Consider the following 54,914-nt stretch of genomic DNA (forward strand, 5'->3'; position numbering starts at 1 on the left):
GGGAGAGTAGGACGCCGCCGAACAATCATTGTGAAAAGCCCCGTACCGGGTATCCGGTACGGGGCTTTTTGCGTTTACGGGCACGCCGGCCTGTGGTTGGATCCCGGCTATGGATGATCAGTACGTGATGCGTGCGGTACGGGCGGACGAGTGGGAGAAGGTCAAGGAGCTGCGGATCGCCGCGCTCAAGGACCCGGCTGCACCGGTGGCCTTTCTCGAGACCCTGGACCAGGCCGAGTCCAGGACGGACGAGTTCTGGCAGGACCGGGCCAAGAGGGCTTCGCACGGACGGAATGCGCGGCAGTTCGTGGCCGAGGCGCCCGACGGGGAGTGGGTCGGGTCGGTGACCGTGCTCGTCGAGGAAGGCGGGATCCCCGACTTCTTCGAGTGGGTCGTCGAGCAGACCCAGGGGCACCTGGTGGGTGTGTTCGTACGTCCCGAACAGCGCGGGACCGGGCTGACCGAGCGGCTCTTCGCCGCCGCGCTGGAGTGGGCCTGGTCGCTGGAGGGGCCGGCGCTGGAACGCGTACGGCTCTTCGTGCACGAGGACAACCCGCGGGCCGCGGCCTTCTACCAGCGGTTCGGATTCCGGGCGAGCGGGCACGTCGTACCGGTGCCGGCGGACCCGGCGTCCAAGGAGTTCGAGTACGTACTGCCCCGCCCGTAGGTACGCCGATCAGCCCTGGATCGCGGCGGCCTCCGGCCAGCGGGCGCGGGCCTGCTCGCGGCTGCGGCACAGGGCGAGCAGGGGGAGGGAGCCCTCCTGGAGCAGCTCCGGGAGCTGGGGGATCGGGGCCACGGCCGCGACGTCCTCCAGGACCAGGGTCAGTGGTGGGTCGAGCCGACCGTGGGATGACCGTGCGGCCATGCGGCGGCCGTGCTCGACCACGCTCGCGGCGAGTGCGGTGAGCAACGGCATCGCACCCGGGTGGGTACGGGGGTCTTCCAGCGATTCGCCCACCAGATAGAGGGTTCCCCCTTCGGCGACGAACGATGCCAAGGTCAGTGCATCTGTTCGGTTCGGATTGCAGGCCTCGCGGATGTGGATCGACGTGAGGCAGGAGAGGGCACGGGCCGTCAGGTGCTGAGCCTGCTCGCGGCGTTCGGGGTGGGCGGTGAGGGCGCTCTCCAGCTCGCCGGCGGCGCCCGGGGCGGCCTGGGGGTGGGTGCGGAGGATGCGTACCGGGTCCTGGGCGCTGTTGCCCTGGGCCCACCGGTGCAACTGCTTGAACGGGCGGCCGTCGAGGGCCGCGGCCTGCAGCCAGCTCCGCAGGAGCGTTTCCGCCGTATCGGCGATGGCCGCGTCCATACGGGCCTGGGGCCGTACGGGGGCCAGCAGTGCGATCGCGCGGGCCGCGGCGGTGTCGCGGTCGGCGCAGGCGTCGGCCGGGTTCCAGTGCATGCGGGCCGGGGTGTCGCACAGGTGCGAGGGGTCGTAGAGGAGGACCGGGCCGAGTTTGGCGCGGGCGTCCTTCGTCTCCGCCCACAGGGCCGGGGAGGAGGTGACGACCAGGGCCGCGCCCTCCGCTGCCGCCAGGGTCTGGAGGGCGGGGGCGTGGCGCTCGGCCGGACTGCCATAGACCATGCGGCCGTGGACGCCGCCGACGTCGGGGGCTGGGCCCCCGGGCCGGCTCCCGGAGCCGTACGCCCGCGCGGGCGCGGGTACGGCGGGCGGTGCGGCCGCCGGGTGGGGCAGCGGAACCGGGGCGGGCGGCGGCGCGGTGGGGCGCGGCGGACCGGCCGGGGGCGGGATCGGGACCGAAGAGGGCGCCGGGACGGGGGCCGGCGCCGCAGCCGGCGCCGTTGCCGCTGCCGCGGCCCACGCCGGGTTCGGCGCCGGGGGAGCCGGGGCCGCGTCGGCCGGCTTCCTGCGGCGGGACCTCGTACGGGCGATGACGCCCATGACGAAGACCGTCAGGACGAACAGGATCAGGAGCTGGCTGACGAAGAGGCCCCAGAAGAGCCCCCAGCCCGAAAGGGCCTGGGGGTCGGTGTCCGGCCAGGCTCCCGGGACGTCGTGGGGTTGGGTGATCAGGGCGCGGACCGCCCCCGGGGTGTGGGTGAACGTCACCGTGGACGGCCAGGCGCCCTTCGAGAAGAGCGCGGCCAGGCCCGTCGACGTCCAGACGAGGGCCGCCAGGCCCAGGAGGAAGGCGAGGAGGGCGATCAGGAGGGCGTCCGGGATGCCGCCCTGTTCCTTTCCGTTGCGTTCTTGCACTTACGCCACCGTGGTCGCCGAGCCCGGGCCGCCGTTGCGGTGGCGTTCCATCAGGAGGGCTCTTTCCTCAGCCTCCAGCTCGGCCGCCAGCAGGTCGTCGGGGAGCTGGGACGGGGACGAGGACTCCGTCATGGCGCGGTCCGTGTAGACCAGGGGGCGCTCCGCCTCCGTGATCAGGTGTTTGACGACCTGGACGTTGCCGTTGACGTCCCAGACCGCGATGCCGGGGGTGAGGGTCGGGATGATCTCCACGGCCCAGCGGGGCAGGCCCAGTACCCGGCCCGTGGCTCTGGCCTCGTCCGCCTTCTGGGCGTAGATCGTGCGGGTCGAGGCCATCTTGAGGATGGCCGCGGCCTCGCGGGCGGCCGCGCCGTCGACCACGTCGGAGAGGTGGTGGACGACGGCCACGAAGGACAGGCCGAGGCGGCGGCCGAACTTCAGGAGGCGCTGGAACAGCTGTGCCACGAAGGGGCTGTTGATGATGTGCCAGGCCTCTTCGACCAGGAAGATGCGCTTCTTGCGGTCCGGGCGGATCCAGGTGTGCTCCAGCCAGACGCCGACGATCGCCATCAGGATCGGCATCGCGATCGAGTTGCGGTCGATGTGCGAGAGGTCGAAGACGATGAGGGGGGCGTCGAGGTCGATGCCCACCGTCGTGGGGCCGTCGAACATGCCGCGGAGGTCGCCGTCGACCAGGCGGTCGAGTACGAGGGCCACGTCGAGGCCCCAGGCCCGTACGTCGTCTATGTCGACGTTCATGGCTTCCGCGGATTCGGCCTCCGGGTGGCGGAGCTGTTCCACGATGTCCGTGAGGACCGGCTGGCGGTCGCGGATCGTGTCGACGACGTAGGCGTGCGCGACCTTGAGGGCGAAGCCGGAGCGTTCGTCGAGGCCGTGGCCCATGGCGACTTCGATGATGGTCCGGAGCAGGGCGAGCTGGCCGGTCGTGGTGATCGCCGGGTCGAGGGGGTTGAGGCGGATCCCGTCGTCGTTGGCGGCGATGGGGTCCAGGCGGATGGGGGTTATCCCCAGCTGCTGGGCGATGAGGTTCCACTCGCCGACGCCGTCCTCGCCTTGGGCGTCGAGGACGACGACCTGGCGGTCGCGGAAGCGGAGCTGGCGCAGGACGTAGGTCTTCTCCAGCGCCGACTTGCCGTTGCCGGACTCGCCGAGGACCAGCCAGTGCGGGGCCGGCAGCTGCTGGCCGTACAGCTGGAAGGGGTCGTAGATGTAGCCCTTGCCGCTGTAGACCTCGCGGCCGATGATGACGCCGGAGTCGCCGAGTCCGGGGGCGGCGGTGGGCAGGTAGACGGCCTGGGCCTGCCCGGTGGAGGTGCGTACGGGCAGGCGCGTGGTCTCGACCTTGCCGAACAGGAAGCTGGTGAAGGCGTCCGTCAGAGCGGACATGGGATCTCGCATGGGCGGCACTTCCCTCCCGCTAGCGACGGATGCCGGTGGCGAACGGCAACGTGTTGACGAAGGCGCGGTGGTGCTCGCGGTCGCACCACTCCAGCTTCAGGTAGGACTTGCCCGCCGAGGCGCGGATGGTGCGCTTGTCGCGGGCGAGGGCCTCCGGGGATCGGGAGGACACCGTGATGTACCCGACCAGGTTGACTCCCGCGGCACCGCTGGCGAGATCTTCACCCCTCTGGTCGAGCCGGCCGTGGGCGGCGATGTCGCGGGGGTCGACGGTGCGGTTCATCTTGGCGGCGCGGCTGGCGTCGGCCTCGTCGTTGGTCTTCTCGGTGAGCATGCGCTCGATGGCCACCTCGGTGGGCTCCAGATCCATGGTGACGGCGACGGTGCGGATCACGTCGGGGGTGTGGACGAGGAGGGGCGCGAGGAAGTTGACGCCGACCGGGGTCATCGGCCATTCCTTCACCCAGGCCGTGGCGTGGCACCAGGGGGCGCGGGTGGAGGACTCGCGGGTCTTGGCCTGGAGGAAGGTGGGCTCGACCGCGTCGAGTTCGGCGGGCCAGGCGTTGCGCTTGGTCATGGCCTGGATGTGGTCGATGGGGTGGTCCGGGTCGTACATGGAGTGCACGAGGGAGGCGAGGCGGCCCTGGCCGAGGGGCTGGCGGACGCGGATGTCGGCTTCGGCGAGGCGGGCGCAGATGTCGGTGAGCTCGCGGGCCATGACGATGGCGAGGCCGGCGTCGCGGTCGAGCTTGCGGCCCTTGTGCGGGGTGCCGGCGCGGGCGATGGTGTGGGCCTCGCCGGCGAGTTCGCGCGTGTAGTGCATGCAGGCGACGAGGTACGCGCGGTGCTGCTCGGAGGAGGTGGAGACCATCGACTGGAGCTGGTCGTACGAGTCGCGCAGCCAGACGGGGGCCTTGGTGTCGCCGCGCTGAGCGACGTCCTTGGCGTGTGCGTCCGGGTCGGCGGGGAGCGTACGGGCGAGCATCTGGAGGCGGGTGACGAAGCCGTCGCCGTTGGCGACGTGCTTGAGGAGGGTGCCGAAGCGGTCGACGAGGGCTTCCTGGTCCTCGCTGTCGCGCAGGCCGACGCCGGGGCCCTCGATCTCGATGGCGGCGGTGACGGTCCGGCGGTCGGCGTGCAGGAGTACGGCGATCTCGTCGGGGCCGAAGGGGGCGGCGAGCCAGTTGATCCGGCCGATTCCGGGGGGTGGGCCGACCTCGACCTCGCGGCCGTCGGCGGCGCGGACGCCGGCTTCCATGGCGGAGGAGCGGTACGTCGTGCCGCGGCGCAGGGTGCGCTTGTAGCTGCGGTTGATCTCGAACCACTTGTAGAAGGTGCGGCCCTTGTACGGGACGTACACGGCGGCCAGCGCGAGCATGGGGAACCCGGCGAGGCTGACGATGCGCAGGGTGAGGGCGGGGACGAGCAGGCCGCTCATCATGCCGAGGAACGCGCCGACGATGATCAGGGCGATCTCGCCGCTTTCGCGGTTCTTGCCGACGATCGCGTTCGGCCGGGCCCGGCCGATGAGATACGTGCGGCGGGGCGCGACCGGGTGCAGCTGGTGGGACTGGGTCGTCAACGCCCGTCACCTCCTGTGTTCCTCGTACTCGATCCGGAGCGGGGCGCGGGTGCGGCGGAGGGGACGGATCCGCCGCCGGAGGTGGGGCGGCTGCTGTGGGCGGCCACGCCTCCGGAGAGGGGGTTGGCGGGGCGGGGGGCGCTGGAGCCGCCGCCGTCACCGCCGCGGTGGGCGCCGCGGCTGCTGTGGGTCTTGATGCCCTGGGATACGAGTGAGGCCGGGGAGCTGATGACGGCGGCGGCCTGGGCGCCGTCGGTGGCCTTGCTGCGGTTCGAGCGGGCGGAGGCGATCTCGTCGCCGAAGCCGGGGACGAAGCGGTAGATCATCGCGGAGGCGAAGATCGCCAGGAGGATGATCGCGAGGCCGGAGACGACGGCGGAGAAGGCGTTCGGGCCCTTTTCTCCGGCGAGGGCGCCGGCGAGGCCGAGGACGATGACGATGACCGGCTTCACGAGGATGACGGCGATCATGATGCCGGCCCAGCGGCGGACGTGGCCCCAGAGGTTGCGGTCGACGAGTCCGGCGTAGACGACGACGCCGAGGAGGGCGCCGACGTAGAGGAGGGCGGCCCGGACGAAGAGTTCGAGGAAGAGGACGCCGGCGGCGAGGACGGTGACGAGGGAGACGACGATCAGCATGATCGGGCCGCCGCCGATGGAGTCGCCCTTCTTGAGGGCCTCGATGAAGGAGCCGAAGAAGACGTCGGTCTGGCCGCCGCTCGCCGAGGCGATGACCTCTGTGACGCCGTCGGTGGCGGAGACGACGGTGTAGAGGATCAGGGGGGTGAAGGCGGAGGCGAGGACGGTGAGCCAGAGGAAGCCGACGGCTTCGGAGATGGCGGTGGTGAGGGGGACGCCGCGGATGGCGCGCTTGGCGACGGCGAAGAGCCAGAGGACCAGCGTGAGGATGGTGGAGGCGGCGAAGACGACGGCGTACTGCTTGAGGAAGGCGCCGTTGGTGAAGTCGACGTTGGCCGTGCCCTTGATCGCCTTGCTGAGCTCGGTGACGATCCAGGCGGCGGCGTCGGCGCAGCCCTTGGCCAGGGAGGCGAGGGGGTTGAGGGCGTCGGTGGGGTCGCTGGGTGCCAGGCCCGTGCGGGGGGCGCCTGCGGCGCCGCTGCCGCGCTCGCAGTAGTCCCGGGCCGGCCCTGCGATCAGTGCGCACGGGTCGTTGCTGGCGCTGGGTGTGGGAGTCGGCGACGGGTCGGCGGTCGCGCGGGCGGCGAGGAGGATGACGGCGGCCTGCGCCGCGGCTGCGGTGACGCCGATGAGGCGCAGCGAGGGCCTGCGGCTAGCGGGCATAGGTGAACCCTCCGAATTCGGTGACGGCCTTGCCGATTTCGTCGGAGGTGGACACGGGATTGTCGCCGGTGACCGGGGTGGGTCCGGTCTTCTGGGCGGTCTCCAGGACCTTCCAGTCGGACCCGTTCCACTTGAGGTTGAGCGAGATGGTGAACCAGCCGTTGGTCACGGGCCGGGTGGACTTCTCGCCGGTCAGCCCGAACATCCCGATGCACCACACGTCCACTGAGGCGGCTTCGCCCGCGAAGTTCTTGATCTTGGAGCCCACCGGGACGGTCCGGCTGACGAACGTGGAGCCCGTGGGGGCGGCGCCGTCCTTGCTCAGACCGATCTGTGACAGCAGGCCGGCCGAGTAGTCGGCGTCGAACCCTGCTTGGAGTTTGGCCCGCGTGCTGTCGTCCGCGAGGGCGTCGACGATGGTGTGTCTGCGCGCGGCGTTGAACATGCCGTCAGAGCCCAGTGTGACGGCGTAGTTCGAGGCGGCCGACTGTGCTCCTTGTTCGTTCTGCGCGAAGCCGGCGGGGATGGTGCCGTTTTTGCCGTCCACCGGGCGGGTGCCCGTGGCCGTCGTCGAGGCGGGGGAGGGCGGGGTGTCCGCCGACGGGGGGGTCGGGGTGTCTCCCGACCGGTTGGCGAAGGCGATCGCCGCCATCAGGAGGACCACCACGCCGACCACCGTCACCAGGCTGCGCGAGGCGCGCGGGGTGCGGCGGGGGGTGCCGTACGGGTCCGACGGGGAGTCGGGGAGGCGGGTGCGGGTCTGGCCCGTGCCGCCGATGTCGCCGTAGCCGCCGCCGGCGCCACCGCCGTACTGGTCCTCGGTGCTCATCTCGTTTCCGCCCCCTCTGCTTCGTACGACGGTGGTGTGGTGGTTCCTCATCAGGTCGGGTGGCCGGTGGGCGGCCCGGCTAGACGGCCATTCCGTAGACGATGGTGAAGAGGGTGCCGAGGGAGCCGATGATGAACACGCCGGTCAGGCCGGCGACGATCAGGCCCTTGCCCTGTTCCGCGCTGAAGGTGTCGCGCAGTGCGGTGGCGCCGATGCGCTGCTTGGCCGCGCCCCAGATGGCGATGCCGAGGCAGAGGAGGATCGCGACGGCCATGACCACCTCGATCATGACCTTCGCTTCGTTGCCGAGACTGCCGAACGGCCCCCAGTTCGGGGCGATTCCGCCGATGATGGTGGTGATGTCGCCCTTTTCGGCTGCCAGGATCATGTAACTCACCGCCCCTGTATGGGTAGTTCCGCTGGCCCGTGCCCGACGGCAGGGGTCACGTACTATCTTCGCTGATGAAACCGCCGTCGTACGTCGACTTGACGGCTCTCTTTACCCGATCTCCCGCGCTTTGACCCGTCTGTGCGCTCTGACCTGGGCGGGGGCGGCGGGTGTGCGGGAGAACATATGGTCACTCTGTGTATCACGGTGGGTGACCCCGGGCAATGATTGCCCTCTCGGCTTGCGGGGGGCCGCTCGGGTGGCCGCCGTTCGGCGCAGTCTGCGGGCGTGTCGTTGGGCCGAGTCGCTGACGTTGGTCCGACATTCCGTCAGTCGTTCCATGTTTCCGCCGAGTTGCGGGAGATGCTCCTGGCCGTCTGTTCGGACGATGCGAGGAGTGACGGATGGGTTCCGCAGTGAAGGTCGGTAGGCGCGCGTGGCTCGCCGGTGGGTTCGCGGTTCCGCTGGCGATCGCGCTGGTGGGCGCTTCGGTGCCGGCGATGGCGGCGCAGGGGGCGGGCGGCGCGGTCGCGCCGGGCTGGAGCAGCAGCAAGTGCCCGGAGCCGGATGCGAGGACGCTGCCGGCCAAGGCTCCCGGGAAGGCGGCGAAGGCCGCCAAGGCCAAGAAGGCGGCCAAGCCCGCCAACTCGTGCTCCGGTCAGAAGGGCGACCGCGGCCCGCAGGGGCCCAAGGGTGACCGGGGCCCGAAGGGTGACCGCGGGCCGCAGGGACCGAAGGGTGACCGGGGTCCGAAGGGTGACCGGGGTCCGAACGGCGCGCACGGGCCGTGCGAGGACATCGACACGGCGCTGGGGCTGAGCGACACGGAGTTCAGTGTCGTGCTGCACCGGGGCCGGACCACGCTGGGTGTGCGGGAGACGGCGCCGATCGGCTCGTACACCTGGAAGGACCTCACGACGCAGCTGAACCCGGGGCACCCGAGGAACGCGTGCGGGGTGTCGATCGACGCGGTGGGCTTCACGGTGTACGTGAAGGTGCTGACGACCACGGGTGACGTGTTCGAGAACCAGTGCACGTACACCCCGGCGGCCGTGCTGACCTGTCCGTCGGGCTGGACGGCCATCATCAGGCCGTGAGTCGGGGCCGGCGCCGCTGTCGGCGCCGGGTCACGCGGCCCAGTGGGCGGGGCGGACCAAGGTCGGGGGGATCTTGGTCGCCGCGTCGCCCCGGGCCGCGTGCAGCTGGGGCTGGGTCAGGAACAGGGCTCCGCGCAGGTCCGCTCCGCGCAGGTCGGCGTCGCGGAAGTCGGCGCCGATCAGGTCCGCGAGGCGCAGGTCCGCGCCGCTGAGGTCGGCGGCGATCAGGTAGGCGCCGCGGAAGTTGGCGCCGCGCAGGTCCGCGCCGGTGAGGCGGGCGCCCATGAGGTCGGCGCCGCGGTGGTTCTTCTTGCGGGCCGGGGCCTTGGCGCGGGCCAGTTCGCTCGCCCGCAGCAGGAGCGTGTTGACGCGTCCGCGCAGGGCTGGGACGTCCAGGCCGGTCAGGGCGTCCGCTTCGGCCGCGGTCCAGCGCGCGGTCTCGGCCTGGGCGCGGCGCAGGTCCGCGTGGACCGGGGCGGCGGCGGGGAGGGTGAGTGCCTCGGCGACGTAGAAGAGCAGCTCGTGCAGTTGCCGCATCACCGGGAAGACCTCGTACATCGCGGCGGCGGTGTCGGGGTGGGTGCGCCAGTCGCGGCCGCCGAAGGTCGTCTGGGAGACCTGCTGGCCCGCGCCGAAGCAGTCGAAGACGGTGCAGCCCTGGAAGCCCGTGTCGCGCAGCCGGGTGTGGATGCCGCAGCGGAAGTCCTGCCGGAGGTTCTTGCAGGGGGTTCCGGCCGCCTTGTTCACGGCGAAGTCGCCGGACTTGGCGAAGGGCAGGGCGACGCAGCAGAGCGCGAAGCAGTTCGCGCAGTCTGCCTGCAGGACGGGGAGGGCGGGGGTGGCGGACACCCCTCCATTGTGACCGGTCGTGGGCGTGGGTCTGGCGGGGCGGGTTACCTGTCGGTAGCGTTCCGGGCATGGCGATCTCCGAGGCGTTCTACGAGCGGGTCGATGCCGGGCGGTTCCTGGCCACCGAGTACACGCGCGGCCCCTGGGACCCGGGCTCGCAGCACGCCGGTCCGCCGGCCGCGCTGCTGGGGCGGGCGGTGGAGGAGCGGGAGGGTGCCCGCTGCGACATGCGGATCGCGAGGATCACGTACGAGATCCTGCGGCCCGTGCCGATCGGCCCGCTGGAGGTCACCACCTCGGTGCTCCGGGCCGGGCGCAGCACCGAGGTGGTCGAGGCGGCCCTCGCCCCGGCCGGGGGCGCGGCGGTGATGCTGGCGCGGGCGCTGCGGATCCGGGTGGCGGAGGAGGCCGTGCCGGGCGTGGCGCCGGCGCCGCGGCTGCCGCCGCCGGGGGAGGTGGGGCCGACGCCGTTCTTCCCGGTGCCGTGGGAGAGGGGCTACCACTCGGCGATGGAGACGCGGTTCACCGAGGGCGCGTTCATGGCGCTGGGGCCGGGGACGTGCTGGATGCGGATGAAGGTGGCGCTCGTCGCCGGGGAGGAGACCAGGCCCCTGGACCGGGTGCTGGTCGCCGCCGATTCGGGCAACGGGATCAGTTCGGTGATGGACTTCGGCCGGTACGTGTTCGTCAACAGCGACCTGAGCGTGCACCTGCACCGCCACCCGGCGGGCGAGTGGGCCTGCGTGGAGGCCCGTACGAGCGTGGACGCGGCCGGGATCGGGCTGGCGGACGCCCGGCTGCACGACGAGAAGGGGCCCATCGGGCGCAGCGCGCAGAGCCTGTTCGTCGCCCCGCGCTCTTGACCTCCCCGCGCTCCTGACCTTCCCGCGCCCCTGGCCTTCCCGCGCTCTTGACCTTCCCGCGCTCCTGACCTTCCCGCGCCCCTGACCTCCCGCGCTGCCGGCGCCCCGCCGGTCCGCTCCCGGCGGTTCCGGCGGCGGGGTGCGCCCCGGTGTGCCCCCGGTCGGCGTCCGGGGGGACTGGACGCCGGTCTTCTGCCGCGCCGAGGATGGGCCTGCGACGTACGCGGGCGTTCACTTCCCTCGGCTTCCAAGTGGCGTAGTGGACGGGCCGACACGAGCGAATCGCACGTGAAAGCGACGGGGATGGGGGAGTGTTGACGGGTGCGCAGATTCTGGATGGCAGGCGGGATCGGGATCGGGCTCTGTCTGAGCTTCCTCGTGCTGATCGTGGTCGGTACGTACTCGGCCGCGGCGGGCCTCGCCGGAGCCGGGGCGGGGGGCCGTGCGCTCGGGCTGGCGAAGGGGGCCGTGCCGGCGAAGTACCAGAACCTGGTGCAGAAGTGGGGCACGCTGTGCCCGGCGATGACCCCGGCGCTGCTCGCCGCGCAGCTGTACTCGGAGAGCGGCTGGAACCCGAATGCCGTCAGCCCGGCCGACGCCCGCGGCATCGCGCAGTTCATCCCCGGCACCTGGGCCGGACACGGCATCGACGGGGACGGTGACGGCGACCGCGACATCTGGGACCCCAACGACGCGATCCCCTCGGCGGCTTCGTACGACTGCGAGCTGGCCAAGGACGTGGCGGGGGTGCCCGGGGACGCGACGGGGAACATGCTCGCGGCGTACAACGCGGGGGCGTACGCGGTCATCAAGTACGGCGGGGTGCCCCCGTACCAGGAGACCCAGGGGTACGTGAAGGCCATCACGACCCTCGCGAAGAGCTTCGAGCGGCCCGTCGGGCGGGTGGCGCCCTCGCAGCAGGCGGCCGGGGCGATCTACTTCGCGCAGAAGCAGTTGGGGACCCCGTACCTGTGGGGCGGGAACGGAACGCCGGACCAGGACGGGCGGTTCGACTGCTCGGGGCTGACGAAGGCGGCGTACGAGTCGGTGGGGATCGAGTTGCCGCGCGTGGCCAACGACCAGTACAACGCCGGTCCGCACCCCTCGCGCAACGAACTGCTGCCCGGAGACCTGGTGTTCTTCTCCGATGATCTGACGAACTCGCGGGCGATCCACCACGTCGGCCTCTACGTGGGCGGCGGATACATGATCAACGCCCCGTACACCGGCGCCGTGATCCGGTTCGACAAGATCGACTCCCCGGACTACTTCGGTGCGACGCGTGTCACCAAGGACGGGGCCGCGGCCCTGCCGGACCGGAGCGCCGACGCCAAGTCCTCCTGACCGCGGCGGCCTTGCCCACGCTGCGTCAACCCCTGGCCCTGAGCTGCGACGACGAGTCTCTCTTCGATAACGTTGCCGTGATCATTCGGTGGAGAGTGGAACGTGGTGTTCAGAACGGGCGTTCCATGGACGCAGGCTTGATCACCGGGGGGGTTCAGGGGCGCACACCGGCGTGCGCCCGAGGGGAACCGAGCAAGGGCTAAGGGGCTGCATCGCCATGGCTGGACTCACGACCGGTGGGCCGAACGTGGACGTAAGCCTGCTGTACGACATCAACGGACTGGCGCGGCACGCGCCGGCCGGAGTCGACCGGGCCGTCGCCCTCGTGGGTTCGTACGGGATCCCGCTGGCCCTGGTGCTCCTCCTGCTGTGGTGCTGGCACGGAACGCGCCGACAGGACGAGGCCAGGGCCGCCGAGGCGTTCGCCGCGCTCGTGTGGGCCCCGCTCGCCGCCGGGCTCGTCCTCCTCGTGAACGTCCCGCTGCGCGCGTTCGTCGCCCGGCCGAGGCCCTCCGCCGCGCACAGCGGCCTGGACGTCCTCGCCTCCTCCTCGGGCTCCGGCGACTTCTCCTTCGTCAGCGGCCACGCCGGCCTCGCGATGGCGCTCGGCGTCGGCCTGTTCATCGCGAACCGCAGGCTCGGGCTCATCGGGATCGGGCTGGCCCTCGCCGAGGGGTTCTCCCGGGTGTACCTCGGTGTCCACTACCCCACCGACGTCATCGGCGGGTTCGCACTGGGCACCGCCGTCGTCCTGCTCGCCGCCCCGCTCGCGATGGCGCTGCTGACCCCGTTGGTGCGGGCGCTGGGCCGCTCCCCGCGCGCGGGCCGGCTGGTCCGCGCCAAGCGGCGCGCCCTGCCCCGCCCGGTGGACCTCGCGCAGCCGCAGACCCCGCCGCCGGGCTGCCGCCCGCACGAGAGCGACCTCGCGGCGTAGGACCGGGTCCGCCCGGGACGGCGCAGGACCGCGCGGGTCACGGGTCGTCGCCCTCCCTGCCCCGCCCCGGCGGATCCTCCTCGCGCCGGTAGCGGGAGCGCAGCCACAGACCGGTGGCGACGGCCGCGACGGTGGTCGCCCCGATGGCCAGGGCCACGTCGGCCGGCCCGTCCGCCGAACCCGTCGGGCGGGCCGAGGCCGCGGCGGCGGGCGTGAGCGTGAGGAGCAGGGCCCAGAGGAGGGCGGCGGCACGGGGCGCGGGTCCTGGCATGGGTCCAGGGCATCCGCTCCCGGGTGCTCCGGCCAGCCGGGCCGTCCGAACGGGCGACGCGCCGGGGGTCCGGGCCTGCGGGCCTGCGGGTTCCGCCCCAGACCCCCGGGACTCAGGTCGAGGTGTGCCGGTCCGCGTCCCTGCGGGCCAGATCGCGGGAGCGGCGGGCCGGGCCCCTCCAGCCGCAGGTGCACGAGGCGAGGCAGAAGGCCCCGCGCTCGGCGGTGGTCGTGATGTGGCCGGTGGGTCCGGTGGGTGGCCGCTCCGTGGGACGGGCGTGCGGCACGACGTCAAGCGGAGGGACGAGCGACGCTTTGCTGTGCGAATCCACACCACCACGGTACCCGGACCGGGCGGCGCCCCGGGACGGCGGCGGCCCGTGACGGGAAACCCCGGACCTCGTTAACCGGAGCGGGTGGGGGCCTCGGGCAAGCAGCGGTCATGCGTTGGGGGTTGGCAGGCGATGGTGGTGCACCAGCACAGGCGGCGGCGCGGGCGTGCGGGCGGGGCGGTGCTCGCCCTGGGCATCGCCGCGGCCCTGGCCGCGATGAGCGGGTGCGCGGGCGAGGGCCGGGCCGACGCCCGTCCCCCCGCCGACCCGGCCGCGACCGTACGGGGAGCCGCCGACCGGCTGGCCGCGACCGGCAGCGCGCAGGCCCGTACGGCGATGGAGATGGCCACCGGCGGGACCCGGGTCACGATCCGCGGCGAAGGCGGGGTCGACTTCAAGAGCCGGATGGGCCAGCTCCTGGTGATGCTCCCGGCCGACGCGGCCGGCAAGGACGAGCACCGTCCCATCACCGAACTCCTCGTCCCAGGCGCCCTGTACATGAAGAACCGGGGCGCGGGCGTGCCCGACGACAAGTGGGTACGGGTCGACACCGCGAGCCTGGCCGACGGGAACCTGGTCACGGGCGGGGCCACCGATCCACTGGCGGCGGCCGAACTGCTGCGCGGCGTACGGGAGGCGACGTACGTGGGCGAGACCGAGGTGGCGGGCACCAAGGTGCGGCACTACCGCGGGACCACCGACATCGGCGAGGCCGCGAAGAAGGCCTCGCCGGCGGTGAAGGGGGCACTGGAGGCGGCGGCGAAAGGGTTCAGCAAGGACGCGGTCCCGTTCGACGTCTACCTCGACGAGCAGGGGCGGCTGCGGAAGGTCCGGCACCGCTTCAGCTACGTGAACAATGGCGTGATCGATGTCTCCTCGACCACGCTGCTCTACGGGTTCGGGACGCCGGTGAAGGTCGTATTGCCCGCAAGCGGGGACATTTTCGCCGGGAAGATCGCGGAGTAACCGGCCGGGCGGTGCCGGGGCGGCGCCATCGGGCCATGGCCCGGTATCCGGAAATGGTCCATCCGTGTCATGCGCACAGCGCCCCGCCCTCCCTACGCTGAGACGGCCCCTGACCGATGACGGCAGATCGAGGTGACACGCGTGACTCCCGCGGGCGGTTCGACGGTGCAGGACCACGTGGCTCTCGCCGAGATCGAGCTGTGCGGCGAGCTGATCATCGCGGCGTCCGCGGCGGACGAGGAGCGGCTCAGCCAGGACCGGATCGACGAGGTCCTGATGGGTCTCGGGTTGTAGCCGCAGCCGCAGCCGCAAGCGCAAGCGCAACCGCAGCCGAAGCCGTTGAGGCCGTCGCAGCCGGTGCGCTCGCCCAAGCCGGTGCGGGGGCCGCGGAGCCCGCGTACCGGGTCAGGTGCGCAGCAGGCGCGCGATCGCCTTCGTCGCTTCCTCGACCTTGGCGTCGATCTCGTCCCCGCCCTTGACGGCCGCGTCGGCCACGCAGTGCCGCAGGTGCTCTTCGAGCAGCTGGAGCGCGAAGGACTGGAGGGCCTTCGTGCTCGCCGAGACCTGGGTGAGTATGTCGATGCAGTAGACGTCCTCGTCGACGAGGCGCTGCAGACCGCGGATCTGGCCCTCGATCCGGCGCAGCCGCTTGAGGTGCTCGTCCTTCTGGTGGTGGTAGCCGTGTACCGCGCCGGTACCGGTGGCGGTCGCCGTACCGGTGGTGACGTCGGCTCCGGAGCCCTCCGCCTCGATGGCAGTCATGCGTCCTCCCGTGGTCCGGATCGAGGGGTACATACCCCTCATGGGTATAGGGTACTGGGCCCCGGACGGAGCGGTGGGGGCCCGTGGTCCCCACTCTGCCTGATGGAGGACACTGGGTAATCGCCCGGAACCGCCGGTTAGCCCTGGCCGGGGGTTGCGCCTAGCATCAGCCTGACCGAATCCAATGCACCCCGAGGACCTCACGTGCGATTTCGTCTGACCCCCAGGGAGACGAGCTTCTACGACATGTTCGCCGCATCCGCGGACAACATCGTCACGGGCTCGAAGCTCCTGATGGAACTGCTCGGAGCGGACTCCTCCGCCCGGGCCGAGATCGCGGAGCGGATGCGGGCAGCCGAGCACGCGGGGGACGACGCCACCCACGCGATCTTCCACCAGCTGAACTCCTCCTTCATCACGCCGTTCGACCGCGAGGACATCTACAACCTGGCCTCGTCGCTCGACGACATCATGGACTTCATGGAGGAGGCCGTCGACCTGGTCGTCCTGTACCAGGTGGAAGAGCTCCCCAAGGGTGTCGAGCAGCAGATCGAGGTGCTGGCGCGCGCGGCGGAGCTGACCGCCGAGGCCATGCCGCACCTGCGGACGATGGACAACCTGACCGAGTACTGGATCGAGGTCAACCGCCTCGAGAACCAGGCCGACCAGATCCACCGCAAGCTGCTCGCGACGCTCTTCAACGGCAAGTACGACGCCATCGAGGTGCTGAAGCTCAAGCAGATCGTCGACGTGCTCGAAGAGGCGGCCGACGCGTTCGAGCACGTCGCGAACACGGTGGAGACCATCGCGGTCAAGGAGTCCTGAACCTCGTGGACACCTTCGCTCTGATCGTGACCATCGGTGTCGCGCTCGGTTTCACGTACACCAACGGTTTCCACGACTCGGCGAACGCGATCGCGACCTCGGTCTCGACCCGCGCGCTGACCCCGCGCGCCGCCCTCGCGATGGCCGCGGTGATGAACCTCGCCGGTGCCTTCCTGGGCAGCGGGGTCGCCAAGACGGTCAGTGAGGGCCTGATCGAGACGCCCCAGGGCAACCGGGGCATGTGGATCCTCTTCGCGGCGCTGGTCGGCGCGATCGTCTGGAACCTGATCACCTGGTACTTCGGTCTTCCGTCCTCCTCCTCGCACGCGCTGTTCGGCGGCATGGTCGGCGCGGCGCTGGCCGGCGGCACGGAGGTCATCTGGTCGGGGGTGGTCGACAAGGTCGTCATCCCGATGTTCCTCTCGCCGCTCGTCGGCCTGGTCGTCGGCTACCTGGTGATGGTCGCCATCCTGTGGATGTTCCGCCGGGCCAACCCGCACAAGGCCAAGCGCGGCTTCCGTATCGCGCAGACCGTCTCGGCGGCCGGCATGGCCCTCGGCCACGGCCTCCAGGACGCGCAGAAGACGATGGGCATCGTGATGATGGCCCTCGTCATCGCCGACGTGCAGACGGCGGGCGCCGAGATCCCGGTGTGGGTCAAGCTCGTCTGCGCCGTGATGCTCTCGCTGGGTACGTACGCGGGCGGCTGGCGCATCATGCGGACCCTCGGCCGCAAGATCATCGAGCTGGACCCGCCGCAGGGCTTCGCCGCCGAGACCACCGGCGCCTCGATCATGTTCGGTTCGGCGTTCCTGTTCCACGCGCCGATCTCCACCACCCACGTGATCACCTCGGCCATCATGGGCGTGGGCGCGACCAAGCGGGTCAACGCGGTCCGCTGGGGCGTGGCCAAGAACATCGTGATGGGCTGGTTCATCACCATGCCGGCCGCGGCCCTGGTCGCCGCGCTGAGCTTCTGGATCGTGGACCTGGCCTTCGTCGGCTAGGCCGTCTCGTCTCCCGGCCCCGGCCGGGAGACGAAAGCGGGCCGGCTCCCCCCACCCAGGGGGAGCCGGCCCTTTTCTTTCGCCTTGCGGTGGCACCGCCATGCAGCACCGCAGGACGTTGTTCACATCCGCAGGGGCTTCGGCCTAGCCGAAGCGGCCCGAGATGTAGTCCTCGGTCGCCTGGACGGACGGGTTCGAGAAGATCCGGTCCGTGTCGTCGATCTCGACGAGCTTGCCGGGCCGGCCGACCGCCGAGAGGTTGAAGAAGGCGGTGCGGTCGGAGACGCGGGCGGCCTGCTGCATGTTGTGCGTCACGATGACGATCGTGAAGCGCTCCTTCAGCTCGCCGATCAGGTCCTCGATCGCGAGGGTGGAGATCGGGTCCAGGGCGGAGCAGGGCTCGTCCATCAGCAGGACCTCCGGCTCGACCGCGATGGCGCGGGCGATGCACAGACGCTGCTGCTGGCCGCCGGAGAGGCCGGAGCCCGGCTTGTTCAGACGGTCCTTGACCTCGTTCCAGAGGTTGGCCCCCTTCAGGGACCGCTCCACGATCTCGGCGAGCTCCGACTTCTTGAAGCTGCCGTTCAGGCGCAGGCCCGCCGCCACGTTGTCGAAGATCGACATGGTGGGGAAGGGGTTGGGGCGCTGGAAGACCATGCCGACCGTGCGGCGGACCGCGACCGGGTCGACGCCGGCGCCGTACAGGTTCTCGTCGTCCAGGAGCACCTTGCCCTCGACGCGGCCGCCGGGGGTGACCTCGTGCATGCGGTTCAGGGTGCGCAGGAAGGTGGACTTGCCGCAGCCGGACGGGCCGATGAAGGCGGTCACGGAGCGCGGCTCGACGGTCATCGAGATGTCGTCGATGGCCTTGTGGGTGCCGTAGAAGGCGGACAGTCCGCTGACGTCGATTCGCTTGGCCATGAGGGGTCACTTCGCTTTCGGGGGTCGCGTCAGCGACCGGTCTTCGGGGCCTTCCAGCGGGCGATGCCGCGGGCCACCAGATTGAGGATCATGACGAAGGCGATCAGGACGAGCGCTGCGGCCCATGCCCGGTCGTAGGAGGCGTCACTGCCGACCTTGTACTGCTCCCAGATGTACAGCGGGAGCGAGGACTGGGCACCTTCGAAGGGGTTCGGGTTGATCAGCTGGGTACCGAAGACCAGCAGCATGATCGGCGCGGTCTCACCGGCGATGCGGGCGACGGCCAGCATGACGCCGGTCGCGATGCCGCCGATGGCGGTGGGGAGCACGACCTTGAGGATCACGCGCCACTTCGGCACACCGAGGGCGAGGGCGGCCTCGCGCAGCTCGTTCGGGACGAGCTTCAGCATCTCCTCGGTGGAGCGGACCACGACGGGCATCATCAGGATCGACAGGGCCATCGAGCCGGCGAAGCCGGAGGGGCCGAAGCCGAGCGCCAGGTTCCAGGTCGTCAGGATGAACAGGCCCGCGACGATGGACGGGATGCCGGTCATGACGTCGACGAAGAAGGTGACGGCCTTGGCCAGCCTGCCCTTGCCGTACTCGACGAGGTAGACGGCGGTCAGCAGACCGATGGGCGCCGCGATCGCGGTGGCCAGGGCGACCTGCTCGATGGTGCCGAGCAGCGCGTGGTAGACGCCGCCGCCCTGCTCGAAGCTGGTGACGCCGTTCATCGAGTGGCTGAGGAAGTCGCCGTCGAGGACCTTGACGCCGCGGCTGACCGTGGTCCAGATCAGCGAGAGCAGCGGGATGACCGCGAGGACGAAGCAGACCCACACGAGGGAGGTCGCGACGCGGTCCTTGGCCTGGCGGCCGTTCTCGACGATCGCGCTGGAGACGTACGTGATCGCGACGAACAGGATCGAGGCGATCAGGCCCCACTGGACCTTGCTGTGCAGGTCGGCGACGAGGCCGATGCCGCAGCCGAGGGCGATGGCGAGGACCGCGGTGCCGGCCGGGGCCCAGCGGGGGAGGCCGCCTCGGGTCAGGCGGGCGGGGGCGGCGGACTTCGGGGCCCGGGTGGGCCGCTGGTCCTGGAGTGCGTGGCTCATCAGGCGTTCGCCCCCGAGAAGTCCTTGCGGCGAGCGATGATCAGGCGGGCTGCGCCGTTGACCAGCAGGGTGAGCAGGAAGAGGACCAGACCGGAGGCGATCAGCGCGTCACGGCCGAACTCGTTGGCCTCGTCGAACTTGGCGGCGATGTTCTGCGCGAACGTGCCGCCGCCCGGGTCGAGGATGTGACCGTTGATCAGGAAGCTCGGGGAGAGGACGGTCGCGACGGCCATGGTCTCGCCGAGGGCGCGGCCGAGGCCGAGCATCGAGGCGGAGATGACGCCGGAGCGGCCGAAGGGCAGCACCGACATGCGGATGACCTCCCAGCGGGTCGCGCCGAGGGCCAGGGCGGCCTCCTCGTTCATGCGCGGGACCTGGAGGAAGACCTCGCGGCTGACGCTGGTCACGATCGGCAGGATCATGATCGCGAGCAGGATGCCGACGGTGAAGAGGGAGCGGGCGACGCCGGCCTGGGTCTTGTCGAAGACGTAGGTCCAGCCCATGTACTCGTCGAGCCAGAGGTTGAGGCCGGCGAGCTGCGGGACCAGGAAGAGCGCGCCCCAGATGCCGTAGATGATCGACGGCACGGCGGCCAGCAGGTCGACCACGTACGCGAGGGGCGCGGCCAGCTTGCGCGGCGCGTAGTGCGAGATGAAGAGGGCGATGCCGACGGCGATCGGAACCGCGATGGCCATCGCGATGATCGAGCTGATGACGGTGCCGAAGAGCAGGACGGCGATGCCGAAGACGGGCGGGGTGGCCGACGCGTTCCAGTCGAAGGTGGTGAGGAAGTTGCCCTCGTTCTTCGACAGGGCGATCGAGGCGCGGTAGGTGAGGAAGATGGCGATCGACGCCATGATCACCAGGAGCAGGATGCCGGATCCCTTGGAGAGCCCGGCGAAGATCTTGTCACCGGCGCGGCCGGTGGACCTTGCGCTCTTGGAGACAGGCGGAGCCTGGTCTATCTGGGTGGGTGTGGTGGAAGCCATGATCTTTCCGGTCTGGGTGGGGGGCCATGCCCCCTGGCGGCGGTGCACCGGATCCCCTGGGTGGAGGGGAGGGTCCCGGGGGCCGGGCAGTTCGGACGGGAACTGCCCGGCACCCGGGGCTTCAGCGATTAGGACAGCGAGTTGACGACTTCGCGGACCTTGGAGTTGATCTCGGCCGGGATCGGCGCGTAGCCGTTCTCGGAGAGGACCTTCTGGCCCGCGTCGGAGGCGGTGTAGTTCAGGAAGGACTTGACGGTGCCGAGCGTCTCGGGCTTGTTGCCCTTGTCGCAGACGACCTCGTAGGTCACCAGGACGATCGGGTACGCGCCCTCGGCCTTGGTGGTGTAGTCGAGCTTCAGCGCCAGGTCGGAGCCGGTGCCGGCGATCTTGGCGGCGGCGATGGCCTTGGAGGCGCTCTCGGAGGAGGCCTTGACCGGGGCGGCCGCGCCGGTGTTCACGTCGACCGTCTTGATGCCCTGGGCGCTGGCGTAGGAGAGCTCGAAGTAGCCGATCGAGCCGTCCACCTGCTTGACCTGGGTGGCGACACCCGCGGAACCGGAGGCGCCGAGGCCGCCCGGGGCCGGCCACTTCTTCGCGGCCTCATACGTCCAGGCCTCGGGAGCGGCGGCCTTGAGGTACTTGCCGAGGTTCTCGGTGGTGCCCGAGTCCTCGGAGCGGTGGAAGTGCTGGATGGCGGTGGAGGGGAGCGTGACGCCGGGGTTCAGCTTCTTGATCGCCTCGTCGTCCCACTTCTTGATCTTGTCGTTGAAGATGTTGGCGATCGTGGTGGCGTCCAGGTTCAGCTTGTCCACGCCGGCGACGTTGAAGCCGAGCGCGATCGGGCCGCCGACCATGGGCAGGTCGACGCCCTGGCCGCCGGTGCAGATCTTCTTCGACTCTTCGACGGCCTCGGGCTTCAGCGCCGAGTCCGAGCCGGCGAAACCGACGGTGCCCTGGTTGAAGGCGACGATGCCCTCACCGGAGGAGGAGGACTTGTAGTTGACCTCGACGCCGGGGCAGGCGGCCATGTAGTTCTTGACCCACAGGTCCACGGCGTTCTTCTGCGCGGAGGAGCCGGAGGCCAGGAGCTTGCCCTTGGCACCGTCGCACTTGATGTCGCCGGCGGCGGCCGAGGGCTTGCCGCTGGCGGTGCCGCCATCCTTCGTGTTGTTGTCCGAGCCGCACGCCGTGAGGACCAGGGCGCCGGACACGACAAGCGCCCCGAGGGCGGAGGCACGAAGCATGTTCTTGCGCTGAAGCTTCACTTTCGGGTGTTCCTTCCAGAAGCCGCCGGCCGCTTTCTGTATCGGGGCGGCGTGCGAAGAGGACTACGTCGGATCGCACGGCGTGTCGTTCGATCTGGTGGGTGACGCGCTCCGTGCACCACTGAAATTAGGCAGATCAGGTGAAGTGGCCGACCGGGCCGAGTGAACGGACGGTGAACCGTGGCGGACGGCCTGGTGTGGAAGGCCGGGTTTGCTCCGGAGTGTCATCCGCCGTTGTCCCTTCGTTACCGTTATGTGACCGGCTCTGGGTGGCCGGATCTTTTCGGTCTGGGGACCTCCGGGTCACGGAGCCGCGGAGCTCCGGGTCACGGAGCCGCGGCCGGCACCGGCTGCCACAGGTCCTGGAAGGTGAACCGGGCGGCCTCCACCTCGTGCCGCTGGTCGGCGTGGAGCACGCCGAGGGCGTACGCCGTCGCCGGGGCGATCCGCGGGGTCCGGGCCGCCGTCGCCGAGGCGGCCGCGGCCTCCGAGGCGTCGCGGTGGCGGTCCAGCGCCTCCCCGGCCGCCGCCAGCCGGGCCACGTCCTCGCCCAGGGCCTCCCGGGCGTAGCGGTGGACCCGCAGCAGCCGGCGCACCTCGTGCCAGGAGCCGTCGTGCTCGGCGTTGTACGGCTGGGACTCGCCGGCGTGCGGCAGCGCCGAGACGGCCGCCGCCAGCCGGGTGTGGGCCACGTCCGCCAGCGGGACCAGGACCTCGTCCACCCGCCCGCGGGCCGCGACCGGGTCCAGCGGCACCTCGGAGGCCAGTACGGCCACGGCGTCGGCGACCGCGTGGAAGCGGGAGGAGCCCAGCGCCTGGAGGGTCGCCGAGTGGGCGCGGGTGCGGGCCAGCGTCAGCTGCCGCTCCAGCAGGGCCCCGGCGCGCGCCGAACCCACCGTGAGCGCGCCCGCGGCGCCCCGGGGCGCGGGCACCTCCGGGGAGCCCGAGAGCCGGTGCAGCGCGTCCAGCAGCCGGGTCAGGCGGGCGGCGTACGCGTGCTCGTCCGCGAGGGTCGAGGACAGCCACACCAGCTCGGTGCGCAGCCCGTCGGCCCAGGAGGACTCGGTCACCCCCCGGAAGGTGGCCAGGGAGCAGCTGATGCGGCGCGCAGCCCCCCGCAGGCTGCGCGCCGCACCGCTGCTCTGCGCGGCGTCGGCCCCTCCCCCGGACTCCGGCCGGGGGGACCCCCACTCCTCGTGGAGGCGCAGCCCCCGCAGGAAGGCAGTGGCCTGGGCCCGCAGGTACGTGCCGAGCACGTCCCCCGCGGAGCCCTCTCCACGCGCTGTCAGGTCATGGTTTGGCAGAGCCACGCCGGCGCCTCCGGGCGTCTATGAGCATCTCCTGGACGTGCCGCAGCGGCTGGCCTTCGTGGTCCGTGCTGTGCCGGGTCCACTCGCCGTCCGGGCCCAGGTGCCAGGAGGAGGTGGTGTCGGACATGCCGGTCTCCAGCATCCGGTCCAGAGCCGCGCGGTGGGCCGGGTCGGCGACCCGGACCAGTGCCTCGATGCGGCGGTCGAGGTTGCGGTGCATCATGTCGGCGCTGCCGATCCACACCTCGGGCTCGCCGCCGTTGCCGAAGGCGAAGACCCGGGAGTGTTCCAGGAAGCGGCCGAGGATCGAGCGGACCCGGATGTTGTCCGAGAGCCCGGGGACCCCGGGGCGCACGGCGCAGATGCCGCGGACCCAGATGTCGACGGGCACTCCCGCCTGGGAGGCCCGGTAGAGCGAGTCGATGAGTGCCTCGTCGACGATCGAGTTCATCTTGAGGCGCACGTACGCGGGGCGGCCGGCCCGGTGGTGGGCGGCCTCCTTGTCGATCCGCGAGATCAGGCCGTCGCGCAGCGAGCGCGGGGCCACCAGCAGGCGGCGGTAGGTCTCGCGGCGCGAGTAGCCGGAGAGCCGGTTGAAGAGGTCGGAGAGGTCCGCGCCGACCTGCGGGTCGGCGGTGAGCAGGCCGAGGTCCTCGTAGAGGCGGGCGGTCTTGGGGTGGTAGTTGCCGGTGCCGACGTGGGAGTAGCGGCGCAGCGTGTCGCCCTCCTGGCGGACCACGAGCGACAGCTTGCAGTGGGTTTTGAGGCCCACCAGGCCGTACACGACGTGGCAGCCGGCCTCCTCCAGCTTGCGGGCCCATTTGATGTTGGCCTGCTCGTCGAAGCGGGCCTTGATCTCGACCAGGACGAGGACCTGCTTGCCGGATTCGGCGGCGTCGATCAGGGCGTCCACGATCGGGGAGTCACCGGAGGTCCGGTACAGGGTCTGCTTGATCGCGAGGACGTCCGGGTCGGCGGCGGCCTGTTCCAGGAACGCCTGCACCGAGGTGGAGAAGGAGTCGTACGGGTGGTGCAGCAGCACGTCGCGCTCGCGCAGCGCGGCGAAGATGTCGGGCGCGGACGCGGACTCGACCTCGGCGAGGTCGCGGTGGGTGCCGGCGACGAACTTGGGGTACTTCAGCTCGGGCCGGTCCAGGGAGGCGATGCCGAAGAGGCCGGTCAGGTCCAGCGGGCCGGGCAGCGGGTAGACCTCCGCGGCGGTGACGTTCAGCTCCTGCACGAGGAGGTCCAGGATGCCGGGGTCGATGGACTCCTCGACCTCCAGGCGCACCGGCGGGCCGAAGCGGCGCCGCATGAGCTCCTTCTCCAGGGCCTGGAGCAGGTTCTCCGCGTCGTCCTCCTCGACCTCCAGGTCCTCGTTGCGGGTCACCCGGAACATGTGGTGGTCGAGGACCTCCATGCCGGGGAAGAGCTCCTCCAGGTGCGCGGCTATGACGTCCTCGAGGGGGACGTAGCGCTGCGGGGAGGCCTCCAGGAAGCGCGAGAGCAGCGGCGGGACCTTGACGCGGGCGAAGTGGCGGTGGCCGCTGACCGGGTTGCGGACGACGACCGCGAGGTTCAGCGAGAGCCCGGAGATGTACGGGAACGGGTGCGCGGGGTCCACGGCCAGCGGGGTGAGCACCGGGAAGATCTGGTTGCGGAACAGCGTGAAGAGGCGGGCCTGCTCCTTCTCGGTGAGGTCCGGCCAGCGGATGAGGTGGATGCCCTCCTCGGCGAGCTGCGGGGAGATGTCCTGCTGGAAGCAGGCTGCGTGCCGGGCCATGAGCTCGCGCGAGCGGGTCCAGATCAGGTCCAGCACCTCACGGGGCTGGAGGCCTGAGGCCGAACGGGTGGCGACGCCCGTCGCGATGCGCCGCTTGAGGCCGGCGACGCGGACCATGAAGAACTCGTCGAGGTTGCTCGCGAAGATCGCCAGGAAGTTGGCGCGCTCCAGGAGCGGGGTCGCCGGGTCCTCGGCCAGCTCCAGGACGCGCTCGTTGAAGGCCAGCCAGCTGCGCTCGCGGTCGAGGAAGCGTCCCGGGGGGAGCTCGTCGCCGTCCTTGTCGTCGTAGCCGTCCAGGTCGGCGTCGATGTCGGGCGCGAGGCCGGGCTCCATGCCGGAGTGCGGGCGGTGCGCGGCTATGGAGCCGATCCGCGCGGGCTTGGCAGCCGGTCCGGGGGTGCCCGCGGAGGAGGCCGCGGGGGCTTCGGCGGACGTGGGGGACGGGTGCTGGGCGGGGACCTCGGCGGGGCCTGCGCTGGGCTGGGGGCTCATGACTCCATTGTTCCGCGCAGGGGGCGGGACAGGCGCGTCGGACGGGGTTCCCGTCGGTCGGAGTCGGGGCTGCATGCGGGGAGAGTCGCAAGCGCGCATGAAGGTCCGGTGAATGGCGCATGGCTTCCAGGCTCCGGGTGGTGCACGAGTACGTCTTTTACGTGCTTTACGCGCCCGGGATGCTCCGGCGCGTCCCCTGTGTCCCCGGCTGTTTCCCCGGCTGTTTCCCCGGCGTGCGCCCGCAGCGCGGGGCCCGTCCGTGGACGGGCCCTCGCCCTGCGTGCCGGTCCGGCGGCCCTGGGCCGGCCCCCGCGTCAGCTCTCCGTGCGGTACATCAGGTCCACCTCGTGGGTGCTGAAGCCGAGGCCCTCGTACACGGCGAGGGCCGCCGGGTTGTCGGCGTCCACGTACAGCATGGCGGTGGGCAGGCCGGCCTCGGCGAGATGGTTCAGGCCGACCGCCGTGAGGGCCTTGCCGAGGCCGCCGCCCTGGGCGCCGGGGCGCACGCCGAGCACGTAGACCTCCCCGAGCCGCTCCTCGGCGTGCACCTTCGTCCAGTGGAAGCCGATCAGCTCCCCGTCCCGCTCGGCGAGGAAGAAGCCCTTGGGGTCGAACCAGGGCTGCGCGATCCGGTCGTCCAGGTCCCGCTGCGTCAGCGAGCCCTGCTCGGGGTGGTGGGCGAAGGCGGCCGAGTTCACCGCGAGCCAGGCGGCGTCGTCCTGGCCGGGCACGAAGGTCCGTACGGTCACACCGGCGGGCAGCGCCGCCTCGGGCAGCGCCGGCCCCTCCGGCCCCAGCGGGCGGCGCAGCTGGCGCAGCTCCCGGAACAGGGTCAGGCCGAGCACCTGCGCGAGGTGGCGGGCGGCCGACTTGCCGCCGTGCGCCCACACCCGGATCCGCTTGCCGGAGGCGGCCAGCAGGGCCGAGCCCAGCGCCCGCCCGTGCCCGCGCCCGCGCAGCGCGGGGTGGACGACGAGCTCGGCGGCGGGTGCCTCCACCGGGTCGGTGTCCTCCAGCTGTCCGTACCCGGCGAGCCGGCCCTTCTCGGTGAGCAGGAAGTGCCGGATCCCCTCGCGGCGTCCGCCGCGCAGCTGGAGCCGGCCCTGCTCGGAGACGGCGGTGGTGCCGTCCGTACGGGCAGCGTCCTCGATGAGGGCGAGCACGGAAAGGGCCTGTTCCTCCGTCAGTTCGTCGAGGGTCTGGATCTGGCGTCCCGGCTCCAGGGCCGTCGCTGCGTCGTCAGTCATGCGTCGAGCGTACGACCGCGGGGGGCGCCCGCGGTGGTGCGAGTGTGTCGGAGCGACGGGGATCCGTCTTCTGCGTGTAACCAGGCCGACACTCCTACCCCCTGTCGTGCTACGCGCGTTGACCATAGGCTGCCGCCGACCTCCCGAGTTCCACCGCTGTCCAAAAGGGGACTAAATGTCAGCGACGCCACAACGGCACCGCCGAAACCGCCGGTTGACCTTCGCCGCCATCGCCGTCACGGCCGGTGCCGGAGCCATGGTCGCGGCCGCACTGCCGGCCGGTGCCGCGAGTGGTGGCGGTGCGGCCAAGAGCCGCACCGTCGATGTGCAGATGCTGTCGTTCAACGACTTCCACGGCACGCTGGAGCCCCCGCAGGGCTCCTCCGGCACCGTGAGCGAGCGTCAGGCGGACCGCACCACCAAGGCGATACCCGCCGGTGGCGTCGAGTACCTGGCGACCAGCCTGCGCGAGGCCCGCAAGGGTCACGAGTACTCCGTCACGGCCGCGGCCGGCGACATGATCGGCGGCAGCCCGATGCTGTCCGGTCTCTTCCACGACGAGCCCACCGTCGAGGCGCTGAACAAGCTGAAGCTCGACGTCAGCAGCGTCGGCAACCACGAGTTCGACGAGGGCAAGGCCGAGCTGCGCCGCATGGCGTACGGCGGCTGCCACCCGGTCGACGGCTGCTTCGAGTCCGGCAAGGAGTACACGGGCGCCGAGTTCAAGTACCTCGCGGCAAACGTCACGGACGAGAAGACCAAGCGTCCGATGATGAACCCGACCTTCATCTGGCAGAAGGGGGACGTGAAGATCGGCTTCATCGGCGTCACCCTGGAGGGCACGCCGGACGTGGTCACCGCCGAGGGCGTCAAGGGCCTGAAGTTCGGCGACGAGGTCGAGACGATCAACAAGTACGCCGCCGAGCTGAACAAGCAGGGCGTCAAGTCGATCGTCGCGCTCATCCACGAGGGCGGCCTGCCCGCCAACGGTGCCTACAACTACGACTGCGACGTCCCGGGCGCCGGCGCCGGCATCTCGGGCGCGATCGTGGACATCGCCAAGAACGTGGACCCGAAGGTCGACGCCCTGGTGACCGGCCACACCCACCAGGCGTACGCCTGCAACATCCCGGACCCGGCGGGCAACCCGCGCATGGTGACCTCGGCCGCCTCGTACGGCCGGCTGTTCACGGACACCACGCTGACGTACGACCGCCAGACCAAGGACATCGTGCGCACCGCGGCCCTCGCGCCGAAGCCGGTCAACAAGCTCGTCAGCCGGAACCAGCCCAAGGCTCCCGACATGACCGAGCTGATCAGCCGCTGGAACACCCTCGCCGCCCCGGTGGCGAGCGCCCCGCAGGGCTACATCTCGGCGGACATCGCGGGCCGCGGCTCCGAGGCCCCCGAGAAGCCGCTCGGCGACCTGATCGCCGACGCCCAGCTGGAGGCCACGGCCCCGGCCGCCAAGGGCGGCGCGCAGCTGTCCCTCATGAACCCGGGCGGCATCCGCGCCGACCTGGCCTACAAGGCCGCGGGCAACGAGGGCGACGGCGTCGTGACGTACGGCGAGTCCTACACGGTCCAGCCGTTCAACAACCTGCTGAACGTGGTCGACCTGACGGGCGCGCAGCTCATCACCGCGCTCCAGCAGCAGGTCAGCGGCCCGGTCAACGGTGCGAACCCGAAGATCCTCCAGATCTCGAAGGGCTTCACGTACACCCTGGACATGACCAGGACGGGCGCGGACCGCATCGTCGTGGACTCGGTGAGGCTGAACGGCGAGGCGATCGACCCCGCCAAGACCTACCGGGTCGCGATGAACGAGTTCCTCGCGGGCGGCGGTGACGGGTTCACCGTCCTGAAGGAGCACAAGAACAAGCTGGTCGGCGTGCCCGACCTGGAGGCCTTCAACGCGTACCTCGCGAAGTCCTCGCCGGCGGCCCCGATCGCCCCGCCGGCGGCGGACCGCATCACGGTCGTCAAGTAGCACCCGCGCGCAGCGCGCCCGAAGGGGCGGTGGGCCTTCCCGGCCCGCCGCCCCTTCGGCGTGTCCGCCCCCTTCGGCCTCTGCGCCCCTTCGGCCTGTGCCCCCCCTTGGCCTGTCCGTTCCGGACCCCCGTACCGGAGCGGTCAGAGGCCCGCGAGGAACGCGCGGACGGCCTCGTGGAACTCCCCGGGGTGGGTGAACGGCAGGAAGTGGTCCCCGTCCACAGGTGTGTACGAGGTCCCGGGGCGGCGGGCGACCATGGCGTCGGCCGTCTTCTGTGGGAGGGTCTGGCTGCGCGTGCCGTGGATCAGCAGCGCCGGGCAGCGGCTGCCGAGCCAGGCGTCCCAGTGGTCGCCGCGGCAGGCCTCGGCGGAGTCGATCATGTCCTGCGGGTGGAACGGCAGCCGCCAGCCGCCGTCGGGGAGCGGGCGCAGCGCCTGCTCGACGAACGGTGAGCCCACCGGTCCGGCCGCGGCGAGGAGTTCCTCGCGGGTGGGGGCGGTGTAGCGCATGTCGCGCAGGAAGCCGAAGAGCGCTCCCGCCGTGTCGGGTTCGATGTCCACGGTGGCGTCCACGTCGACGAGCGCCGAGACCCGGCCCGGGTGGGCGGCGGCCAGGTGGTAGGCGTTGAACCCGCCGAGGGAGTAGCCGAGGACGGCCACGGGGGAGTCCAGGCCGAGGTGGTCGAGGAGGGCCACGGCGTCCGAGAGGTAGCCCTCGCGGCCGTAGTCGGCGGCCCGGTCGGAGTCGCCGTGGCCGCGCTGGTCGGGGGCGATGACCCGCCAGGCGTCGCCCAGGGCGGCGGCGAGAGAGGCGAAGGCGAGGCCCTCGGACATGCCGCCGTGCAGGGCGAGCAGCGGGCGGCCCGGGCCGCCGAAGTCCAGGTACGACAGCGCGCGGCCGTCGATCGTCAGCGTGTGGCGCATGGCTTGGCTCTCCCCTGTGTGTGACCGGTGGTGACGGGTATGAGCGTGCCAGGATTTGGGCAAGCGCGCAATACGTTTGTATTGGGCGCTTGCCCAAACGGCTGTGGAGAGGGGGTGCGCGCAGGGCGCGCGGATACGATCCCGGCATGGGAAATCGCGAGGACCTGCTGGCCGGAGCGCGCCGCTGCCTGGAGGAGAAGGGCTACCTGCGCACGACCGTGCGCGACATCGCCGCGGCCTCGAAGGTGTCCATGGCCGCGATCGGCTACCACTTCGGCTCGCGCGAGGCCCTGCTCAACCTCGCCCTCTTCGCCGCCATGGACGAGTGGGCCGCGGGCTCCGGCCGGCTCGCCGGCCAGGGCGCCACCACCGCGGAGCGCTACGCCGACACCTGGGACCGCAAGATCCGCGACTTCGGCGAGATGCGCTGGCTCTGGATGGCCTCCGTCGAGGCCTTCGTCCACGCCCAGTCCGCGCCCGAGCTGCTCGCCACCCTCGCCGAGAACCAGCGCCAGGCCCGCCGCATGGTGGCCGCGCAGCTGCGCGGTGTCCCCGAGGACGCGGTCACGCAGGAGGACGTACGGGCCCTGGGATCGGTGCACATCGCGCTGCTGAGCGGGGTGATGGTGCAGGCGCTGACCGACCCGGAGCAGGCGCCGACCGGCCGGGAGCTCGCCCAAGGTCTGCGCGCCATGGCCGAGTTGCTCGAAAGCTGACGGATCCAGGGGCTACCGAAGGGTAGTAATGGCGCGCCCCGCACGCCAGAATCCCGGGGGCACCGGCCGGCGCAGGCCGGCGTCCATCACCGGGTCGCAAAGGGGCGGGCATGGCACTGGATCGTCGGGCATTCATGATCGGGGCGGTGGCGGCGGGAGCGGGAGCCGCCGTGGGACTCGGAGCGGGTACGGCGTCGGCGTCGGCCTCGGCCTCTGCGCCGGCGCCGGCCCCTGCGTCCGCCGGCCGTACGTCCGCCGCGCGGGCCCTGTCCACCCAGGACTGGATGGCCGGCCTCGGCGACGCGACCGCCCTCCAGCGGATGACCATCCCCGGCACCCACGACTCGGGCGCCACCAAGGGCGGGCTCTACGTCGCCTGCCAGAACACCTCGATCGCCCAGCAGCTCGACTCCGGGATCCGCTTCCTGGACGTCCGCTGCCGCGTCACCGGCGGCTCCTTCGCCATCCACCACGCGGCGTTCTTCCAGGACCTGATGTTCGGGGACGTCCTCGTCGCCTGCCGGAACTTCCTCGCCGCGCACCCCTCCGAGACCGTGCTGATGCGGCTCAAGCAGGAGTACTCGACGGACAGCGACGCGACCTTCCGGGCCGTCTTCGACGACTACCTCGACAACCGCGGCTGGCGCCCGCTCCTGCGGATCGCCGACTCGCTGCCCACCCTCGGCCAGGCCCGCGGCAAGGTGGTCCTGCTCGCCGACAACGGCGGCCTGCCCGGACTGCGCTACGGCGACGGCAACGTCTTCGACATCCAGGACGACTACAACACCGAGCCCTTCGCCAAGCGCGGCCGGATCGAGAACCAGTTCCGCAAGGCCGTCCAGCAGCCCGGGAAGCTGTTCGTGAACTACGTCAGCACCGCCGCCTACATGCCGCCGCGCTGGAACTCCGACCGGCTCAACCCGCAGGTGCACTCGTTCGTCGACGGCGGGGAGCTGGCCGGCCGGACCGGGCTCGGGATCGTCCCGATGGACTTCCCGGGCACCCGCTCCGGACTGGTCGACTCACTCATACGGCACAACTGACGGCTGCCGCGGCCGGTCCGGCGGCGGCGCCGGGGCGCCCGGGAGGCGGAGCACCGCCTCCGTACCCGGGCCGCCGCCCTGGGCCGCCCGCAGCTCGACGCTGCCGCCGGCCCGGCGCACCGTACGGTCCACGATCGACAGGCCCAGCCCGCTGCCGGGCAGCGCGCGGGCCGACGAGGAGCGCCAGAACCGCTCGAAGACGTGCGGCAGGTCCTCCGCCGGGATGCCCGGCCCGTGGTCGCGCACGGTCAGCTCGCCCGCCCGCAGCGCGACCTCGACCGTGCCGCCCGGCGGGCTGAACTTCACCGCGTTGTCGAGCACGTTGACCACCGCCCGCTCCAGCGCCGCCGCCTCGCCCCGTACGTACCAGGGCGCGATCTCGTCGGTGAAGTGCAGCTCGGGGCCGCGCAGCCGGGCCCGGGACAGCGCGCTCCGCGCGATCTCGTGCAGGGCCACCACCTCCAGCCGGGCGGGCGGGGCCGCGTCCGGGCGCGACAGCTCCTGGAGGTCGCCGATCAGCGCCGCCAGCTCCGTCATCTGCGCCTTGACCGAGGCCAGCAGCTCCTTGCGGTCCTCGGGCGGGATGGCCCGGCCGGTCTCCTCGCTGCGCGCGAGCAGTTCGATGTTGGTGCGCAGCGAGGTCAGCGGGGTGCGCAGCTCGTGGCCGGCGTCCGCGATCAGCTGGGCCTGGCGCTGCTGGGAGGAGGCGAGGGCCGCCGTCATGGAGTTGAAGGACCGCGACAGGCGGGCGATCTCGTCGTCGCCCTCGTCGGGGATCCGTACGGTCAGGTCCTCGGTCCGGGCGATGTGCTCGACGGCGCCCGTCAGCTCGTCGACGGGGCGCAGCCCGGTACGGGCCACCCACAGGCCGGCGACGCCCGCCCCGGCCACCCCGATGCCGGAGACCAGGATCAGCACCCAGGCCAGGGTGGACAGCGGTTTGTCGGTGTCGGCCAGCGGCCGGGCCACCGAGACGGCGAAGACCGGGCCGCCGGGCTGGGTCTGGGCCGCGAAGGTGTAGACGCGCATCGCGACGCCGTTGTCGGTGGTCGCGTCGTGCAGCGCCTTGGGCTTGCGGCCCGCCGCGACCAGCTTGTCCGTGGCGGTCACCGGCAGGTCGGTCTGGCCGCTCACCCAGCAGTGGGCGCCGTCCGCGGTGACGATCTGGACCGTGGCGTTCAGGTTCTCGGCGATGTCCTGCTGCGGCTGGGCCGGCGGGCGGGCCGGGCACCCCTGGCGCAGCCGCTCCAGCACCTGCGCGGTCGGGTTGGTGGACATCAGGGACTGGTTCAGCTGGTTGCCCAGCTGGGCCCGCACCATCACCCACGACACCGCGGAGACCGTGGCCACCGCCAGGGCCACGGCCGTGGCCACCAGCAGGGCGATGCGCGACCGCAGCGGGAGGGCCCGGAATCTCGCCGACGGGCTCACTCCGGCCCTCCGGAGTCGCCCGCCCCGGCCAGGCGCAGTACGTAGCCCACCCCGCGCACGGTGTGGACCAGGCGGGGCTCGCCGCCGGCCTCGGTCTTGCGGCGCAGGTACATGACGTACACGTCCAGGGAGTTGGAGCTGGGTTCGAAGTCGAAGCCCCAGACGGTCTTGAGGATCTGCTCGCGGGTCAGGACCTGGCGCGGGTGCGCGAGGAACATCTCCAGCAGCGTGAACTCGGTGCGGGTCAGCTCGACCTGGCGCCCGGAGCGGGTGACCTCGCGGGTGGCGAGGTCCATGCGCAGGTCACCGAAGGCGAGGGTGCCCGTGTCGTCGGCGGAGCCGCCGTCGGCGCGCGGGGTCGCGTACGCGCTGCGGCGCAGCAGGGCGCGGACGCGGGCGAAGAGCTCGTCGAGCTCGAAGGGCTTGACGAGGTAGTCGTCGGCGCCCGCGTCGAGGCCGGTGACGCGGTCGCCGACGGTGTCGCGGGCGGTGAGCATCAGGATCGGGGTGGTGCTGCCGGAGGCGCGCAGCCTGCGGGCCGCCGTGAGGCCGTCCATCCGGGGCATCTGGATGTCGAGGACGATCAGGCCGGGGTCGTACGCGGCCGCCTTCTCCAGCGCGTCGAGTCCGTCGACGGCGGTCTGCACGTCGTACCCCTCGAAGGCGAGGCTGCGGCGCAGGGCCTCCCGCACCGCCGGCTCGTCGTCGACGACGAGGATGCGGTGCGGGTCGCCTTCGGCCGGGTTCATTCTCGGTCTCCCAGGGGTGATCGTCGTGGTCGGTCGTACCAGGCTCGCACGAGAGCCGGTGCGGACACCCCCTAGAAGGAGGTGCCGAAGCCGTCGGTGCCGGTGCCCGCGCCGCTGCCGGCGCCCGCGCTGCCGGCTCCCCCGGGACCGCCCTTGCGGAGGGAGTCGAGGTCGGCCTTGACCGTGTTCACCGGGATGGCGAAGCCGAGGCCGACGCTGCCGGCGCCGGAGCTGTCGCTCGAGGGGGAGTAGATCGCGGAGGGCATGCCCACGATCTCGCCGTTCATGTTGACGAGGGCGCCGCCGGAGTTGCCCGGGTTGAGGGAGGCGTCCGTCTGGATGGCCTTGTACGAGGTGGTGTTCGACCCGGTGTCCCCGTTGAACTGCCGGCCGTCGTACGAGAACGGCCAGCCACCGCCGCCACCGCCGCCGCGCTGGCGCTGCGGGGACTGCTGCTCGGACTTGGGTACGTTCACCTCGCGGTTCAGGGCGGAGACGATGCCGCTCGTGACCGTGCCGGTGAGGCGGTCGGGGGAGCCGATGGCGACGACCTGGTCGCCGACCTTGAGGCCGTCGGAGTTCCCGAGCTTGGCCGGCTTGAGCCCCCCGGCGCCCTGGAGCTTGATGAGGGCGAGGTCCTTGCCCGGGTCGGTGCCGACGGTCTTGGCCGGGTACTTCTTGCCGTCGCTCATCGTCACCTGGATCTCGGTGGCGCCGTCGACGACGTGGTTGTTGGTGACGATCTCCCCGTCGGCGGTGACCACGATGCCGGAACCGGTGCCCTGCCCGGAGCCGGTGCGGGTGTCGATCCGTACGACGGAGGGGCTGACCTGCTCGGCGACGCCGGCGACGGTGCCGGTGCTGGACTGCGACACGTTCGTGCCGCTGATGCCGCCGCCGCTGCGGTCCTGGCCGGCCAGCAGCCGCTGCACGCCGGCCGCGGTGCCGCCTCCGACGACGGCGGCGGCCAGCGCCACGGCCACGAGCAGCGCGACGGGCCGCTTGGCCCGGGCCGCGTGCGCGGGCCCCTCGGCGCCCGCGGGCACGGCCGCGTCGGCGGGTGCCGGTGCCACCGGCGGCCGGTGCGCTTCATGCCACCCGGGCGCCGTACCGGCCGCGGGCGGCGGGTACGCGGGCGGCGGCGGGTACTCCCCGAAGCCGGCGCTCTGGGTCGGGCGGTTCTCCTGCGGGTACTCGCCGTCGCGGCGGAAGCTCTCGGTCATGCCTATGACTCTGTCCGCGGATCATGAGAGCTACCTGAGTCCCCGCTGAGAAGCCCGACAGAACCGCGTATGCCCCAAATAAGCCCGCCCGTCGGAGCGATGGCCCGGGGCCGCGGGGAACGGGGTCAGCGGCAGCCGCAGGACCGGCGGATCACCAGGGCCGACGGGAACTGCTTCAGGCGTTCGCGGCGGGAGCCGGCCACCCGCAGGGCGTCGTCCAGGACGAGGTCCACGGCCGCGCGGGCCATCGCCGGGCGGTCCGAGGCGATCGTCGTCAGCGGCGGGTCCGTCAGGGCCGCCTCCTTGACGTCGTCGAAGCCGGCCACCGCCAGCTCCCCGGGGACGTCGATGCGCAGTTCGCGCGCCGCGCGCAGGACGCCGATGGCCTGGTCGTCGGTGGCGCAGAAGATGGCCGTCGGCCGGTCCGGACGTGCCAGGACCTCCAGGGCGACCGTGTACGCGTCGTAGCGGTTGTACGGGGCCTCGATCAGCCGGCCCTCGATCGAGCGGCCCGACTCCTGCATCGCCCGGCGCCAGCCCTCCACGTGGTCGGCGACCGGGTCGCCGACCGACGGGGTGTTCTCCACCCCGCCGATGCAGGCCACGTACGCGTGCCCGTGCTCCAGCAGGTGCCGGGTGGCGAGCTGCGCGCCGCCGATGTCGTCCGTGACGACCGCGACGTCGTCGATGGCCTCGGGGCGCTCGTGCAGCAGCACGACGCGCGCGTCCCACGCCTCGATCTCCGAAGCCGCCCGCTCGCTCATGCCCTGGCTGACCAGGATCAGGCCCGAGACCCGCATCCCGAGGAAGGCCCTCAGGTAGTGGACCTCGCGCTCGTCCCGGTAGTCGGAGTTCCCGACCAGGACCATCTTTCCGCGCTCGGCGGCGGCCTGCTCGACCGCGTGCGCCATCTCCGCGAAGAAGGGCTGGCGCGCATCGGGGACGATCATGCCTATGAGGTCGGTGCGCCGCGACGCCATCGCCTGCGCGACCCGGTCCGGGCGGTAGCCCAGCTCCTTGATCGCGGCGAGTACACGCTCGCGCGTGGCCGGGGCGACCGGCCGGGGTCCGTTGTTGATGACGTAGCTCACGACGGCGGTAGACGTACCCGCAAGTCGTGCAACGTCATCCCGCGTCACCTTGGCCACGCTCGGGAGTCTACGCGGGGTGACCTACCTCTGGGCAGGCCGTCCTGCCGACTGGACGATCACAGGAGGTTCCTCCATACGGGGGACGGCGGCCTGGGACTGGGCCGCTGACCGGGCCGCCGCGGTGGCGGCCGCCTGGGCCGCCGCTTCCGCGGCCGCCCGCTCGACCTTCTCCGGTGTGACGAAGCGGTAGCCGACGTTGCGGACCGTGCCGATCAGCGACTCGTGCTCGGGGCCCAGTTTCGCGCGCAGCCGCCGTACGTGCACGTCCACCGTCCGGGTGCCGCCGAAGTAGTCGTACCCCCAGACCTCCTGGAGCAGCTGGGCGCGCGTGAAGACCCGGCCCGGATGCTGCGCGAGGTACTTGAGCAGCTCGAACTCCTTGAAGGTGAGGTCGAGGACCCGCCCCTTCAGCTTCGCGGAGTACGTCGCCTCGTCGACCGACAGGTCGCCGTTGCGGATCTCCATCGGGGAGTCGTCGGAGCCGAGCTGCTGGCGGCCGGTGGCCAGCCGCAGCCGTGCCTCGACCTCGGCCGGGCCCGCGGTGTCGAGGAGGACGTCGTCGATGCCCCAGTCGGCGGTGACGGCCGCGAGACCGCCCTCCGTGACGACGAGGATCAGCGGACAGCCGGGGCCGGTGGAGCGCAGCAGCTGGCAGAGCGAGCGGACCTGCGGCAGGTCGCGGCGGCCGTCGACGAGTATCACGTCCGCGCCGGGGGTGTCCACGAGCGCCGGGCCCTCGGCGGGGGCCACCCGGACGCTGTGCAGGAGCAGGCCGAGGGCGGGCAGCACCTCGCTGGACGGCTGGAGGGCATTGGTCAGCAGCAGGAGTGAGCTCATGCCCGACCACCTGCCCAAGTCGGGCGTTCGTGCACGGTTCGCTGGTCCATCACGTCGGTTCCTCCTCGGTCCCGTCGAGGACTTTCGCGGTACTGCTTCGTACGTGGTGCGGTGTTGCTGTCCGCCGGTCCCCGCGCCCTGAGGTCCGCACGGACACCAGTGTTTCCGGTCCGTTCAACGTGCTGAAAGCACAAAAGGACCCGGGGGCAACGTTGCCCGGATCCTCTCGCCAGCAGAATAGCCCACCTGTCGCCGAACGGCCGGGGCGGGTCCGCGTCGCTTCTGTGGTCCCCGCCACCCTCACGACCAGCGTATGCCCCGGTTTCACCGGATCGGTGGACATACGGGGGTCCGCCCGGGCGCATGCGGGGCGCGCGGAGGCGCGCCGGGTCCGGGGGCCGGAGGGGTCATCATGGAGGCCGACGGTAGAGAGCCGACGATAGGAGCTGCAGTGGCAACCGGAACCATCCGCTACTGGGCGGCGGCCAAGGCCGCGGCCAAGACGGCGGAGGAGCCGTACTCGGCGCGGACACTGGCCGAGGCGCTCGACGCCGTGCGGGAACGCCACCCCGGTGAGCTGAGCCGGGTCCTGCAGCGCTGCTCCTTCCTCGTGAACGAAGAGCCCGTGGGCAAGCGCCCGCACGATGCCGTACCGCTGACCGAGGGGGGCACCGTCGAGGTGCTCCCGCCGTTCGCGGGCGGGTGAGCGGAAACCGATGAGCACTCCCGAGGAACAACAGCAGCAGCACCGACAGCAGCAGCGCCAGGAGCCGGATCCGTACGGGACCCAGACCTGGCAGTCGGACACGTGGGAGACCGGCTACCAGCCGGTGCAGCAGCAGCAGCACCACCAGCAGCCGCAGGGCTGGCCCCCGCCGGAGGCCGCGGCCCCCGGGCAGTCCGCGTACCCGTCGCCGCCGCATCAGCACCATCAGCAGCAGCCGGTGGCGCCGGAGGGCTGGTTCCGCGACGAGGCCCCGGCCGCTCCCGGCCCGCCGGCGTCCGGCGTACGGGAGGAGCTGCCCGCGGCGGGCTGGGCGCCGAGCGCCGGGGCCTGGAGCGAGGGCTCCGCCGCGGAGCAGACGGCGTACCTTCCGCCGCAGGGCGCGGCCCCGGCGGGCGGTGCCGCCGAGCAGACGGCGTACCTTCCGCCGTACCCGGGCGCCGCCGCGGCGGCCGAGACCGCGTACCTGCCGCCGTACCCGGGCCCCGGCGCGGCCGGGCCCGAGGGGGCCGCCGGTTCGCCGTACCCCGCCGGCGCCGAGCCGCAGGCGCAGGCCGCCGCCCCCGACGGGTGGTTCCGGGACGGGGCGCCTGTCGCCCAGGCCCATGCCGAGGCCCCGGCCTCTGCCGCCGACTGGCGGGGGGCGCCGGCCGACCCGGGATCCGCCGCGGAGCAGACCGCTTACCTCCCGCCGCAGGCCGAGGCGGCCGAGCAGACCGCCTACCTCCCGCCGTACCCCGGCCCCGCCGCGGCGGAGGCTCCGTACCCCGGCCCCGGTGCCGGGGAGACCGCCCCCGGCGCCGACGGCGAGGAGCCCGCGTACTCCCCGCCCACGCTCGGAGGCAACACCGTCCGCGCCGTCGATCCGGCCCAGGCGCGCGCCGAGGGGCGGTCGCCGATCATCGACCCCGGTCCGCAGCCGGCGATACTGACCGCCGCGCTCGGGCTGCTGCTCGCCGGTGCCGCCGCCGTCGGCGAGCTCGCGCTCCTCGGGCCGCTGATCGTCCTCCAGGCCCTCACCGCGGCCGGCTGGTTCCGGCTCAACGGCATGTGGCCCGCCCGCCAGGGCATCGCCCTCGCCTTCCTCGGAGCCCTCGTCGCCGACGCGGCCGTGCTCGCCGTGGACGACACGTACGGCCCCGGCGCGATCATCGGGACCCTCGGCGCCTGGGTCCTGCTCACCCTCGTCCTCCAGCTGCGCAGCCACGCGGACCCCGACGAGCGGATGTACGGGCTGATGGCCTCGGTGGCCTCCGCCGCGCTCGCCATCGTCTGCGCGGGCTACCTGGCCGCCGACTCCGCGGCCGTCAGCGTCGGCGCCGCGGCCGTCGCCGTGGCCGTCTTCACCCGCGCGCTGCCGCTGCCGACGCCGGTCTCCGTCGGCGTCTCGCTGGCGGCCGCGACCGGAGCCGGCATCGCCGTGGGCGGGCTGACCTCGGTCGGGGTGGGCGGGGCGCTGTTGGGCCTGGCCGCCGGGGTGTGCGCGCTGGTCGGGCTGCGGGTGGCGGCGTACGACTACCCGTCCAAGTTCGTGCACATGACGGCCGGCGTCGCGCTGCCGCTGGCGGCCGCCGCACCCGCCGTCTACCTGATCGGCCGGGTGGTGGGCTGACACCGGCCCTCGGTCAGCCGGCAGCCGGCAGCCGTCGGGCCCGGCCCGGGCGCCATGCCCGGGACCCGGGCCTGACGGCTTTCGTACGCCCGGTCGTGGTCCACTGGAACGTACGTACCAGTCGGTCAACAGGGGGAGGGGCACGTGCGGTTCCTGCGCGTCGTCGTGATCATCGCAGTGGTGCTGGGAGCGCTGTTCGCCGGCGTCGACCGCTGGGCGGTGAACTACGCCGAGAACCGGCTGGCCGAGCGCATCCAGGCGCGCCAGGGGCTCGCGGGCTCCACGGAGGTGGACATACACGGGTTCCCGTTCCTGACGCAGGCGCTGAGCCATGAGCTCGACCGGGTCGACGTGAAGCTCACCGGCGTGGAGGCCGTCTCGGACGGGCGCAGGACGCGGCTCTCGCAGCTCGACGCCGGCTTCCGCGGCGTGAGGCTGAACGGGGACTACAGCGGGGGAACGGCGCAGCGGGCCGAGGGCACGGCCCTCGTCACGTACAAGGATCTGACGGAGGCCTCGCAGACCGGTGTGACCGTCACCTACGGCGGCGCGCCCGGCAAGGTGAAGGTCACGGCGGCCCTGGAGGTCCTCGGCCGCAAGCTGGCGCCCAGCGTGGTGTCGACCGTCGCGCTCGTGGACGCCCCCGGCGGCGGCAAGATGGTCCGCGTCCGTGCCGACGACGTGCCGGGCGAGGGGCTGCCCGGGATCGAGAGCGCCGTCCGCAAGAAGACGGACTTCGACCGCCGGCTCGACAGCGGCCTGCCGTCCGGGCTCAAACTGACCGCGCTGACCTCGGACGAGTCCGGGGTGCACCTCACGCTGAGCGGTACGGACGTGGTGCTGGCCGGATCGTGAGACGGCGCGGTCCGATCCGCAGAAGCGCGGGCCGCGCGAGGGCCTCGGAGGCGGTGCGGCGACCGCTGCGGGGCATATGCATCCCAACATGCGGACGATCCCGTCTCGAAATATGACACGCCGGTGACAGGGCGGCCGATTCGTCCCTACGATCCATGCCTATGAAGCATCAGCAGGCGGACCTCACGAAGCGGCGGGCAGTAGACCTGTGTCGCGTCGCCGCCATGCTCTGTCGATCCATGTGACCTGTGAGCGTTTCCGCTCCATCAGCCGGACGACCGTCCTTCCCGCGTGACCGCACCGCAGCCGCCCCCTCCTGCCCACTGACGCCTCCCCGCGCAGTGCCGGGGGAGCCGCCGCGGCCGGTACGCACCAGGAGAACCCGCAGAACCAGCAGAACCCGCGGAAACAGCACCCGCTGAACCTGCACCTGCACCTGCACAGCACGCCCCGCCGCACACTGCCCCGGAGGAGACCACCATGAGCCGCAGCGACGTCCTCGTAGACGCCGACTGGGTCGAGGCCCACCTGAACGACGCCGACGTCGTCATCGTCGAGGTGGACGAGGACACGTCCGCGTACGACAAGAACCACATCACCAACGCCGTCCGGATCGACTGGAAGCAGGACCTCCAGGACCCGGTCCGCCGCGACTTCGTGGACCAGGAGGGCTTCGAGAAGCTCCTCTCCGCCAAGGGCATCTCCAACGAGGACACGGTCGTCCTCTACGGCGGCAACAACAACTGGTTCGCCTCCTACGCCTACTGGTACTTCAAGCTGTACGGCCACCAGGACGTCCGCCTCCTCGACGGCGGCCGCAAGAAGTGGGAGCTCGACTCCCGCGACCTGGTCGACGGCGCCGAGGTCCCGAACCGCCCGGCCACCCAGTACAAGGCCCAGCCGCAGGACACCTCCATCCGCGCCTTCCGCGACGACGTCGTGGCCGCGATCGGCTCCCTGAACCTGGTCGACGTCCGCTCGCCCGACGAGTTCTCCGGCAAGCTGCTCGCCCCCGCGCACCTGCCGCAGGAGCAGTCGCAGCGTCCCGGCCACGTGCCGAGCGCCCGCAACATCCCGTGGTCGAAGAACGCCAACGACGACGGCACCTTCAAGTCCGACGAGGAGCTGACGGCCCTCTACCAGGCCGAGCAGGTCGACCTGGCGAAGGACACCATCGCGTACTGCCGCATCGGTGAGCGCTCCGCGCTCACGTGGTTCGTGCTGCACGAGCTCCTGGGCCAGGAGAACGTCAAGAACTACGACGGCTCCTGGACCGAGTACGGCTCCCTGGTCGGCGTGCCGATCGAGCTCGGCGCCAACAAGTAGTCCCGCCGGGTACGCGACGCCCGCAGCCAGTACGAAGACCTCTAGGACAGGACAGAGAAGATGTGTGGAGCACAGATCGGCGGGCCCGACCTCGCCACGCTCAAGCCCGGTGAGACCGCCATCCAGGGTCAGGTGACCAAGGACGGCGAGCCCGTCAGCGGGTACGTGCGCCTGCTCGACTCGACCGGCGAGTTCACGGCCGAGGTCCCGACCTCGGCGACCGGCCAGTTCCGCTTCTACGCGGCGACCGGCTCGTGGACCCTGCGCGCGCTGGTTCCCGGGGCCCAGGCGGAGCGCGCCGTGGTCGTGGCCGAGGCCGGCGGCGTGACGGACGTGGCGATCGCGGTCTGAGCACCGCACGCCTGACATGACCGGCCGAAGGGCCGCACCCCAGGGGGTTGGACGCCACTGGAACGGGGTGCGGCCCTTCGTGCCGTCGCGGGCCGCCTGTCTCGCGGCCCTGCGCGCCGGCCCCCTCCGGCCCTACCCTGGAGGCATGTACGCCCGGCGGCGTCGCGCCTACTTCGTCCTCATGGGCGGATGCGTCTTCCTCTTCGTGTCCGCCTGGGCCTTCGTGCGGCTGTTCTCGGTCGAGGCGGCCGTGGCCCTGTGCGTGGTGGCCATGGTCATCCCGCCGGTCGCCGCGATGATCGCGAACCGGCGCGGTCCGGACGACCGCTGGTGGGACGACCCCTCGGGGGACCCGAAGTCCGACGAGTGGTGGGACGAACTGGACGGAAAGCGGCGCCACGAGGACTGAAACCCCCGCGTGACGTACGACCGCCCCCTGGCGCGGCAGAAGATCGACCGGCGGAAGCCCTCCCGCTGCCGGCCCCCGAGGGCGGCGCGGCCGGGCGAAGCTGAAAGTGGAACTGGAGTACGAGGGGCTGCGCCAGATCGCCGCCCGCGGCTGGACCACCCCCGACGGAACGCGCACGCGCGTCTACCTGCTGCGCTTCCACGCCGCGGCTTCGTGGACGGCTTCCACGGCTGCGGCTACGACACGCGGCTGGCAGAGCCAGCTGGTGAGCTGACCGATCACGGGCGGAAACGGCCGTGCGGCCCACCTCACGGAGTGCGCCGGTCCCCGGGCCAGTAGGCTTGGGGACCGGCCCCGTACCCGCCCACATCACTTCGAGGAGCACCCCGTGCTTGAGGCATTCTTCACCTCCCTGCTGGTCCTGGTCTGCGTCGGCGTGCTCGCCTTCACCGGCCTCGCAGTGAAGAAGCTGTACCAGGGCCAGCGCTGATCGTCCGATCGGCCGCCCTCCCGGACCCGGAACCCCTCCCCACAGATCGCCTGAGCCAGACATGATCCAGATCCCGTCCGACCTGAACCCGGGCCTCGTCCCCCTCGCCTTCCTCCTCGGTACCTGGGAGGGCGCGGGCGTCTTCGACTTCCCCGGTGAAGAGAAGTGCAACTTCGGCCAGGAAGTCGTCTTCAGCCACGACGGCCGGGACTTCCTGGAGTACACCTCCCACAGCTGGGTCCTCGACGCCGAGGGCAACAAGGTGCGGCCGCTGGAGTCGGAGTCCGGCTTCTGGCGCATCGACAAGGACCGCAAGGTCGAGATCGTCATGGTCCGCGACCAGGGCGTCGTCGAGGTCTGGTACGGCGAGCTCGCCGACCAGAAGCCGCAGATCGACCTGGCCACGGACGCCGTGGCGCGGACCGCGGCCTCGGGCCCGTACAGCGGCGGCAAGCGGCTCTACGGCTACGTGAAGAGCGACCTCATGTGGGTCGGCGAGAAGGCCACCCCGGACGTCGAGCTGCGGCCGTACATGTCGGCCCAGCTCAAGAAGGTCGTCACCCCGGAAGAGGTCGCCGAGATGGCGCGCAACCTCCCGGACATGCCGGACGACGGCATCGCCTTCTTCCGCTGACGGATCGTCCACGAACGGGGACCGCGGGCTCGGCCCGCGGTCCCCGTCGCGCGCTTACACTGGCCGGGTGGGGAGCATCGGAGACACCGAGAGTGCCGATTGGAAGAGCGACCTGCGGCAGCGCGGATACCGGCTGACCCCGCAGCGCCAGCTCGTGCTGGAAGCGGTCGACAGCCTGGAGCACGCGACGCCGGACGAGATCCTCGCGCAGGTGCGCAAGACCGCCTCCGGGGTCAACATCTCCACCGTCTACCGCACGCTGGAGCTCCTGGAGGAGCTCAAGCTGGTCTCGCACGCCCACCTCGGGCACGGAGCCCCCACGTACCACCTCGCCGACCGGCACCACCACATCCACCTGGTCTGCCGCGAGTGCACCGAGGTGATCGAGGCGGACGTGGACATCGCCGCCGAGTTCACCGCGAAGCTGCGCGCCACCTTCGGTTTCCAGACCGACATGAAGCACTTCGCGATCTTCGGACTCTGCAAGAAGTGCGCCGCCAAGGAGCAGCACGCCCCGTCGTAGGCTTGGTGGCATGACCAGCAGCCCCTTGCTCCATCTCCCCGGCGCCGTACCCGCCGAAGGCCGCGACGAGGGCGTCGCCGCCCACTACGGAGAGCTGTACGGCGAACAGCGCGCGCTCGCCGACGGCCGCGGTTTCGTCGACCTCTCGCACCGTGGAGTCGTCACCGTCACCGGACCGGAGCGGCTGAGCTGGCTGCACCTGCTGCTCACCCAGCACCTGACGGAACTCCCGCCCGGCCAGGCCACCGAGGCGCTCATCCTCTCCGCCAACGGCCACATCGAGCACGCGCTCTACCTCGTCGACGACGGCGAGACCGTGTGGGCGCACGTGGAGCCCGGCACCCAGGAGGCGCTCATCGCCTACCTGGAGTCGATGAAGTTCTTCTACCGCGTCGAAGTGGCCGACCGCACCGCCGACTTCGCCGTCGTCCACCTGCCGGCAGGCTCCATCGCCGAGGTCGCCAAGGAGCACCCCGTACGCGAGACCCCGTACGGCCGCGACGTCTTCCTGCCCCGCGCCGAGCTGGAGGGGTTCGCGGCCTCGCACGCCCCGGCCGCCGGGCTCCTCGCGTACGAGGCGCTGCGCGTCGAGGCGCACCGGCCGCGGCTGGGCCAGGAGACCGACCACCGCACCATCCCCCACGAGCTGGGCTGGATCGGCACCGCCGTGCACCTCCAGAAGGGCTGCTACAGGGGCCAGGAGACGGTGGCCCGCGTCCACAACCTGGGCAAGCCCCCGCGCCGCCTGGTCTTCCTGCACCTGGACGGCTCCGAGGTGCTGCTCCCGGCGCACGGCACGCCGATCCGGCTCGCCGCCGACGGGGAGGAGGGCCGCCAGCTGGGCTTCGTGACCACCGCGGTCCGCCACCACGAGCTCGGCCCGATCGCGCTCGCGCTGGTCAAGCGGAACGTGCCGCTCGACGCCCCGCTGCTGGCCGGCACCACGGCCGCCGCGCAGGAGGTCGTCGTGGCGCCGTGACGGCGCGGCTGCCCGGCGAGGTCTGAGGCGCGGCCGCGCGGCCGCGCCTCAGACGTCGACGACGATGGTGAACGGGCCGTGGTTGGTGAGCGAGACGCGCATGTCCGCGCCGAACCGGCCCGTCTCCACCGTCGCCCCCAGCGCCCGCAGCTGCCGGACCACCTCGTCGACCAGGGGCTCGGCGACCTCGCCGGGCGCCGCCGCGTTCCAGGTGGGGCGCCGGCCCTTGCGGGCGTCCCCGTAGAGCGTGAACTGGGAGATCACCAGCAGTGGGGCGTTCACGTCGCTGCAGGACTTCTCCGCCTCCAGGATCCGTACGGACCACAGCTTGCGCGCCAGCTGCGCCGCCTTCTGCGGGGTGTCGTCGTGGGTCACCCCCACCAGCACGCACAGCCCCTCGCCGACGATCTCGCCCACGGTCTCGCCGGCCACGACGACGCTCGCGCCGTCCACCCTCTGCACCACTGCTCGCATACCACCTGTGTACCAGGCGTGCACCCATCAGGGGCCGATCGGGTGGAGTGGGACTGCAACCGCACCACGGAGAGTGGCACGATGCACGCAGGCGGTGCTTCCCTCCGGTCCCATGGGCCGGGAGAGACCCCATGCACCGGTCGAGGGGACGGACACGTTCACATGAATACTTCTGGTACCTCCGTACCTGCTTCACCCGTACCGGCATCACCCGCGGCCCCCGCGAAGGGCAGCGCGGTCCGACCGCCCGCGCAGCGCACGGGCGGGGGGCAGGCGCTGACCACGCCCGCCACCGCGCTCGCAGCCGGCTGCCCCGCCACCGCGCTCGGGCTGCCGGAGCTGCGCACGCTGCGCCGCGACGCGCAGCGCGACGAGGCCGACCTGAGCTACGTACGCAGACTCCTCCAGGGCCGCATCGACATCCTGCGTGCCGAACTGGCCCGGCGCAGCGACCCGGAGGCGCCGGTGACCCCGGAGCCGCCGGTGGTGGACCGGCTCTCGGAGATCCTCGCCGACGCGCCCTCCAGCCGCAGCGCCTCCGCCCGGCACGTCACGCTGTGCACCCCGCACAGCGAGGAGTTCCGGCTGCTGGCGGCGGAGATGCTGTCGGACGTGGAGCTGTCGGACCTGGCGGCCCGCACAGACGGCGAACTGCACGAGGCGATGGCCCGGTTGGTCGGCTACGAACAGCAGGTCTCCCGGCGCAGACAGCAGTTGCAGCGCACGGCGGACGACTGCAGCGCGGAGATCACCCGGCGCTACCGGGAGGGCGAGGCGCAGGTGGACGACCTTCTGGTGTAGCCGGCCGAGGGCTGATGTGCCGGCCCGCCCGCGCGGCGCCGCCGCGGGCCGTGCGGCGCGGGTAATTCGCGCGACCGCGGCCGGGGGCGGCGGTTAGCGTGGCCGGTCATGAGTGCTGACGTGCGGCCGATCGCCGAATCCGAATTCCCCGCGTGGCTCAGGGCCGTCAACAGCGGCTTCCTGCGCCCCGATCCCCCCACCGATTCCGAAATCGCCCAGCGGGCCAAGCACACCGACCTCGCCCGCACCCTGGGCGCCTTCGACCCCGCCACCGGCCGCTGCGTGGCCACCTTCCGCTCCTTCGCGCAGGAGCTGACCGTGCCGGGCGGGGCGAGCGTGCCCGCGAGCGCCGTCACCAACGTCACCGTGCTGCCCACGCACCGCCGCCGCGGTTTGCTGACCCGGATGATGGCCACCGAGCTGGCGGCCGCACGCGAGCGCGGCGACGTCGTGTCCACGCTGATCGCCGCCGAGTACCCGATCTACGGCCGGTACGGGTACGGGCCGGCCGCCTCGATCGCCGAGTGGGAGATCGACGTGAGCCGCACCGGGCTCGACCCGCGCTGGTCCGGGCCCGCGGACGGCGGCCGGATCGAGCTGGTGGACGCGGCCGCCGTGCGCGCCGTGGGCCCCGGGCTGCACGAGCGGCTGCGGGCCGTGTCCCCCGGCACGGTCACCCGCAGCGCGCGCTGGTGGAGTCTTGCCACGGGGCTGGAGGAGATGCCCTCGCGCCCGTACCAGGAGAGGTTCCACGCCGTGTACCGGACGGCGGAGGGCGAGCCGGCCGGCCTCGCCGTGTACGGGACCGACGCGCACTGGACGGAGGCGAAGGTCCCCCTCAACACCCTCCAGGTCAAGGACCTGATAGCGGTCACCCCCGAGGCCGAGCGCGCCCTGTGGCACTTCCTGTGCTCGATCGACTGGGTGCTGAAGGTCCGCACGGGCCACCGCGCTCCGGACGACCTCGTCGCGCAGTTGCTGCCCGACCCGCGGTCGGCCAGGATCGTGACGGCCTCGGACTTCCTGTGGGTGCGCGTGCTGGACGTCGTACGGGCGCTGGGCGCGCGGAGCTACGCCGTGCCCGGTGTCCTCGTACTGGAGGTGACGGACCCGGGGGGTCCGGCCGCCGGCCGCTACCGTCTGGACGCGGGCACGGGGGAGTGCGCGCCCACACGGGAGCCGGCCGACCTGCGCCTGGACGCGTCGGCGCTGGGCGCGCTGTACCTCGGCGACGAGTCGGCGCAGCGGCTCGGCGCGCTCGGGCGGATCGCGCAGGAGCGGCCGGGGGCGCTGGCGCTCGCGGACGCGGTGTTCCGCACGGCGCGGCGCCCGTGGTGCCCGGACATCTTCTGAGAGGGACGAGGGACGGATCCAGTGACTTCGATTGTCGAGACCCTGCGTGCGGCGGGCTGCGTCTTCGCGGAGGAGGAGGCGCGGCTGCTGACGGCCGCCGCCGAGGACGACGGGCACCTGACGGACCTGGTGGCCCGCCGGGCGGGCGGTGAACCGCTGGAGCACGTCGTCGGGTGGGCGGAGTTCTGCGGGCTGCGCATGCGGGTGGGCGCGGGGGCGTTCGTACCGCGGCGGCGCACCGAGTTCCTGGTGCGGGAGGCGGTGGCCCTGGGCCGCCCGGACGCCGTCGTACTGGACCTGTGCTGCGGGGTCGGCGCGCTGGGCGCAGCGGTGGCGGCGCAGCTGGGCGCCCGGGTGGAGCTGCACGCGGCGGACATCGACCCGGCGGCGCTGGAGTACGCGCGGCTGAACGTGGCCCCGTACGGCGGGCGGGTCCACGAGGGCGATCTGTACGCGGCGCTGCCCGACTCGCTGCGCGGGCGGGTGGATCTGCTGCTGGTCAACGCCCCGTACGTGCCGACCGGGGAGATCGGGCTGCTCCCGGCGGAGGCCCGCGACCACGAGCCGCTGACCTCGCTGGACGGCGGTCCGGACGGCCTGGACATCCACCGCCGGGTGGCGTCGGGGGCCCTGCCGTGGCTGGCCCCGGGCGGCCGCCTGCTGATCGAGACGAGCGCCCGCCAGTCCCCGCGCACGGCCTCGGCCCTGTCGGCGGCGGGCCTGGCGGTCCGCGCGGCATCCTCGGAGGAACTGCACGCGACACTGGCCATCGGCACCCGCGCGGCCTAGGCCCGCGCCCCCGCGCCCCCGGGTACCGGGCAACAGGGCGCCTCCGCCGGCGAGTTGCCGGGGGTCCGGCGGGGGCGCGTACGCTGGCGGGGTGACGCTCGACGACCTCAGACGACTGCGGCGGGCCCGGGACATGATGGACCGCGAGTACGCGCGGCCCCTCGACGTCGCCGAGCTCGCGGGCGTCGCCCTGATGTCGGCGGGGCACTTCTCCCGCAGCTTCCGGGCCGCCTTCGGGGAGACCCCGTACAGCTACCTCATGACCCGGCGCGTGGAGCGGGCGAAAGCGCTGCTGCGGCGGGGGGACCTGAGCGTCACGGAGGTCTGCTTCGAGGTCGGCTGCACCTCGCTGGGGTCCTTCAGCTCCCGTTTCACCGAGCTGGTCGGGGAGAGCCCGAGCGCGTACCGGGCCCGCGATCACGAGCCCGGCGCGGCCATCCCGGCGTGCGTCGCCAAGATCCTCACGCGGCCGGTCAGGAACGGCCCGGCCACGAGCGGGCCCGCCGAGAGCGGGCCCGCCGGGACCGGTCCGGAAGCGGAATCCGCCACCCGCGCTTAGCGTCGGTCGCATGGAAATCAAGCTGTCCCAGTGCTTCATCGCGGTCGACGACCACGACAGAGCGCTCGCCTTCTACCGCGACGCCCTCGGCCTGGAGGTCCGCAACGACGTGGCGTTCGAGGGGATGCGCTGGGTGACCGTCGGCTCGCCGGCGCAGCCGGACGTGGAGATCGTCCTGGAACCCCCGGCCGCGAACCCGAACGCCGCTCCCGCCGACCGGCAGGCGATGGCCGAACTGCTCGCCAAGGGCATGCTGCGCGGCGTGATCTTCTCCACCGACGACGTGGACGCCGCCTTCGAACGCATCCGGGCCGCGGGCGGCGAGGTCCTCCAAGAGCCGGCCGACCAGCCGTACGGGGTCCGCGACTGCGCCTTCCGCGATCCGGCGGGGAACATGCTCCGCATCAACCAGCCCCGCGCCCTTGGGTGATTTTGCAAGCAGCTGCTTGCAAAAGTTAGCAAGGTGCGGCAGGATCGGGGCATGGCATCGCTCAACGTCGGAAATCTCGGCGAGTACCTCCGCGAGCAGCGGCGGCAGGCCCAGCTCTCGCTGCGGCAGCTGGCCGACGCGGCGGGGGTGGCGAATCCGTACCTGAGCCAGATCGAGCGCGGGCTGCGCAAGCCGAGCGCGGACATCCTCCAGCAGCTGGCCAAGGCGCTGCGGATCTCCGCGGAGACGCTGTACGTGCAGGCCGGGATCCTCGACGAGCGCGATCGCGACGAGGTCGAGACGCGGGCCGTCATACTCGGCGACCCGTCCATCAACGAGCGGCAGAAGCAGGTGCTGCTCCAGATCTACGACTCGTTCCGCAAGGAGAACGCGGCCGAGGCCGAACCGGCCGATCCGTCCGCCCCGCCCGGCGGGGACGACGCGATGCACCCTACGAACTGAACTGTGATCCGGGAGGACCAGCCACCATGGCCATCGCCGATGACCTGAAGAAGACCCTCACCGACCCGACTCCGCTCTACTTCGCCGCCGGCACCGCCGACCTCGCGGTGCAGCAGGCCAAGAAGGTGCCCGGGCTCATCGAGCAGCTGCGCGCGGAGGCCCCCGCGCGCATCGAGGCCGTGAAGAACACCGACCCGAAGATCGTGCAGGAGAAGGCGCGCGAGGCGCAGGAGGCGGTCACCGCCAAGTTCGCCGAGGTGCTGACCGCGATCGACCCGAAGAAGCTCGGGGAGACCGCCCAGGACCTGGCGCTGCGCGGCGTCGGCGTCGCCGCCGAGTACGCGGTGCGCGCCAAGGAGACGTACGACAAGGTCGCCGAGCACGGCGAGCAGGCCGTGCGGACCTGGCGGGGCGAGGTCTCCGAGGAGATCGTCGACATCGCGGTCGCCGTCGAGCCGAAGTCGGAGACGGCGCCCGAGCAGCCGGCGCAGGAGCCCGTCGCCGCCGACTCCCCGGCCGAGGACAAGCCCGCCGCCCGGCGCGCCACGGCGCGCAAGAACAACGTGAAGAAGGCCACCGTCGCCGCCGGCGACGAGAGCTGAATCCCGAACGGGAATCGAATGCGGTGATGGCGGGCCGGGCACCAGTGGGGTGTCCGGCCCGTTGTCGTTTGAGAGAGCCGCCCTGCCGGTAGCGTGGAGGCAGGCGGCATCGGGCGTGCGAACGTGAGAAGGCGGTCAGGCGATGTTGATGAACGGGTTCGATAACGGAGTGCTTCCGCTGCTCGGATTCGCCATGCTGGCACTCGCCGTCGTGGCCTTCGTCCTCGCCCTGCTCGCGCGGGAGGACGCCTACCGCGCCGCCGACAAGCAGAGCAAGACGTTCTGGCTGGTCATCCTCGGGGTCACCGTGGTGGTGGACTTCTTCCTGGGGATGCTGTTCCTGGAGATCGCCGGCCTCGTGGCCACCATCGTGTTCTTCGTCGACGTGCGGCCGGCCCTCAAGCAGGTCTCGGGCGGCGGCCGGGGCGGCCGGCGCAGCGGCGGGAGCAGCAGCGACGGTCCGTACGGCCCGTACAACGGCGGGCGCTGACCGCGGCGGGCCCGGCCCGTCAGGACGCGCTGCGGGAGAGCAGCACCACGGCCACGTCGTCGGTGAGCTCCCCGCCGTTGAGGCGGCGGGCCTCGGTGACGGAGGCCTCCAGCAGGCCCTCGCCGGTCAGACCGCGGTCGAGGTGCCGGTTGATCATCTCGACCATCCCGTCCTGTCCCAGCCGCTCCTTGCCCTCGCCGATGCGGCCCTCGATCAGCCCGTCGGTGTAGAGCATCAGGCTCCAGGTGCCGCCCAGCTCGACCTGGCGGCGCGGCCAGCGGGCCTTGGGCAGCAGGCCGAGCGCCGGGCCGCTGTTCTCGTACGGGAGGAGCTGCGCGCGGCGGCCCGGCCGGGATATCAGCGGGGCCGGATGGCCCGCCAGGCACAGGCCGGCGCGGCGGCCGTCGGGGGAGATGTCCACGGTGCACAGCGTCGCGAAGATCTCGTCGCCGGGGCGCTCCACCTCCAGGACCTCCTGGAGGGTCGACAGCAGGTCGTCGCCGCACAGTCCGGCCAGGGTCAGGGCGCGCCAGGCGATGCGGAGCTCGACGCCGAGGGCGGCCTCGTCGGGGCCGTGGCCGCAGACGTCGCCGATCATGGCGTGGACGGTGCCGTCGGGGGTGCGGACGGTGTCGTAGAAGTCCCCGCCGAGGAGGGCGCGGCTGCGGCCGGGGCGGTAGCGGGCGGCGAAGCGGAGGTCGGAGCCTTCGAGGAGGGGGTTGGGGAGCAGCCCCCGCTCCAGGCGGGCGTTCTCCTGGGCCCGAAGTTTCGATTCTGCAAGCTTGTACTGGGCGATGTCCGCCCGTTTTCTCTCCACGGCGTAGCGGATGGCCCGGCTCAGCAGCCGTCCGTCGAGCTCGTCGCGGAAGAGGAAGTCCTGCGCTCCGACCCGGACGGCCTCGGCGGCGCGCTCGGCGTCGGCCTCGGCGGTCAGGACGAGGACGGCGTGGCGCGGCGCGATCCGGAGCACCTCGCGCAGGGTGTCCAGCTGGTCGACGACCGCGGTGCGCGTGCCGCCCGCCGTGGTGGATCCGGCGGCGGGCAGGGAGAGGTCGAGCAGGATGCAGTGCACGTCATGGGTGAGCAGGCGCGCGGCCTCGGTGAGGTTGCGGGCGGTGCGGAGCCGGATGCGGTGCCCGTCGGAGTCGAGGATCTCGGGGACGGTGAGGCCGCCCCCGGGGTCGTCCTCGATCACCAGCAGGGTCAGGGACGCCTGGGGTGCGGTGGTGTGCGCGGCGGGGATGTGCGCGACGGGGACGTGCACGGCTGCCGAGGGGCCTGCCTGCGGGGTTGCCTGAGCGCTCTCCGTGGCGGGGGTGTCCCTCTGCCGCGGTACGGGTACGGCCATCGTCTCCGGTTCCTTCCCTCCCCCCGAGGGTGCGTCCGGCAGACCCTAGCGGGCGGTGGCCGTGGAGCGGAATGCCGCTCTGGGCCGGGGCCGCTGTCATATGCCGCTATCGCGGGGGAAAGTCCGCCTCGCTGAGTGCCCACAGAATGAGAAACGTCACGGAGACGGCGATCGCCATCCCGCCCACCGAGACGCCGCCGCGCCCTGCCGGGTTCCCGGCGGGCCGCCCTTACGCGTCGGGGCGGACCACCGCCTTGATCGGCATCGAGCCGGCGCCCGCCAGGGTGACGTTGCGGCCCGGGCGGGGGGCGTGGATCATCGCGCCGTCGCCCACGTACATCCCGACGTGGCTCGCGTCGTCGAAGTAGATGATCAGGTCACCCGGCCGCATGTCCTTGATCGCGACCTTCGGCAGCAGCCGCAGCTGCTCCTGCGACGTGCGCGGGATGCCCCTGCCCGCAGCCCGCCAGGCCTGCGAGGTGAGGCCGGAGCAGTCGAAGGAGTCCGGGCCCTCGGCGCCCCACACGTACGGCTTGCCCATCTGCGCCGTGGCGTACTGGACCGCCTTCTTCCCCGACTCCGACGCCGAGCTGCTGATCTCCTTCAGCACGCCCGTCGACAGCCAGGCGGTCTGCGCCTTGTACTGCGCTTCCTGCTCCAGCTGGATCAGCCGGGCCTTCTCCTCGGCCTCCAGCTTGCTCTCCAGCGTCTCCGCCGACTTGATCTTCTCCTCAATCTGCTTCTTCGCGTTCTCCTGCTTGATCCGGTTGGCTTCGAGCTTCTCCCACTGCGCGCTCGCGTCCTTCGCGTACTGCTGCAAGTCGCTCTGCGTGCGGTTCATTTCGGACAGCAGGTCGGTGGTCGCCTTCTCGCCCTGGCGGATCCGGTCCGCCCCGTCGAGGAACTGGCTCGGGGTGCCGCTCAGCGCCAGCCGCGCGCCGGCCGGCATCCCGCCCGAGCGGTACTGGGCGCGCGCGGCGGCCCCCGCGCGGTTCTTCAGGGCCGTGATCCGGTCCTGGCCCGCCACGACCTGCTTCGCGATCTCGACGATCTTGGCGGACTGCGCCTTGGCCTCGCTCTCCGCGAGGTTGTACGCGTCCGTCGCCGTACCCGCCTGGCGGTACAGCTCGTCGATCTCCTGGCGCACCTGCTCAAGGGACTTGGCGCCGGGCGCGGGCGCCGGGGCCGCCTGGGCCACGCCCGTCATGGCCGACACGGCCAGCAGCGCCGTCGCACACAGCAGGGTGAGAGCGGACGCGCCGCGCCGCCGCCTTCGCTCCACGGTCCCCATGGTCCCCCCAGGTGCCCCGAGTCGGATCCGGTATCAGATCTGACTATTCATCAGTAACTTTGCCCTGCCTTCGGGATGGTGCCACGAGCGGGTGGATTCCAACACCCTCACGAGGACCGCCCGATCTTGCCTCCGGTCCGGGCTCCGGCCCCGCCCCAGTCCCCCACACCCGTCCCCGACGACTCAACGGGCCACCCCGGCAACCGGTTCCCCGCCGCGCCACATTCACCCCGCCGGGCGCAACGCCTCCCAGCGCACCGTCAGTTCCCCCTGCCGCCACCGCCCGGGCCCGTCCGCCAGCGGCCAGTCCGCGGCCAGCGCCCGCGCCGTGCGGATCCAGCGCTGCCGCGCCCCGTACGAGGCGTACGGAGCCGCCGCCGCCCACGCCCGGTCGAAGTCGCGCAGGAAGGCGTGCACCGGCTCACCCGGCACATTGCGGTGGATCAGCGCCTTCGGCAGCCGCTCCGCCAGGTCCGAGGGGCGCTCCAGGGAGCCCAGCCGGGTTGCGAAGGTCACCGTGCGCGCTCCCTCGGGCCCCAGCGCGACCCACACGTGCCGCCGCCCGATCTCGTCACAGGTGCCCTCGACGAGCAGCCCGTCCGGGGCCAGCCGGCCGCACAGCCGCTCCCAGACCGCCGCGACCTGCTCCTCGTCGTACTGGCGCAGTACGTTCGCCGCGCGGATCAGTGCCGGGCGGACCCCGCCCTCCAGCGGCACCTCGAACCCGCCGTGCCGGAAGCCGAGCCCCTCCCGCTCGTACGGCTTCGCCCCCGCGACCCGCGCCGGCTCGATCTCGATGCCGACCACGCGCACCCGCGGCGCCACCTCCCGCAGCCGGGCCAGCAGCTCCACCGCCGTCCACGGCGCGGCCCCGTAGCCGAGGTCCACCGCGACCGGGGCCTGCGAGCGCCGCAGCACCGGCCCGTGCGTGGCCGCGATCCAGCGGTCCATGCGGCGCAGCCGGTTCGGGTTCGTCGTCCCGCGCGTCACCGTGCCCACGGGGCGGCGCGGGGGCGGGGCGGCGGAGCGGGAGGACATGCGCCGAGGGTAAGCGGAGCGCAGCCACCTGACGGAATCCGCGCCCCGGGCAGGCCCTCGGTCCGAACCCCGCGGAAAAATGCACGCTTCCCCGGAATGCGGGACGCGGCCATCCGGGTTGCACTGCTTGAAGGGCGCCCCGTGCGCTCCTTCCGGCATGCCCTGTCCGTGTCCCGTCCGCGCCCCGCACGGTGGTCCACCCGTTCCACCGTGCGCCGTCCGAGTGTCGTCCGAGCGAGAGGAACTGCTCCCTTGAGCCAGTACGTGTCCCGCCTCGGCGGCCGCATCGCCGCAGCCCGCGGCACCCGCCTCGACCCGCCCCGGCTGCGCCTGCCGGCCGTCGGCCACCACCGCAAGCCGCGCCGCGTGGCCATGCTGAGCGTGCACACCTCACCGCTGCACCAGCCCGGAACCGGCGACGCCGGCGGTATGAACGTGTACATCGTCGAGCTGGCCAAGCGCCTCGCCGCGATCAACATCGAGGTCGAGATCTTCACCCGCGCCACCGAGGGCGGCCTGCCGCACGTGGTCGAGCTGGCCCCCGGCGTCCTCGTACGGCACGTGGACGCGGGCCCGTACGAGGGCCTCGCCAAGGAGGAGCTGCCGGCCCAGCTGTGCGCCTTCACCCACGGCGTCATGCAGGCCTGGGCCGGCCACCGCCCCGGTTACTACGACCTCGTCCACTCCCACTACTGGCTCTCCGGCCACGTGGGCTGGCTCGCCGCCGAGCGCTGGGGCGTCCCCCTCGTCCACGCCATGCACACCATGGCCAAGGTGAAGAACGCCGCGCTCGCCGAGGGCGACACCCCCGAGCCCGCCGCCCGCGTCATCGGCGAGACCCAGATCGTGTCCGCGGCCGACCGGCTCATCGCGAACACCACCGAAGAGGCCGACGAGCTCGTGCGCCACTACGAGGCCGACCCCGGCAAGGTGGCCGTCGTCCACCCCGGGGTGAACCTCGACCGCTTCACGGTCGGCGACGGCCGGGCCGCCGCCCGCGCCCGCCTCGGCCTGCCCCAGGACGCCGTCATCCCGCTCTTCGCGGGCCGGATCCAGCCGCTCAAGGCCCCCGACATCCTGCTGCGCGCGGTCGCCGAGCTCGTCGACCGCGACCCGACGCTGCGCCGGCGCCTGTTCGTGCCGGTCGTCGGCGGGCCCAGCGGCAGCGGGCTCGCCAAGCCGGAGGGGCTGCAGAAGCTGGCC

The 54,914-nt window shown here is 72.2% G+C and carries 59 protein-coding genes (1 of these 59 running past the window's edge); 32 read left to right on the forward strand and 27 right to left on the reverse strand.

What is annotated here, in order from left to right:
* Positions 1-109: 109 nt before the first annotated feature.
* On the forward strand, positions 110-667 hold the full coding sequence (locus ACS04_RS07175; RefSeq protein ID WP_048475688.1) for a GNAT family N-acetyltransferase: 558 nt from the start codon (positions 110-112) through the stop codon (positions 665-667).
* Positions 668-676: 9 nt separating this feature from the next.
* On the opposite strand, the gene ACS04_RS07180 is transcribed toward ACS04_RS07175, so the two are convergent.
* From ACS04_RS07180 to ACS04_RS07205, 6 genes are all read right to left on the reverse strand, one after another.
* Positions 677-2,218 carry a P-loop NTPase family protein gene (locus ACS04_RS07180; protein WP_048475689.1) on the reverse strand — a complete coding sequence of 514 codons (1,542 nt, stop codon included), beginning with the start codon at positions 2,216-2,218 and terminating at the stop codon, positions 677-679.
* Positions 2,219-3,637, reverse strand: a complete 1,419-nt coding sequence (locus tag ACS04_RS07185) for an ATP-binding protein (protein WP_048475690.1) — start codon at positions 3,635-3,637, stop codon at positions 2,219-2,221.
* 19 nt (positions 3,638-3,656) lie between these two features.
* Entirely contained in the window at positions 3,657-5,219 is a 1,563-nt protein-coding gene (locus ACS04_RS07190; RefSeq protein ID WP_048475691.1) for an SCO6880 family protein, read from the reverse strand.
* Positions 5,216-6,520 (reverse strand): hypothetical protein, encoded by a 1,305-nt coding sequence (locus ACS04_RS07195; protein ID WP_048475692.1) that lies wholly within the window; start codon positions 6,518-6,520, stop codon positions 5,216-5,218. Before ACS04_RS07195 ends, ACS04_RS07190 begins: the two co-directional genes overlap by 4 nt.
* Positions 6,510-7,349, reverse strand: coding sequence for a hypothetical protein (locus ACS04_RS07200; protein ID WP_048475693.1), 840 nt, complete (start codon positions 7,347-7,349; stop codon positions 6,510-6,512). The genes ACS04_RS07195 and ACS04_RS07200 overlap by 11 nt, the downstream gene beginning before the upstream one ends.
* Before the next feature lie 79 nt (positions 7,350-7,428).
* Positions 7,429-7,737, reverse strand: coding sequence for a hypothetical protein (locus tag ACS04_RS07205; RefSeq protein WP_008742356.1), 309 nt, complete (start codon positions 7,735-7,737; stop codon positions 7,429-7,431).
* Between the two features lie 404 nt (positions 7,738-8,141).
* Between ACS04_RS07205 and ACS04_RS07210 the strand changes: the two genes are divergently transcribed.
* A complete protein-coding gene (locus tag ACS04_RS07210) occupies positions 8,142-8,834 on the forward strand; it encodes a collagen-like protein (RefSeq protein ID WP_048475694.1) in 693 nt (230 codons plus the stop codon).
* 30 nt (positions 8,835-8,864) lie between these two features.
* Here ACS04_RS07210 and ACS04_RS07215 read toward each other — a convergent pair whose 3' ends face one another.
* Entirely contained in the window at positions 8,865-9,683 is an 819-nt protein-coding gene (locus ACS04_RS07215) for a pentapeptide repeat-containing protein (RefSeq protein ID WP_048475695.1), read from the reverse strand.
* Between the two features lie 68 nt (positions 9,684-9,751).
* Between ACS04_RS07215 and ACS04_RS07220 the strand changes: the two genes are divergently transcribed.
* The 3 genes from ACS04_RS07220 to ACS04_RS07230 all read left to right on the forward strand — a co-directional run bounded on the left by ACS04_RS07220 (position 9,752) and on the right by ACS04_RS07230 (position 12,824).
* Entirely contained in the window at positions 9,752-10,546 is a 795-nt protein-coding gene (locus ACS04_RS07220; RefSeq protein WP_048475696.1) for a thioesterase family protein, read from the forward strand.
* Between the two features lie 336 nt (positions 10,547-10,882).
* Positions 10,883-11,890 carry a C40 family peptidase gene (locus ACS04_RS07225; protein WP_048475697.1) on the forward strand — a complete coding sequence of 336 codons (1,008 nt, stop codon included), beginning with the start codon at positions 10,883-10,885 and terminating at the stop codon, positions 11,888-11,890.
* Between the two features lie 217 nt (positions 11,891-12,107).
* Positions 12,108-12,824 carry a phosphatase PAP2 family protein gene (locus tag ACS04_RS07230; protein ID WP_048475698.1) on the forward strand — a complete coding sequence of 239 codons (717 nt, stop codon included), beginning with the start codon at positions 12,108-12,110 and terminating at the stop codon, positions 12,822-12,824.
* 37 nt (positions 12,825-12,861) lie between these two features.
* On the opposite strand, the gene ACS04_RS07235 is transcribed toward ACS04_RS07230, so the two are convergent.
* A complete protein-coding gene (locus tag ACS04_RS07235; RefSeq protein ID WP_048475699.1) occupies positions 12,862-13,095 on the reverse strand; it encodes a hypothetical protein in 234 nt (77 codons plus the stop codon).
* A 112-nt stretch (positions 13,096-13,207) separates the two neighbouring features.
* A complete protein-coding gene (locus ACS04_RS38110) occupies positions 13,208-13,381 on the reverse strand; it encodes a hypothetical protein (protein ID WP_158977197.1) in 174 nt (57 codons plus the stop codon).
* Between the two features lie 177 nt (positions 13,382-13,558).
* Between ACS04_RS38110 and ACS04_RS07240 the strand changes: the two genes are divergently transcribed.
* Both ACS04_RS07240 and ACS04_RS38590 read left to right on the forward strand, forming a co-directional pair.
* A complete protein-coding gene (locus ACS04_RS07240) occupies positions 13,559-14,392 on the forward strand; it encodes an SCO4651 family lipoprotein (RefSeq protein WP_048475700.1) in 834 nt (277 codons plus the stop codon).
* A 141-nt stretch (positions 14,393-14,533) separates the two neighbouring features.
* Positions 14,534-14,686: a hypothetical protein gene (locus tag ACS04_RS38590; protein ID WP_167352574.1), complete on the forward strand. Its 153-nt coding sequence runs from the start codon at positions 14,534-14,536 to the stop codon at positions 14,684-14,686.
* Between the two features lie 111 nt (positions 14,687-14,797).
* Here the strand turns inward: ACS04_RS38590 and ACS04_RS07245 are convergent, their stop codons facing one another.
* Complete coding sequence (locus tag ACS04_RS07245) at positions 14,798-15,196, reverse strand: metal-sensing transcriptional repressor (protein WP_078864513.1); 399 nt, start codon at positions 15,194-15,196, stop codon at positions 14,798-14,800.
* Positions 15,197-15,358: 162 nt separating this feature from the next.
* Here ACS04_RS07245 and ACS04_RS07250 point away from each other — a divergent pair, with 162 nt between their 5' ends.
* Positions 15,359-15,979 (forward strand): DUF47 domain-containing protein, encoded by a 621-nt coding sequence (locus ACS04_RS07250; RefSeq protein WP_030858724.1) that lies wholly within the window; start codon positions 15,359-15,361, stop codon positions 15,977-15,979.
* A 5-nt stretch (positions 15,980-15,984) separates the two neighbouring features.
* Entirely contained in the window at positions 15,985-16,986 is a 1,002-nt protein-coding gene (locus ACS04_RS07255; protein WP_048475701.1) for an inorganic phosphate transporter, read from the forward strand.
* A 144-nt stretch (positions 16,987-17,130) separates the two neighbouring features.
* Here ACS04_RS07255 and pstB read toward each other — a convergent pair whose 3' ends face one another.
* The 7 genes from pstB to mshD form a co-directional block, all read right to left on the reverse strand.
* Positions 17,131-17,907, reverse strand: coding sequence for a phosphate ABC transporter ATP-binding protein PstB (gene pstB, locus ACS04_RS07260; protein ID WP_048475702.1), 777 nt, complete (start codon positions 17,905-17,907; stop codon positions 17,131-17,133).
* Positions 17,908-17,936: 29 nt separating this feature from the next.
* Complete coding sequence (pstA, locus tag ACS04_RS07265) at positions 17,937-19,019, reverse strand: phosphate ABC transporter permease PstA (RefSeq protein ID WP_048475703.1); 1,083 nt, start codon at positions 19,017-19,019, stop codon at positions 17,937-17,939.
* Positions 19,019-20,008: a phosphate ABC transporter permease subunit PstC gene (gene pstC / locus ACS04_RS07270; RefSeq protein WP_048475704.1), complete on the reverse strand. Its 990-nt coding sequence runs from the start codon at positions 20,006-20,008 to the stop codon at positions 19,019-19,021. Before pstC ends, pstA begins: the two co-directional genes overlap by 1 nt.
* A 128-nt stretch (positions 20,009-20,136) precedes the next feature.
* Positions 20,137-21,273 carry a phosphate ABC transporter substrate-binding protein PstS gene (pstS, locus tag ACS04_RS07275; RefSeq protein ID WP_048475705.1) on the reverse strand — a complete coding sequence of 379 codons (1,137 nt, stop codon included), beginning with the start codon at positions 21,271-21,273 and terminating at the stop codon, positions 20,137-20,139.
* 326 nt (positions 21,274-21,599) lie between these two features.
* Complete coding sequence (locus ACS04_RS07280) at positions 21,600-22,583, reverse strand: CHAD domain-containing protein (protein ID WP_048475706.1); 984 nt, start codon at positions 22,581-22,583, stop codon at positions 21,600-21,602.
* Positions 22,564-24,858: an RNA degradosome polyphosphate kinase gene (locus tag ACS04_RS07285; RefSeq protein ID WP_048475707.1), complete on the reverse strand. Its 2,295-nt coding sequence runs from the start codon at positions 24,856-24,858 to the stop codon at positions 22,564-22,566. Before ACS04_RS07285 ends, ACS04_RS07280 begins: the two co-directional genes overlap by 20 nt.
* Before the next feature lie 314 nt (positions 24,859-25,172).
* Positions 25,173-26,105, reverse strand: a complete 933-nt coding sequence (gene mshD / locus ACS04_RS07290) for a mycothiol synthase (RefSeq protein ID WP_048475708.1) — start codon at positions 26,103-26,105, stop codon at positions 25,173-25,175.
* 175 nt (positions 26,106-26,280) lie between these two features.
* Between mshD and ACS04_RS07295 the strand changes: the two genes are divergently transcribed.
* Positions 26,281-28,095 carry a bifunctional metallophosphatase/5'-nucleotidase gene (locus tag ACS04_RS07295; protein ID WP_048475709.1) on the forward strand — a complete coding sequence of 605 codons (1,815 nt, stop codon included), beginning with the start codon at positions 26,281-26,283 and terminating at the stop codon, positions 28,093-28,095.
* A 143-nt stretch (positions 28,096-28,238) separates the two neighbouring features.
* Here ACS04_RS07295 and ACS04_RS07300 read toward each other — a convergent pair whose 3' ends face one another.
* On the reverse strand, positions 28,239-29,021 hold the full coding sequence (locus tag ACS04_RS07300; protein WP_048475710.1) for an alpha/beta fold hydrolase: 783 nt from the start codon (positions 29,019-29,021) through the stop codon (positions 28,239-28,241).
* A gap of 146 nt (positions 29,022-29,167) precedes the next feature.
* Here ACS04_RS07300 and ACS04_RS07305 point away from each other — a divergent pair, with 146 nt between their 5' ends.
* Both ACS04_RS07305 and ACS04_RS07310 read left to right on the forward strand, forming a co-directional pair.
* Positions 29,168-29,737 (forward strand): TetR/AcrR family transcriptional regulator, encoded by a 570-nt coding sequence (locus tag ACS04_RS07305; RefSeq protein ID WP_048475711.1) that lies wholly within the window; start codon positions 29,168-29,170, stop codon positions 29,735-29,737.
* A gap of 110 nt (positions 29,738-29,847) precedes the next feature.
* Entirely contained in the window at positions 29,848-30,780 is a 933-nt protein-coding gene (locus ACS04_RS07310) for a phosphatidylinositol-specific phospholipase C (RefSeq protein ID WP_048475712.1), read from the forward strand.
* Here the strand turns inward: ACS04_RS07310 and ACS04_RS07315 are convergent.
* From ACS04_RS07315 to ACS04_RS07335, 5 genes are all read right to left on the reverse strand, one after another.
* The gene (locus ACS04_RS07315) at positions 30,760-32,211 is read right to left on the reverse strand and encodes a sensor histidine kinase (protein WP_048475713.1); all 1,452 of its coding nucleotides are present in this window, start codon (positions 32,209-32,211) and stop codon (positions 30,760-30,762) included. The genes ACS04_RS07310 and ACS04_RS07315 overlap by 21 nt on opposite strands.
* Positions 32,208-32,960, reverse strand: a complete 753-nt coding sequence (locus tag ACS04_RS07320) for a response regulator transcription factor (protein WP_048475714.1) — start codon at positions 32,958-32,960, stop codon at positions 32,208-32,210. Before ACS04_RS07320 ends, ACS04_RS07315 begins: the two co-directional genes overlap by 4 nt.
* 71 nt (positions 32,961-33,031) lie before the next feature.
* A complete protein-coding gene (locus ACS04_RS07325) occupies positions 33,032-34,183 on the reverse strand; it encodes a S1C family serine protease (protein WP_048475715.1) in 1,152 nt (383 codons plus the stop codon).
* A 125-nt stretch (positions 34,184-34,308) separates the two neighbouring features.
* Positions 34,309-35,331: a LacI family DNA-binding transcriptional regulator gene (locus ACS04_RS07330; RefSeq protein WP_048475716.1), complete on the reverse strand. Its 1,023-nt coding sequence runs from the start codon at positions 35,329-35,331 to the stop codon at positions 34,309-34,311.
* 24 nt (positions 35,332-35,355) lie between these two features.
* Positions 35,356-36,171, reverse strand: coding sequence for a response regulator transcription factor (locus ACS04_RS07335; RefSeq protein WP_048475717.1), 816 nt, complete (start codon positions 36,169-36,171; stop codon positions 35,356-35,358).
* Positions 36,172-36,622: 451 nt separating this feature from the next.
* Between ACS04_RS07335 and ACS04_RS07340 the strand changes: the two genes are divergently transcribed.
* From ACS04_RS07340 to ygfZ, 11 genes are all read left to right on the forward strand, one after another.
* Positions 36,623-36,877, forward strand: coding sequence for a MoaD/ThiS family protein (locus ACS04_RS07340; RefSeq protein ID WP_048475718.1), 255 nt, complete (start codon positions 36,623-36,625; stop codon positions 36,875-36,877).
* Between the two features lie 10 nt (positions 36,878-36,887).
* A complete protein-coding gene (locus tag ACS04_RS38595) occupies positions 36,888-38,507 on the forward strand; it encodes a hypothetical protein (RefSeq protein ID WP_063839245.1) in 1,620 nt (539 codons plus the stop codon).
* A gap of 144 nt (positions 38,508-38,651) precedes the next feature.
* A complete protein-coding gene (locus ACS04_RS07350; protein ID WP_048475719.1) occupies positions 38,652-39,362 on the forward strand; it encodes an LmeA family phospholipid-binding protein in 711 nt (236 codons plus the stop codon).
* Positions 39,363-39,523: 161 nt separating this feature from the next.
* Positions 39,524-39,607: a putative leader peptide gene (locus ACS04_RS40385; protein ID WP_350206375.1), complete on the forward strand. Its 84-nt coding sequence runs from the start codon at positions 39,524-39,526 to the stop codon at positions 39,605-39,607.
* Positions 39,608-39,842: 235 nt separating this feature from the next.
* The gene (locus ACS04_RS07355) at positions 39,843-40,688 is read left to right on the forward strand and encodes a sulfurtransferase (protein WP_048475720.1); all 846 of its coding nucleotides are present in this window, start codon (positions 39,843-39,845) and stop codon (positions 40,686-40,688) included.
* A gap of 60 nt (positions 40,689-40,748) precedes the next feature.
* A complete protein-coding gene (locus ACS04_RS07360) occupies positions 40,749-41,039 on the forward strand; it encodes a DUF1416 domain-containing protein (RefSeq protein ID WP_048475721.1) in 291 nt (96 codons plus the stop codon).
* Between the two features lie 145 nt (positions 41,040-41,184).
* Positions 41,185-41,448 carry a DUF3099 domain-containing protein gene (locus ACS04_RS07365; RefSeq protein WP_048475722.1) on the forward strand — a complete coding sequence of 88 codons (264 nt, stop codon included), beginning with the start codon at positions 41,185-41,187 and terminating at the stop codon, positions 41,446-41,448.
* Positions 41,449-41,554: 106 nt separating this feature from the next.
* Entirely contained in the window at positions 41,555-41,722 is a 168-nt protein-coding gene (locus ACS04_RS38115; RefSeq protein WP_158977199.1) for a hypothetical protein, read from the forward strand.
* Between the two features lie 277 nt (positions 41,723-41,999).
* Entirely contained in the window at positions 42,000-42,572 is a 573-nt protein-coding gene (locus ACS04_RS07375) for a heme-binding beta-barrel domain-containing protein (protein WP_048475723.1), read from the forward strand.
* A gap of 67 nt (positions 42,573-42,639) precedes the next feature.
* Entirely contained in the window at positions 42,640-43,095 is a 456-nt protein-coding gene (locus ACS04_RS07380) for a Fur family transcriptional regulator (protein WP_245236311.1), read from the forward strand.
* 10 nt (positions 43,096-43,105) lie between these two features.
* Complete coding sequence (gene ygfZ, locus ACS04_RS07385; protein WP_048475724.1) at positions 43,106-44,074, forward strand: CAF17-like 4Fe-4S cluster assembly/insertion protein YgfZ; 969 nt, start codon at positions 43,106-43,108, stop codon at positions 44,072-44,074.
* A 48-nt stretch (positions 44,075-44,122) separates the two neighbouring features.
* Here ygfZ and dtd read toward each other — a convergent pair whose 3' ends face one another.
* On the reverse strand, positions 44,123-44,548 hold the full coding sequence (dtd, locus tag ACS04_RS07390; RefSeq protein ID WP_048475725.1) for a D-aminoacyl-tRNA deacylase: 426 nt from the start codon (positions 44,546-44,548) through the stop codon (positions 44,123-44,125).
* 162 nt (positions 44,549-44,710) lie between these two features.
* On the opposite strand from dtd, the gene ACS04_RS07395 reads away from it, so the two are divergent.
* The 8 genes from ACS04_RS07395 (at position 44,711) to ACS04_RS07430 (ending at position 50,034) form a co-directional block, all read left to right on the forward strand.
* Positions 44,711-45,349, forward strand: coding sequence for an RsiG family protein (locus tag ACS04_RS07395; protein WP_048475726.1), 639 nt, complete (start codon positions 44,711-44,713; stop codon positions 45,347-45,349).
* 108 nt (positions 45,350-45,457) lie between these two features.
* Positions 45,458-46,702, forward strand: a complete 1,245-nt coding sequence (locus tag ACS04_RS07400; protein ID WP_048475727.1) for a GNAT family N-acetyltransferase — start codon at positions 45,458-45,460, stop codon at positions 46,700-46,702.
* A gap of 21 nt (positions 46,703-46,723) precedes the next feature.
* Positions 46,724-47,491 (forward strand): putative protein N(5)-glutamine methyltransferase, encoded by a 768-nt coding sequence (locus tag ACS04_RS07405; protein WP_048475728.1) that lies wholly within the window; start codon positions 46,724-46,726, stop codon positions 47,489-47,491.
* A gap of 91 nt (positions 47,492-47,582) precedes the next feature.
* Positions 47,583-48,050, forward strand: a complete 468-nt coding sequence (locus ACS04_RS07410; RefSeq protein WP_245236312.1) for a helix-turn-helix transcriptional regulator — start codon at positions 47,583-47,585, stop codon at positions 48,048-48,050.
* A 10-nt stretch (positions 48,051-48,060) separates the two neighbouring features.
* Complete coding sequence (locus ACS04_RS07415; protein ID WP_048475729.1) at positions 48,061-48,480, forward strand: VOC family protein; 420 nt, start codon at positions 48,061-48,063, stop codon at positions 48,478-48,480.
* A 51-nt stretch (positions 48,481-48,531) separates the two neighbouring features.
* Positions 48,532-48,942, forward strand: coding sequence for a helix-turn-helix domain-containing protein (locus tag ACS04_RS07420; protein ID WP_048475730.1), 411 nt, complete (start codon positions 48,532-48,534; stop codon positions 48,940-48,942).
* A 26-nt stretch (positions 48,943-48,968) separates the two neighbouring features.
* Entirely contained in the window at positions 48,969-49,544 is a 576-nt protein-coding gene (locus tag ACS04_RS07425; protein WP_048475731.1) for a hypothetical protein, read from the forward strand.
* Between the two features lie 142 nt (positions 49,545-49,686).
* The gene (locus tag ACS04_RS07430) at positions 49,687-50,034 is read left to right on the forward strand and encodes a DUF2516 family protein (RefSeq protein WP_048475732.1); all 348 of its coding nucleotides are present in this window, start codon (positions 49,687-49,689) and stop codon (positions 50,032-50,034) included.
* 19 nt (positions 50,035-50,053) lie between these two features.
* Here the strand turns inward: ACS04_RS07430 and ACS04_RS07435 are convergent, their stop codons facing one another.
* The 3 genes from ACS04_RS07435 to ACS04_RS07445 all read right to left on the reverse strand — a co-directional run bounded on the left by ACS04_RS07435 (position 50,054) and on the right by ACS04_RS07445 (position 53,711).
* Positions 50,054-51,382: a PP2C family protein-serine/threonine phosphatase gene (locus ACS04_RS07435; protein ID WP_048475733.1), complete on the reverse strand. Its 1,329-nt coding sequence runs from the start codon at positions 51,380-51,382 to the stop codon at positions 50,054-50,056.
* A 229-nt stretch (positions 51,383-51,611) separates the two neighbouring features.
* The gene (locus ACS04_RS07440; protein ID WP_048475734.1) at positions 51,612-52,673 is read right to left on the reverse strand and encodes a C40 family peptidase; all 1,062 of its coding nucleotides are present in this window, start codon (positions 52,671-52,673) and stop codon (positions 51,612-51,614) included.
* 225 nt (positions 52,674-52,898) lie between these two features.
* Complete coding sequence (locus ACS04_RS07445) at positions 52,899-53,711, reverse strand: methylase (protein WP_048475735.1); 813 nt, start codon at positions 53,709-53,711, stop codon at positions 52,899-52,901.
* 252 nt (positions 53,712-53,963) lie between these two features.
* Here ACS04_RS07445 and mshA point away from each other — a divergent pair, with 252 nt between their 5' ends.
* On the forward strand, positions 53,964-54,914 hold the 5' portion of the coding sequence (gene mshA / locus ACS04_RS07450; RefSeq protein WP_048475736.1) for a D-inositol-3-phosphate glycosyltransferase. It continues 420 nt past the right edge of the window; the window shows 951 of its 1,371 coding nt (coding positions 1-951); the start codon lies at positions 53,964-53,966; its stop codon lies beyond the right edge, outside the window.

Origin of the sequence: Streptomyces roseus (assembly GCF_001044425.1) — a bacterium.
GTDB classification, from domain to species: domain Bacteria; phylum Actinomycetota; class Actinomycetes; order Streptomycetales; family Streptomycetaceae; genus Streptomyces; species Streptomyces roseus.

Coding starts and splice junctions, on each gene's coding strand:
- ACS04_RS07175 (WP_048475688.1), top strand. CDS start 110: ATGGATGATCAGTACGTGATGCGTGCGGTACGGGCGGACGAGTGGGAG.
- ACS04_RS07185 (WP_048475690.1), bottom strand. CDS start 3,637: ATGCGAGATCCCATGTCCGCTCTGACGGACGCCTTCACCAGCTTCCTG.
- ACS04_RS07195 (WP_048475692.1), bottom strand. CDS start 6,520: ATGCCCGCTAGCCGCAGGCCCTCGCTGCGCCTCATCGGCGTCACCGCA.
- ACS04_RS07200 (WP_048475693.1), bottom strand. CDS start 7,349: ATGAGCACCGAGGACCAGTACGGCGGTGGCGCCGGCGGCGGCTACGGC.
- ACS04_RS07205 (WP_008742356.1), bottom strand. CDS start 7,737: ATGATCCTGGCAGCCGAAAAGGGCGACATCACCACCATCATCGGCGGA.
- ACS04_RS07210 (WP_048475694.1), top strand. CDS start 8,142: ATGGGTTCCGCAGTGAAGGTCGGTAGGCGCGCGTGGCTCGCCGGTGGG.
- ACS04_RS07220 (WP_048475696.1), top strand. CDS start 9,752: ATGGCGATCTCCGAGGCGTTCTACGAGCGGGTCGATGCCGGGCGGTTC.
- ACS04_RS07225 (WP_048475697.1), top strand. CDS start 10,883: ATGGCAGGCGGGATCGGGATCGGGCTCTGTCTGAGCTTCCTCGTGCTG.
- ACS04_RS07230 (WP_048475698.1), top strand. CDS start 12,108: ATGGCTGGACTCACGACCGGTGGGCCGAACGTGGACGTAAGCCTGCTG.
- ACS04_RS07235 (WP_048475699.1), bottom strand. CDS start 13,095: ATGCCAGGACCCGCGCCCCGTGCCGCCGCCCTCCTCTGGGCCCTGCTC.
- ACS04_RS07240 (WP_048475700.1), top strand. CDS start 13,559: ATGGTGGTGCACCAGCACAGGCGGCGGCGCGGGCGTGCGGGCGGGGCG.
- ACS04_RS07245 (WP_078864513.1), bottom strand. CDS start 15,196: ATGAGGGGTATGTACCCCTCGATCCGGACCACGGGAGGACGCATGACT.
- pstB (WP_048475702.1), bottom strand. CDS start 17,907: ATGGCCAAGCGAATCGACGTCAGCGGACTGTCCGCCTTCTACGGCACC.
- pstA (WP_048475703.1), bottom strand. CDS start 19,019: ATGAGCCACGCACTCCAGGACCAGCGGCCCACCCGGGCCCCGAAGTCC.
- pstC (WP_048475704.1), bottom strand. CDS start 20,008: ATGGCTTCCACCACACCCACCCAGATAGACCAGGCTCCGCCTGTCTCC.
- ACS04_RS07285 (WP_048475707.1), bottom strand. CDS start 24,858: ATGAGCCCCCAGCCCAGCGCAGGCCCCGCCGAGGTCCCCGCCCAGCAC.
- mshD (WP_048475708.1), bottom strand. CDS start 26,105: ATGACTGACGACGCAGCGACGGCCCTGGAGCCGGGACGCCAGATCCAG.
- ACS04_RS07295 (WP_048475709.1), top strand. CDS start 26,281: ATGTCAGCGACGCCACAACGGCACCGCCGAAACCGCCGGTTGACCTTC.
- ACS04_RS07300 (WP_048475710.1), bottom strand. CDS start 29,021: ATGCGCCACACGCTGACGATCGACGGCCGCGCGCTGTCGTACCTGGAC.
- ACS04_RS07305 (WP_048475711.1), top strand. CDS start 29,168: ATGGGAAATCGCGAGGACCTGCTGGCCGGAGCGCGCCGCTGCCTGGAG.
- ACS04_RS07310 (WP_048475712.1), top strand. CDS start 29,848: ATGGCACTGGATCGTCGGGCATTCATGATCGGGGCGGTGGCGGCGGGA.
- ACS04_RS07320 (WP_048475714.1), bottom strand. CDS start 32,960: ATGAACCCGGCCGAAGGCGACCCGCACCGCATCCTCGTCGTCGACGAC.
- ACS04_RS07325 (WP_048475715.1), bottom strand. CDS start 34,183: ATGACCGAGAGCTTCCGCCGCGACGGCGAGTACCCGCAGGAGAACCGC.
- ACS04_RS07335 (WP_048475717.1), bottom strand. CDS start 36,171: ATGAGCTCACTCCTGCTGCTGACCAATGCCCTCCAGCCGTCCAGCGAG.
- ACS04_RS38595 (WP_063839245.1), top strand. CDS start 36,888: ATGAGCACTCCCGAGGAACAACAGCAGCAGCACCGACAGCAGCAGCGC.
- ACS04_RS40385 (WP_350206375.1), top strand. CDS start 39,524: ATGAAGCATCAGCAGGCGGACCTCACGAAGCGGCGGGCAGTAGACCTG.
- ACS04_RS07355 (WP_048475720.1), top strand. CDS start 39,843: ATGAGCCGCAGCGACGTCCTCGTAGACGCCGACTGGGTCGAGGCCCAC.
- ACS04_RS07360 (WP_048475721.1), top strand. CDS start 40,749: ATGTGTGGAGCACAGATCGGCGGGCCCGACCTCGCCACGCTCAAGCCC.
- ACS04_RS07365 (WP_048475722.1), top strand. CDS start 41,185: ATGTACGCCCGGCGGCGTCGCGCCTACTTCGTCCTCATGGGCGGATGC.
- ACS04_RS07375 (WP_048475723.1), top strand. CDS start 42,000: ATGATCCAGATCCCGTCCGACCTGAACCCGGGCCTCGTCCCCCTCGCC.
- ygfZ (WP_048475724.1), top strand. CDS start 43,106: ATGACCAGCAGCCCCTTGCTCCATCTCCCCGGCGCCGTACCCGCCGAA.
- dtd (WP_048475725.1), bottom strand. CDS start 44,548: ATGCGAGCAGTGGTGCAGAGGGTGGACGGCGCGAGCGTCGTCGTGGCC.
- ACS04_RS07395 (WP_048475726.1), top strand. CDS start 44,711: ATGAATACTTCTGGTACCTCCGTACCTGCTTCACCCGTACCGGCATCA.
- ACS04_RS07400 (WP_048475727.1), top strand. CDS start 45,458: ATGAGTGCTGACGTGCGGCCGATCGCCGAATCCGAATTCCCCGCGTGG.
- ACS04_RS07415 (WP_048475729.1), top strand. CDS start 48,061: ATGGAAATCAAGCTGTCCCAGTGCTTCATCGCGGTCGACGACCACGAC.
- ACS04_RS07420 (WP_048475730.1), top strand. CDS start 48,532: ATGGCATCGCTCAACGTCGGAAATCTCGGCGAGTACCTCCGCGAGCAG.
- ACS04_RS07425 (WP_048475731.1), top strand. CDS start 48,969: ATGGCCATCGCCGATGACCTGAAGAAGACCCTCACCGACCCGACTCCG.
- ACS04_RS07430 (WP_048475732.1), top strand. CDS start 49,687: ATGTTGATGAACGGGTTCGATAACGGAGTGCTTCCGCTGCTCGGATTC.
- ACS04_RS07435 (WP_048475733.1), bottom strand. CDS start 51,382: ATGGCCGTACCCGTACCGCGGCAGAGGGACACCCCCGCCACGGAGAGC.
- ACS04_RS07440 (WP_048475734.1), bottom strand. CDS start 52,673: ATGGGGACCGTGGAGCGAAGGCGGCGGCGCGGCGCGTCCGCTCTCACC.
- ACS04_RS07445 (WP_048475735.1), bottom strand. CDS start 53,711: ATGTCCTCCCGCTCCGCCGCCCCGCCCCCGCGCCGCCCCGTGGGCACG.